Genomic DNA, 57,671 nt, shown 5'->3' with positions numbered 1-57,671 from the left:
GAGCCCGACAATCCGTCGCGTCGCATCATATTCCGGCGGCGTCAGGGCCGACAGGGTGAAGGCCTCAACCATGATTTCATGGATGGAGGTTCGGCTGTCGACGAGTGTTCCGTCCACGTCCCATATGGCAAGCTTCAAACCCGACATCAGATGAACGGTGCCAATGGGTCTTTGCCAGCTTCCTGTTCGAGGAAGCCGAGGGATTCAAAAGTCTGCTTCATGTGCGGCGGCAGCGGCGCGACGATCTTGATCGGCTTGCCAGTCTGGCGCGGTATGATCAGGCTGCGCGCGTGAAGGTGCATGCCGGGCGCAAGGCCCTGCGGCACTTCGCGGCGGGACTGGTATTTGAAGTCACCGAGAATGGACGTATTCATTTCCAGCATATGGAAGCGCAGCTGGTGCATGCGGCCGGTTTCCGGCTTCAGCGCCACCCACGCTGCTTTCTGCCCTGCCGTGGAGATCACCGCATAGTCCGTGATCGAATGACGTGCGCCCTCGACGCCCTGCGCCGAACGGAACATCGGCGGCCACGGGCCTTGGGATGGATGACGCGGTAGCCGTCTTCTTCGTTCTCGTCCTCAATGCCCTTCACCATCCAGCAGCGTATCTGGCCAAAGGGCGGGTTGGGAACACCAACGGTAATGGCCCAATAGACCTTGCTCATGTCGCGGCTACGGAACTTCTCCGACAGCTGCGCGGCGGCCTTCGGATATTTGGCCAGCAGCAGCACACCGCTCGTATCCTTGTCGAGCCGGTGGACAAGGACCGGGCGATGCTCGCCATCGCCCAGCGCGGCCAGCATGCCATCAATATGGCGGCCCTGCCCCGATCCGCCCTGCACGGCGATGCCGGCAGGCTTGTTGATGGCGATCATCTCGTCATCTTCGTAGAGGATCAGGTCGCGGATGAATTGGCGGTCTTCCTCGGAAACGCGCTCGGCCTTTTTCTGCGCCGGACGGGTCGCATCCGCGTCCATGATCGGCAGGCGCACCTGCTGGCCGGTCTCAAGGCGCGTATTGGCCTTGGCGCGCGAGCCATCGACGCGAATCTGCCCCGTGCGGAGCATCTTCTCGATCTGGCCCTGCGTGACGGGCACGCGGCGCTTGACCCAGCGATCAAGCCGGGTGCCGGATTCCTTGTCGGAAACCGTTTCAGTAACAATCTGGCCGCTCATGCGAATACCTTTCGGGCAATCCAAAGTCCTATGAACAGCGCGATCACGCCCAGTACCAGTGAGAGCCCCGCATAGGTGCCTGCTTTCAGGGTTTCGCCCTTGCGCAGGAATTCCGCCACTTCCAGCGAGAATGCCGAGAAGGTGGTAAAGCCGCCGAGCAATCCTGTCGCCAGGAACAGCCGGGTCGTCTGGTGCAGCCCTTCAACCTTCAGCGCCAGCCAACCGACCAGGAGGCCCATCAGCAGGCTGCCCAGCAGATTCACGGCGAATGTGCCATGCGGCCAGCCAGACGGCAGGTGGCGCACGGCCATAAGGCCGACCCCATGCCGGAGCGACGCGCCAATGGCGCCGCCTGCTGCAACTGCGAGAAATCCGTTCATGGCGGCCTTCTACGCCGAAGCGGGTCGTTCTTAAAGGGCGAAAGGCCGTAGACGCTTGCTCAACAAGAAATTTCGGATCAAATGGCTTTGCGCGCGCGGGTGTAGCTCAATGGTAGAGCAGCAGCTTCCCAAGCTGACGACGAGGGTTCGATTCCCTTCACCCGCTCCAAAGGAAAAGCCGGCCCTCCGAGGGGACCGGCTTTCTTCATTTTTGGAGACAGTGCGCGGCTCAGAACAGTGAGACCGCAGGGCCTTTGAGCGTGTAGCGGTCCTTGCCGAGTGCCATGTCGATGGTCAGATAGCCAGACTGGCCCTTCAGCTCGCTGGCCGGGACGCTATCGCCGATGCCCTTGGCGAGCACATTGCCGGACGTGGAGACAACCGACCAGCCAAGTGGCTCAGCGCGGGATTCCGCGAAGACGGCCTTGAGGTCAGTCTTGCCGTTCATCTGGGTCGGCATCGGAGCCTGCAGCGTCCCTTCAACACGGGAGAACAGCTGGACCAAATAGATCCGGCCATTGGCGCGCACAGCCGCCACACCGGTATGATCGAACTCGCCGCGCTTGAGATTGGCCTTGTTGGCAGGGTCTGCCATCAGGGCACGATAGGCTTCTTCAGGCGTGGCCGAGTCATCCACAATGGCCATGTTGGCACCGAAGGCCCCCATGAGGTGGGTGCGGTCCAGCAGGCGGACCCGGTCGAGATGACTGCGTCCTTCCATGTCCTCGTGGGACACATAGCCCCGCACAGCCATGTCATAGGCATGGATACGCGCGGCTTCGTTCAGCGTTGCGAGGGTTTCAAGGCTCGCCTTGCCAGCGTCGCTGCGGTCAGCGGCCGTGAACTGGCCAAGCTGGCCTTGCATGAACGTATCCGGCGTGACGCCATTGAGGCCTTCAAAACAGGCTTCGGTTTCGGTCTGGAATGCAGCAGGCTGCAGGCCGAGACCATCCGACAGGTCACATGCCTGTTGGGCATTCGCAGTCAGTCCCAGCGCCGCAAGCGCCAGAGCGGAGATTGACATATATCTGTATTGCTTCTGTAACATAAGTGTCACAATACGATGTATGACAGATTTACGTCAAGTAATGACACGTTTGCGTATCTTATATGTAGCCCGCTTGGAGCCGCCCGACCCGAAGGCCTTGCAATCACTCAGCATCCGGCTGGCACGCCCGCAAACCCGCCACAGGAATCACGGTCTCCCAACCTCCATCATTCAGTAGCTTGATACGGCCAGTTGAGATTTTTTGCCCGCCCTCCACCATCTCGCCGGGCGTGATTCGCAGGGACATCGTCTCGCCCTCGATGGTCGTGTAATCCATTTCGGTCATGAATTGTCCGAACAAGGTCCCGCCCTGGCGGACCAGAGCCATGGTCTGCTGGGTTTCCGACAGCATGGTTTCGGCTGTCTGACTACCTGCCTTGGAGAAGTAGATGAAGCGTCGCGGCGCGCCCTGGGTCCACAGGAATAGCGCGCACTCGCCATCCGCAAGATCCTGCACTGGTAAATTGCCTGCCTCGGGAACCTCTGGCGCCGGCGGAACGGGCCGCTTCTTGTCGCCGCTCGCACATGCCGCCAGCAGCAGCGCCCCCGCGACAATCGCAATTACCTGCCTCATGGCCTTGTCTCCATTCTGTTCACGGACCGCGTGTAGACCAGCGCACCATTCCGGTCTGTAAATCCCGCAGCCAGCAAGGCAGCGCGCAATTCATCATCAAAATTGGTCAGTTCCAATTCAAACCCATCCTGTGCAACGGCCTTGAGGACAATGCGTGTGCCGTCTCCCGCATCCCCAGACAATTGCGCAGTCAACCGGGTGTCCTTGCAAGTCAGCGGACCGCTGAGGACGGGCCAGTCCCGGCCAAACGATGCCGCGGCAAGGCGGGCCACATCGCTCGTCACATTCCCCGCCGCCGCCTCGCACCGGTCGCCAGACAATTTCACAGAGCCGTTCGAGAGTCGGAGGCTGCTGCCGAGCTGCGCAATAACAGGATCGGCGCCAACCTGTTCCGTTAGCGGAATATTCAAGGACACTTCTTCCGCCACAACAGACGATCCGGATGCCTTGATCCTGCCCCGCCCCTGGCCAAACGGCCCGCTCCACGACACGTCATGCGACGGGCTGCCTGTCACGAAACGCAAAACATCGGAATCGAGATTGACCGCACCGAGCGGCGTGCCGCGCCATGACAGGCCGGTGACCTGACCATGCCAAACCGACCCACGCGCCTGCTGCCAGCTGACGCCGCGATCCGCGATACCTGACTGGCGCAAGGCAAAGGACAGGGGCGCGAAAGCGATCAGACCGCCAATCAGCGTGATGACGAAGAGCGCGACAAAGAGAAATCCTGTCCGCATCATGACCCGCCTCCCGCAAACTCAAAACTTGCCCGCACATAGCCAGCCTCCTCGGCGAACATGGTCACGCGTTCAGGCACGGCGCCATAGCGCATGTCCGCATCGGCCAGCCAGGCATAGACCAGCGTCGGCACCGTCCGCTCAAACTGCAGGATCAGTCGGCCGTCATCTGCGGTCTGCAACCGCGACACGGACAGGCCTCTCGCATTGGCAAGCTGCAACAGGTCCGACCGTAAGTTCTGACTGGAGGCGCGGGCGGCAGTGGCACCGGCCACGCGCGTCGTTTGTGAGGTGAGCTCCGCAGAGACCACGTCGAGCTGCCGACTGGCGGCTTCCAGAGCCAATTTCGAGTCCGCCTTTGCAGCCATCAGGGGCCGCACGATCGCGAATTGCAGGAGCGCGACAATCACGAGCAGGAGTGCCACGCTGATGAATGCCCGCTCTCGTCCGGTGCGGCTGTTCCAGTATCCCATCATGACCGGCCTCCAATCGACAGATCGCCCACAACCCGTCCATCCTCAAGGCGCGTATCCCCCAAACTGACCTGCAGGCCGGTGGCCTCAACCGCCGTCTTCAGATCCAGGTCAGCTCCAAAGGCTGGATATGTCAGCGTGGCACGGAGTTCACCGATGGCGCGGTCATAGCGCAAGCTGACCAAATTCGCTCCGCTGACACTCTCCACCGCTCCGTATAGCGCCGCACTGGTCTGCTGGAAGCTGGGCGCGGCGACGCTGGTCGCTGACCCGGTGCGCGAGCGCAAGGCGGCGGCAGGATTGGACGGCACCTGCTGGCCCGGGAAAGCGGCGGCATACTGCGCGCGGGATTCCGCATCCAGCGCCGTCGTCAGATTCTTCATCGTATGCACCGACAGCGCCGTCTGCGCGCCCCATGCCACAAACAGGGTGGCCGCAAGCGCCGCGGGCAAGCGAAACTGTTTCAGAGAGATGCCGATTTCAGAGGCGCGGGCATATGTGCCCTGCCGGAGATCGGTCAGGCGCGGCGCCGCCTCGGCCCAAAGCGCCAGTTCGGTCAGGGACTCTTCGCGGCGGGGAGCGGCGTTTGCCTCCGTGCCCTTGAGGAGCGCCGACATGACATCACTCGGCCAGTCGTTGTCGAACGCAACGGGACGTCCCTCGATGGTCAGCAATTGATAGCGACCGAAATCGACCTGTTCGGTTGGCGGCAACAGGGACAGATCCGGCACAATCCGGGCCGATCCGAGGCCGGCCGCCTCAAGCTGGTCCAGCCAATGCTGCATGACCGCGTGGGACACGGCATAGACCATCCGGAACCCCGCATCGTCCTGATCCGCAGACACGGCGACGTGAACGGACTCGACCGGCACGGCGAGATCATCCTCGATGGCAAACGTCGCAAGGCGCGTCAGTTCTACCGGCCGCCGGGCCGCCGCACGCACCCGGTGCGCTGTCACTTCGGTTCCGGGAACGAAGACGACAACATCCGCACCAGATGGAATGCCAGCGCTCTCCGGTACGGGCTCAAGCCCGGACGGACCGCTCCGCACGAACCGCCAGTTGTCGCCGTCCCTCGGGATTTGCGTGTAAAGTCTCGGCCGCATCAGCCTGATCTCCTGTTTGAGCCCTGTAGGACATAAATGCCATCGGTGCCACGCCCATAGGTCGCATCGATGCGAATGGTGCCCGTGTCGGAGGCAATCGAAATGGCAGCCCCAATCTGATCGGAGCGTATCGACAGCGCGCTATCCCGGCGCAATTCCGGCGCGATACTGGCCACATCCCGCGACAGGAGGAATTCACCAACATTCAGCCACCCCCCTTCCGGGCGCGACAGGATCAGCTGTTCGGCTTCGCTTGTGGACAACTCGTCGGAGAAGCGCGCTGCCAGCAGTGGCGCCTGATCCGCTGTCAGCGTGTTGATGTTCAGCGGTGCATCATCCGACCTTGAACGGACGCAGATCAGGTTCGAAATCTCGTTCATTACATCTGGAGTGAAGCCGTCGATCGCGCGTAGATCGCTGATAGAGACGAGCCGCTGTCCCGGCGTCCGATGAGGGATTGCCCGGCCTCCATACGCGCCATCTTCGGCGCCGGAGGCGCGGGGACTGGTATCCGCGTCCATCCAGTCGGACAGCGAATCCACCAGATGCTGCGCCTCGCTGTTGAACAGGCCTGCGCCCTCAAGCATGCGGTGGAATTGGTCGGGGGACACGCTCCCGGCGGAGGCTTCATCGTCCCCCAGCGAAAGCGCATTCAGATTCAGGCAATTCGTGGCCTCGTAAAACCGGACGGAAATTGTCCCACGCGAATACGCAAATACAATCGGCTCACGGAACAACAGAGAGTCTGGCGTCAAGGCTCCGTCTGTCTTTGCCAGGACCTCGTTCACAAATGTCTCACCCACAGACAAGGCCCCGCGTGTTGCCCAGAAGCTGTCGGCCCGGCTGGCTGAGACTCGCGAAACGCTGACAGACCGCGCCAACGCATCGGTCGCCGCGAGCGCCGCCGTCGACATCAGGACGATGATGAGCAAGACGCTGAGCAGGGTCGCGCCGCGCTCATGATCGGAACGGTGCGAGCGTTTCATCCTGCGCCCCCAACAAGGAAAAGCTGGCGCAACTCATCTCCTTCTCCGAACACGAAAGTCAGCTCGACCAGATCCGGTAGCGTGTCTGATTGGCCCGGCCAGTCCAGTTGCCAACTGGTGCCGGTCAGAAAGCGCAGACCGACGCTGTCGAGATCGTCGGCAATCACGCGATCTGCATAGGGCGTGTTGTAGACCGGATCAGGGCGCAGCCAGGCGCGGCGAACAAGGCTTCCGTCGGTCAGGAAGTATTCCACGCGTTGCAGGTCGCCCCGCGGCTCGACATGACCGGGATTGATCCAGCCGCCCCGCGTGAAGGCCAGTAAGGGTTCCAACGTGGAGAATCCGCCGCTGAAGGCCTTGGGAGCATCGAGCCCATTGGGCGGTTGGGTCAGGCGCAGGGTCGCATTGGCGAGGTCATCCCGCAGCAGGCTATGGGCTGTGTCCTGATCGCGAACCATCTCTGTGCGGGACTCCACCATCTGGCCGGACCGTAATGTCTGGATCAACAGGGTCGAACCTGCCACCATGAGCAGCGAGGTCACGGCGAGCGCGACCAACATTTCGATCAAGGTGAACCCGGCCGACTTGCTCATGATGTCGGCACCCGCATCAGGGTTTGGCGGCTCACGAGTTGCTGCCCCGTTTCAGCATCGCCTATCGTGACCGACACCGAAAACAGGCCTTCCCGTCCGGTGGCGCTGATCGTGCGCATCCAGGTCAGCCTGCGTCCGCGCTGCGTGCTTTGCCCGGTGTTCACACCCGGCAGAATGTCGCCGGGACGAACAAGCGCTTCGGCCATCAGATTGTCAGCTTCGACAGTGGCAAGGAAACGCTGATCCACATGGCGCGCGCCGGCAAGGGTTTCGTTCCCGAGATGCGCAAGCGACATGGCAGCAATACTGAACACGCCGAGCGCAACCAGCACTTCGACCAGCGTGAAGCCTTGCTGTGAACGCGGAGAACTCATGTCAGCGCTCCACCTCGACCATGCCGGACGAGGACACGGTCAGCACCCGCCGGTCCGCACCCTCGGCAAGGGTCAGCGGCCGCGCTGACACGATGCCGGTCGCATCTGCCACGATGTCTGGCCAATCCTTCAGATCACTTTCCTGAAGTCCCCGCCGCGTCGTTGAGACAGAGATCGTCAGAGGGGATGGCAATTTGTGCGCCGATCGCGGCAGCGCGACCCAGCGACTGTCGCGCCAAGCCTGCGCCACATATTCATCGTCCTCCAACCGGATAGCGCGCACCTCTCCGGAGGCAATCGCCTCATCCGTCAGACGATCTATCGCCAATTCGAGCCGAGCAACTTCCCGGTCGATCCGGGAAGGCTGGCGCGGCAAGGTCATGACGATCGCGGCGCTGGCCAGCGCCAGAATGAAGAGCGCAACCAGAACCTCAACCAGAGACATGCCGGATTGAGAGGACAGGATTGGCGTCATCAGCTAGCGGGATCCCAGTTCCCGATATCGTCGTCCGTTCCGGCCTGTCCGTCCGGACCGGTGGAGAAGACGTCATAGGCGCTGCCCGACCGGGTGCCGGGATAAGCGTATTCATATTCATTGCCCCAGGGATCAGTCCGCATGCGTTTGATATAGCCACCGGGGCGGTACTGCGCGGCCTGTGCGCCGCTGGGCGCCGTACTCAGCGCGGCCAACCCCTGATCTGCGGAAGGGTAGCCATACATGTCGAGATTATACATATCGAGCGCGCTTTCGAGCGCGGCAATGTCGGAATGTGTCTTGCCAATGCGGGACTGGTCGGTCGCCGGCGCAACATTGATGACGATCAGCGTGGCAAGCAGGCCCATGATGAAAACCACCACCATGAGTTCCACGAGCGAGAAGCCCGCCGTCTTGCGGCGCTTTTCCTGAGGGGTGCGGGGCGTGACTAAGTGCATGACTGCCTCCTATCCGATAGCGAGAGTATTGAGTTGCAGGATCGGCAACATAACCGACAGAACGATCAGGCCAACCAGCCCGCCGAGCACAACAATGATAAGCGGCTCCAGCAGGGACAGGAGCGTGGACGATCCCGTTTCGAATTCATTGTCCAGATAGTCTGCCGCGCGGGTCATCATGCCGGGAATGTCGCGCCCGGCCTCTCCGCTGGAGACCATGTGCACCATCATGGGCGGGAAGACACCGGTGGCCTTCAGCGCGCCGGCAAAGGAGCCGCCTTCGCGCACGCGTTCGGCGATCTGGTCCGCCGCTTCGCTGAAGACGAGATTGCCGGAAGCACCCTTCGCTCCGCTCAAAGCCTCGAGAATGGTCGCGCCAGAGCCGGAGAGCGTCGCGAAAACCCGCGCAAAGCGACCCGCACAAACCGTTCGGTTCAAGGAGCCTACAATCGGTAGGTTCAGGCTGTAGCGATCAATTGCGCGGCGCACCGCGGGAACCCTGAAGGCGCGGATCGCGGCGAAAACCAGGGTCGCGAGCGCCAGAGCGATCAGGATACCATGCGATTGCAGGGTTTCTGACAGATTGACCACGATACGTGTGATCAGTGGCAGATCGGTGTCGAACAAGTCGAACTGTTCGACCAGGCGCGGCACCACGAACAACATCATGGCGATGATCATGCCGATGGCCATCACCCCCAAAACGGCGGGATAGATCAGCGCCGCCTGGACTTTCTGGCGAAGCTGGTGACTACGCTCAAGATATGTGGCGAGGCGCTCCATGACGTCACCAAGCCGTCCCGACAGTTCGCCCGCAGAGACGACCGACCGCACGAGCGGTGGAAACGCCTTTGGCGCGACTGACATCGCGTCTGCGAGACGCGCGCCTTCGGTGACCTCGGTCTTGATGGCGTGCAGGACACGCTGGGCCTGCGGGGTTGCCGCATCCTCTGCGGCGGCGCCAAGCGCCTGTTCGACCGGAAGGCCCGATTGCAGGAGTACGGACAATTGCCGTACCAGAAGGACACGCTGCTTTTCGCCGATCCGGCCGCCGATGCGGCTTGCCTTGGCCGATTGCTCGCTGACGGGAATGACATCGAGCGCCATGAGATCACGCAGGCGCAATTCGCGGCGCGCAGAACGCGGGCTTTCAGCGGAAATAATCCCTTTCTGGCGCCTGCCATGATCATCGACGGCGACATACTCAAATGCCGGCATCACCCACCTCCCTTGCGGCTGACGCGGAGCACTTCAGCGGGGCTGGTTTCCTGCGAGACGACATAGCGCCGCGCATTGTCGATCAGGCGGTCATGTCCCGAAAACGCGGCTTCGTCGATCCGGTGCTCGCTGGCCTCGGACCCGAGCAGGTCGCGGATATTGCTGTCCACGACCAGAAGCTCATAGATACCGATCCGGCCATCAAAGCCGGTATTGCCACACGAGAAGCAGCCATTCGGCTCGCCCACCATGACGGTGTCACCTGCGCCAAAGCCGAGAGCGTCGAGTTCCACCGCGGTGGCCGGACGCTCTGTCTTGCAATTCGGGCAAAGGCGGCGGACGAGGCGCTGTGCCATCACTGCGCGCAGCGTGGACGCGAGCAGGTAGGCTTCGACCCCCATGTCGCGCAAGCGGGTGATTGCCCCTGCAGCGCTGTTCGTGTGGAGTGTGGACAGAGCGAGACGGCCCGTGGAGGCGAATTCAAACGCGACTTCCGCCGTTTCGGAATCCCGGATCTCGCCGACCATGACGACATTCGGATCTTGGCGAAGAATGGAGCGGAGCGTCGCCGCGAAGGTCAGGCCGACCTTGTGATCCATCTGGGTCTGGCTGATGCCCGGCAGACCATACTCAACAGGGTCTTCCAGGGTCATGATGTTGTCGCGACCGTTGTTCAGGCGCGAGAGCGACGCATAGAGCGTCGTTGTCTTGCCGGAGCCGACCGGCCCGGTGACAAGGATCACGCCATTTGGCTGGGCCAGCGCATCGGAGAAACGCTCCAGCGTGTCTGCATCCATGCCGAGTTCCGGAAGGCCGACCAGCGCGTTCTTTGTGTCGAGCAGACGCAGCACAACCCGCTCCCCATACCGGGTGGGGAGTGTGGCCACACGCACATCAATAGACCGTCCGCCCACTGACAGCGAAATCCGGCCATCCTGCGGGAGACGCTTTTCGGCAATGTCGAGCCGCGCCATGACCTTTATCCGAGACAAGATGGGCGCGGCCAGTTTGCGCGGCGGAGTCAGAACTTCGACGAGGTCGCCATCGATCCTGTAGCGGATCGAGAGATGGTTTTCGAACGGGTCGATATGAATGTCGGACGCGCGGCGCTTGATGGCTTCGTGGATCAGGCCGTTGATCAGGCGGATCACCGGCGCGTCATCCTGCCCGTCGAGCAAGTCTGCAGCTTTCGGGATATCGTCGATCAGGCTCTCCAGACCGCCCCGGCTCTCCACGGCGGCATCGACGTCATCATCCGCCATCGGGCCAGACGCAAAGGCCTCGGCCAGCAACCGATCATAGGAGTCCTTGTCCAGCGACTCCAGAGCAAACACGCTGCCGAGCGCGCGTCGTGCCTCCACCAGCGCCAGCGGATCTGCGCCCTGACGGACGGCTACGGTCAGCTGGTCCCGTCCGGGCAGGACGACCAGTCCCTTCTCCTTGGCAAAGGCATATGTGAATTGGGTCGGGGCGAAATCAGTCGGCGTCATTGCGGCGGCGGGCTTCCCAACACTTCTGTCATGAAATTGTCGATAGAGGACGTGTCATTCCCCTCCCCGCCCCAGAGTTCTTCGGCGCGGATGTAATTGTAGGATCGTGATGTAACGGCTTTTGCTCCGGCACGGTCGCGAACGATCGTTGGACGGATGAAAACCATTAGATTCGTCCGACCAAGCGACTTGCCTTCCGTGCGGAACAGACGACCCGCAACAGGGATATCCCCCAGCAATGGCACCTTCTCATTGGAAAAGGCTTCGGTCTGCTCAATAAGGCCGCCAAGCACAATGATCTCACCATCGTCGGCGATCACGCTGGTATTGATCTCTCGCGTATTGAGCACGATATCTGTCACGCCCGCTGTAATCGCACCGGCCACATTGGACACGGTTTGTGTTATTTGCATACGGATCGTTCCATCATTCGACACTCGAGGCGTAACGGTCAGCCCAACCCCCACATCCTTGCGATCCACGGTCGTGAAAGCATTTGTGTTATCGTCCCCCAGCACCTGACCTGTCGTGATTGGCACATTCTGCCCGACCAGCAGAGACGATGTCCCATTGTCCAGAGTCATGTTGAAGGGCTTTGAGAGAATGCGGGAATTCGTGTCCGCCTCCACAGCCGTCAGTACAGCGCCGAACAGTGTATCGCCATCCTGTCCGCCGACACCAACCGTGATTCCGGTCAAGCCAAGCAGCGAGTTGAGCGCCGCCGTTGTCAGAGAGTCGCTGACTGCGCTGTCCTCGTCCCCTGAAAATGGCGTGTCACTGCTGATTGCCCCCGCAAGCGTGAGCAGGTTTGGCGCCGAGGCCGAAAAGTTTGTCGTGGCGAACGGGACTGAACTACTGCCAGTTCCTGACAACAGGAATTGAAGGCCGAGTTGCCGCGCCGTGTCGTCCGCCATTTCGACAATGATGGCCTCCACCAGAACCTGGGCGCGCCGCCGATCAAGATCGCCAATGACGCGCTCGAGGCTTAGCAGGGTTTCCGGCGCCGCGCTGATGACCAACGAGTTGGTGGAATCATGGTGGGCAATCGTGGTGGCCTCACTTGCATCCGCGAGTCCGCGGCGCTTGTCGATGGCAAAGGCCACCTGCTGCAGGATCGGCACGACATCGGCCGCATCCGCATTATTCAGCGGGACGACCCGGATCGTGTCCTGAAGCCGGTCGCGGCCATCCAGATCCGCCGTCACGAGCTTGGCGCGCTCAACGGCGGCCGGATCACCGCGCAGGATCAGCGCATTGCCCGCCTCGGACGCTATGGCCCTGAAATTGGATTTGTAGGCGTCCTCGCCGGCACTGGTGTTCAGAGAGGTCAGGATGTTTGCGACTTCCGTGGCGGAGGTGTTGGCCAGCTGGATGGTTTCGGTCACCGAAGGGTCGGCATCAATCTTGTCGACCATGCTGCGCAAGCGGGGAATGTTGGAGGCATAATCTACCACGACCAGCGTGTTCGACTGGGCATTGGCAATCACCTGTCCCTGCTCGTCAATCACTGGCTTGAGCATCTTCGCTGCTTCGAGGGCGTTCAGATGCTGGAGGCTGAAGATTTCGGTGGTGAAGGCGTTTGATCCGTATGCCCCCATGCCCGCCTCACCCACAGCACTTTGTTCCGGGACAATGCGATATGTGTCCTTGCCGGCCGGGATCGCCGTAAATCCGTGCACGCGCAAGGAGGACAGGAACACATCGAACACTTGCTCGTGCGTCAGCGGCGTGGTGGAGGAGACCGTGATCCGCTTGGTGCGCGCTTCCGGATGCACGACAAACGTGTAGCCCGTCACCGTCGATACGTCCGCGATAAGGGCGGACAGCTCGACATCCTCGAAATTCAGGATGTGCCGCGCCGTATCCGCCGGCGTCTCATTGGCCAGAGCAAAGGCCGACGGAGATGCTGCGAGAACTGCCGTTGCGGACAAGAGGGTTTTCAAATTCATGTCTATCGGGCCTCCTCGGGCGCGAGGGTATGGTCAATTGTCTTTCCGTCCCGGTCGATCTTCAGACGAACGGGATTAGGATCGGAGAATTTCCGGGCAAGCTCTGCCGGAGGAACGTCATTGATGTCTGCGCCATCCAGGCCCACGACCACATCGCCGGGCTGAAGACCCGCGCGGGTCATCACGTCAGCGTCACCCCGGGAGCCGATACGGTAGCCGACAAATTCCTGACCGTGATGGACCGGATCTATCGTGATGCTGGACATCAGGTCGGCGCGGGCGATCCGGGCGCTGGTGGAGCCCGTGGCAGAATTGTTGCTCTCGGGGTCAGGCTGGCCCGGCGTGGTCAGGACCGATAGCAGGCCGGCGCCGCCTTCCATCATCAGGGCCTCCGTCTGGCCGCCCTTCCGGAGCGTGACGCGGTCCCCATAAATCCGGTGAAGGGTGACCCCCTCAAGGATGGCTTCGCCGGGCGAATAGGCTGCAGTCCGGTTGTCTGGTGTGCTGATGAGGGCGATGCCGCCCTGCTCTTCGGAAGACGCCCGAACGCCCCGCAGCTTGAGGTTCAGACTGGTTTCCGGCGCGTCCGGGATATCTGCCACGAGGGCGGAAGCCGCGCCGAACGGATTTTCGTGGAGGAGCCGGGACGTATCCACGGATATGTTGGTGGCGATACCTTGCGGGGGCTGCACGACGGAGCGAACCGGGATGTCCGGAGAGACTGCCCCGCCCGGTTCTACCGCCAGCCAAATGAGCTTTGCCGTCGCCAAGCCAATGCCCACGACCAAGGCGACCTCAATCACGCGCAAGGCAGGCCCGACGCTACGCCGAGCGAAAACTGCAATAGATTCAAGCCGTTCCGTCAATATCAAGCCCCTCGAAAGAGGGTTTCCCCTAAGCTAACAGGTCCGCGACGACAATGGCCGCGGACCTGTAATTGATGATATGCAATATCAGAGCCGAAGCTAGAACATACGTTTCAGGCCAATACTGAAAATGGTTCCCTGCTCGTACGTATCGACATCCACGCGGTCAGCCCCGCGCTCCTGAAAAGCTTCATAATCTTCCTGAAGGATGTTTTCGATATTGAGGGAGAATTCATACTGGCCGCTGCCAGACTGGAAGCGCTTGTTCCAGACAAAGTCCACCGTCATTGGCGGCTGCTCCAGAATTGCGGGCAGGTTGCCGTTCTCACCCGACCGGATACGCTCGCTGACATAATTGAACAGCAGGTTGTATTCGGACTGCGCCTCTTCATTGAGAAGGCCCAGCTGGACGTTGAAGAGGTGTTCGGACTGGCCCTGCATCCGGCGCCCGTCTTCGAGACGCCCGGCAGCCGTCGTGGTGCCGCGCACCGGGTTCAGATTCGTACCGATATTGAAGGCCACTTCACCATCTGCGCCGATCTCGGAATCTGACCAGGTGTAGTTGGTTTTCACCTGAACTTCGCGACCATCAAAGAAGCCCAAGCCGGTCCACTGGTCGAATGGCAGGAGCTGTTCGTATTCGACTTCAAATCCGTACAGCTTGGCAGAGGGTACGTTGATAAACGTCGTCTGAATTGTCTCTGTACCGGCCAGAATCTCCTCGATCGGGTTTTCCAGATCCTTGTAGAACAGGCCGAGCGTCACGAACTGATCACGGGCGAAATAGTATTCGCCGCGCAGGTCATAGTTCTTGATCGACGCGTTCACGAGATACGGGTTACCGAAGAAGGTGGCATCGGTTTCCGTATTGACGAACACAGCCGGGGCCAGTTCGCGGAACTGAGGACGCGTCAGTGTTTCGGAATATCCCCCACGAACCTGCAAATCCTCGATCGGGTTCCAGGTGATGGTCAAAGCCGGCAACCAGTCAGACTGGTCGATGACCCCTTCCACCGTGTTGCCGGTTAGATCGCCACTGATGTTCTGCGTATCAATGGCCTCGATCGCGTCTTCAAAACGCACGCCCAGCGCAGCGCGGATATAAGGCGTGATCTGAGCATCGATCCCGGCATAGGCGGCATCAATTTCCAGCGTTGCCACATAGAATTGCGGGAATTGCTCACCAGCTACTTCCGTAATCGAGCCAACACCCGACCGGAAGATATAGTCATAGATGTAATCGAGACGCTGGGTGCGGTCCGTGCCGCCGACACCGTTGATATCGTAAAGCAGCGAGGTGGCTGCGCGATCATTCTCAACATAGCTGTAGCCAAATTTCAGGTCAGCCTCACAAAGGAACGTACAATCCCCGTCCCGCGTCATCGGCAATGTGCCGTCGATCCCGAAATCCGTGGTATCATCCTCAACCTTGCTGAACTGCATCCGGTTCGCAGCAGGGCTGGTAGAGAGGATCGGCACGCCAGCATCATTGATGTTGTAGATGTTCGACAATTGGTAGGGCGCATCCCGAAGCGCTTCGGAATATGACGCGCGCCATTCCACCTTCATATCCATGACTTGAGGCAGGAAATGCTCGCCCTGGACCTGCGTGGACCAGAGCTGTTGCTCGACCCATTCCAAAGCATCGAGGCGCTGGTCGACGTCTTCATTGTTCTCGCCGGTAATGATCCGCGCTTCCTTTTCAGAGGAGCGGGTCACAAGCCCGGTGAACTTGATCTCATGGTCGGAGAATGCCTCGAAACCAATTGTCGCCAAGGCGTTCGTATCAATCGTATTCTGTGTGCTCAAACGATCCTGCTGGAAAGCTGACCGGAGACCGTCACCCTCAAGGTCGCCATACCCCCGCGTTCCCCGCTTCGTCTGCCAGGAATTGCCATATCCGACAGCGGCGATCACGCCCATCGAGATATCAGACGTGAGGTCGAAATTGTTGCCTCCCGACATATCGATGCTGAAGTTCGGAGCAACCTCCCCTTCCTGCATGACCAGGAGGGATGAATTGTCAGTCAACTGACGGCCGAACTCAGTTGTGAGACCATCTGCCAGGGAAGGCAGGTCGCGAGCACCGTCATCGAAGCCCAGAATGTCGGTATCTGTCCCGTCATACATCAGGCCATTGCGCAGCGTCGTCGACGTATCGCGGGCAACTTTTGCGCCGACAGTGAAGAAGGCTTCATCCGGCACGGTCTTGGTGCGCAAATCGACAAGACCGCCCCCAAATTCGCCCGGAAGGTTTGGTGAATAGGTCTTCTGGACCAGAACGCTCTTCAGAGCGGATGTCGGAAACAGGTTCAGCGGCACGACCCGGCGCAATGGCGCAGGGCTAGGCAACGGTGATCCGTTGAGAAGCGCGGTCGAGTAGCGCTCATTGAGACCACGGACGTAAATGAACTCGTCTTCAGCCGTGGCGATACCGGCAACACGCGCGAGGGCAGCGGCAGCATCGCCGTCTCCCTGCAGCGAGAAATCGCCTTCATCAATGAGAGCGGCGACTTCGGAAGTGGAGCGTTTTTCGTCCGGAATGAACAAGCCACGCACGACGACAGTTTCCTGACGGGCTTCCTCCTCCTGCTCGACAGCAGGAGTGGAGTCGGATGGCGAGGAGTCTTCTTGAGCGAATGCCGGTGACAGCCAGGCAAGGCAGGCTCCGGTCAACAGCAAGGAACGGGCAGACAGGAGGCGTTTCATTTGAGGTTTCCTGTAATGGGCTGACGGGACTCAGCCCCGCCGAAATGTCTCTGGTCTGAACGACGGAATGGGGCAGCAGAGTCTGCCGCCCCATCCAATCTGTTCAAGGCCGGCTTAGTTGGTCGATGTCAGGTTACCTTCCTGATCGATCGTCCAGCCGAGGAACCACTTGTCATCAGCATCTTCGACAGCGCCGATATATGTTGTGGCTTCGAGGTTGCCGATGCCGGTCACGTCATAGACGGGAACAGCGTTCTCATTGGCGCCCGGGACAAGGCCAGGACGGCCCGACCGGAAGGCAAAGCCGGACATGGTCACCGTCTGACCGGTCACAACATTGTCAGCTGTGACGAAGGTCACGTCGTCCGTGTCACCGCTCTCGATGTCTTCACCATTGTCGGAGAGGAAGAGCGAACGGATCAGCAGGTCGTCATTCGTAACGTTGGTCTGCGTCTGTGGATCATCGACATCCAGACCGGCATCTGGCCAGCCAAGGATGATGGCGTTCACAAGCGTACCCTGCGTACCGCGACGGAGCACGGCGCCCGTGTCTGCAGCAGCGTCGCCACTGGCAATGATCGTGATGTTGGACAGATCCGGGCTGGAGACCGGCGTCTTGTCGTTCTCACCATTACGGTTGTCACCCTCGATGCCGCGTGGGTCACCCGAAAGGCCGCCCGTTGCACTTGTCGCACCGGCGTAGACGATGCCGTACTGCAGCGAACCGGTCCAACCATCTGTCCAATCGATGCTGTCGTCACCGCAACCCGTTGCGACCAGGTGTTTGGCGTTTACCGCACCACCGAACCATTCGAAGCAGTCGTCGAGGTTGTTGTAGACTTGGACATAATCAACTTCGGTGCCCGAACCGACACCCTGGAAGGCAATGCCGTTCAGTTCGTCCGTATTGGTCAGGCGTGTACCAGCATACTGAACGCGCGTGTAGAAGATCTGACCGGAGTCATCGTCGGCAGTTGCACCACCGAACAGGCCGGAGGAACCTTCGCCTGACTTTTCACAATCAACCGTGCCGCCCGTCGCAGTGGTCTCGTTACAGGCATTGATCGGAGCGCGACCGTTGATGATAACTCCACCCCAGACACCCTTGGTGTCTTGGTCGAGGGCCGCGATTGTACCATCCACAACTGTCTTGGCGGTGAAGACGACTGGCTGAGCTTCGGTGCCGTTTGACAGGAGGCGAGACCCCCGAGCGATGACGAGGTAGTCGTCATTGCCTTCACCGACGACCGTCACACCCGCATCAATCGTAAGCGATGCGGCAACAGAGCCTGCGAGCGGTGCAGCCGGATCGGGACCACGGTCAACCCCTATAAAGACCGGACCGACCAGTTCATAGATCAGTTCGTCCCCATTGGAGAGACGCAGATCTGACGTGACGGAGCTGGAGCCATCAATCTGGCACAGCTTCTTGCCGTCCAGTTCGCCATTTTCAGTCGTGCCGGTTGGGCACTCGGCTTCTTCTTCGTCGAACAGCGTGCCAGCGAGGGCAAAGTTAGCCCAGCTGTTTGCACTGGTTTCGGTTGGTCCGAATGCACCGATATAGGTGGTGGTATCGAAGAAGGCGTCAGCTGCCAGAACCGTGGACACAGGAACGTTCAGCTCCTGCTGGCCAGGGAAGAAATTCTCCACCAGCGAGTTGTTGCCCGTCCGGATGTTCGCAGACGCCGCGAAAGTCGGAACACCGTCGGAGTCCGTAGCGAAATTCTCAGCCGTGTCGAGGAGCAGGGATTCGATCACCAGATCGCCATCCGAGAAGCCGGTAAAGGTCTGAGGGTTATCGACGTCGATGCCGGTTGCGTAGCCGGTCACAATGCCGTTCACGATGTTGCCCTGTGTACCACGGCGCAGCAGGATGCCCTGCTGATTGCCATCTGTGCCGACGAGCGTGAAGTTGGAAACACTCGGGCTGGAAAATGGCGTCTTGTCATTCTCGCCGTCACGGTTGTCAGCTTCGATGCCGCGCGGATCGTCAGAGCTAGGAACTGTCGAGCGGACAGCTGCGAACTGCAGCTTGCCCTGCCAACCATCGGTCCAGTCCAGCGAGTCATCGCCAGCGCCGGTGATGACAACGTGCTTCGCGTTCACGGTTCCGCCAAACCATTCGATGCCGTCATCGAGATTGTTGTGGACCTGAACATAGTCAACGTCCGTGCCGGACCCAACACCCTGGAAGGCGATGCCGTTCAACTCGTCCGTATTGGTCAGGCGGGCGCCCGCATACTCGACGATTACATAGTTCAGGTTACCGGAATCATCGTCAGCGGTTGCACCGCCAAACAGACCAGACGACCCCTCGCCGCTTTTCTCACAGTCAGCGGTGCCGCCAGTTGCGGTGGTTTCGCTACATGCATTGATCGGTGCGAAACCGTTGATGATCAGGCCGCCCCATTGAGCGTTCGTACCGGCTTCGATCAGGTTGGAGCCGGTCTCTTCATCATTAATCGCTGCGCGCGCCGTGAAGCGGATCGGAGCAGCTTCGGTTCCCGTTGCAGCGATTGCCGAACCGCGCGTCACAACGAGATAATCGTCGGTGGCCGTCACTGTGCCGCCTGAGGACGCGCCGAAGAAGCGAACGCCTTCATTGATCGTCAGCGTGACGGGCGTCCCAGCGTTATCCTTGTTGTCTTCACCGATGAAGACGGGGCCCTGAATGGCGATCGTGGTGTTGGCTGGAATTTCGAGGTCGGCCGTGATCGTCGTGCCGCCTGTTGCGTCGGATCCGAGCACACACACCAGCCACAGCAGCAAATGTGGCTTCAGCCGTACCCGTAGGACAGCCGGCTGTCGGGACCAGATCGATAGTCGCTGCGGCCGGCGGCGGTGGCGGAGGCGACGGTGGGCTCACCGGCGTTTCGGATGCTCCTGGTGAGGAAATCGTCGTGTCCGAACACGCAGCGAGTGTCAGCACGGCAACACTCGCCATGGTCGCGAGCTTCAAGGTCTTCCCGAGTTTCATTCTTTACCCCTTTGTGGCCCCAATTAAGGATGCCGGTCTCAGCAATAATTCGTTGGATCGGGCCAATAGTGATTCCATGGCCACCTGCATCCGAAGCGGCTTATCGCAGTGACCCGCGACGGTTTCCGCACAGTTCCGCAAAGATTTTATGACGGCTGCATTACTTTCATGAACCCGCAGTCCATGGCCTGTGAGCGCGCCGCCAGAAACGTCAGGCACGCGAAAAAGCTCGATAATCAACTGTGATCGCGGCACTCCTGAGAAGGAGACCGACGCGGCCGTGTTAACGCTGCATCGCCCGGAACATTAAGGGATCAGGCGTCAGGATCACCGGCAAGGACGACCGATACGGGAATCTGGAACAGATCGCCTTCCCGCGAGAAAAACAGCGTTTTCCCATCCGCAGAAAGGCCGGGCCCATAGTCTATACCTGCAGAATTCAGAGGCTCTCCGGGATTTCTCGGCGCGTCCCAAGTGCCATCTTCCTGTCGGCTGGAAATCCAGATGTCGACAATGCCGATCTTGGGGGCACGATGCGAGTAGAAGAACAGCGTCCGTCCATCTGCCGTAAGCGCCAGATGATCATTCGTGCGGAAATCATTGACCTCTTCCAGGTCACGCTGCTTGATCCAGTTGCCCTCATCATCCCGGCGGGCGTCGGCCAGATTATAGCTGCCGCTCTTGTTCGAAGTGTACACCATCAGACCGTCTGCCGAGACAACCGCCATGGTTTCATTCGCGCCCGTATTCACGTCGCCCGACAGGGGTTCAGGCTGCCCCCATTCGCCATCCACCAGTTCCACTTGCCAGATGTTCAAATCTTTCCGGCCAGGCCATTGAGGCATTTCGGCATCTGACGCGAACAGGAGCGTGCCGTCCACGGGGTTGAAGCTGGGACCGACCAGAATACTTTTTGACGGAAATTCAAGGCGTACAGGTTCGCCCCAGGCCTTGCCGTCGCGGCGCACCTCGTACAGCCAGGTCTCGTCGCCATTCTCCTTGGCAAAGACGCGAACCTGTCCATCCGGACTTTCGGTCATGGAGTAGGCGCGGGTGAATTGTGTGGCTGGCTCAGCGTCCGGAAAAACGGGCCGTGGCGCGCCGTCGGCACCATAGGAGCATCCAGCCAGAACGAAAGCAGCAGCCGAAGCTGCGAGGGAGGTCATCAGTTTCATGGGATCTCAAGTCAGTAAATCTACAGGAACGTCAAGCGCATCAGCCAATCGCTTGGCTGTTTTGAGGCCATAGGACATGCCGCGCTCTATGGCCGAAATATGGTTCGGGCGAATGCCGCACACATCACTCAGATCCTTTTGGGTCATCAGGCGGTACTGGCGGACAACCCGTACCGGGTTCTCGCCTTCCCGAATTTTCTCGGTGATTTCGTCAGGAACATTGAGGGTGGCTTCGTTTTCAACCGAATGCAGCTGCTGCGTGAGGCCTGCGATTGATTCTTCGAGCTCCAAAACCTTCTTCTCGAGATCCAATACCTTGATTTCCAAGGAGTAAACCAATTCAAAATCACTGGTCACAGCATTGCCCCTTTGCAGCTGTCGCAGCGATATGCGGATTTCTGTACGGTTTAATGTCGGCAGTGATAAAGTTCTGTGACAGCGACAGCGGGGACGGCTGTCTGCCCACTTTCGCTTAACCGAATCACGCGCCTTCTGGGATCGGCCGAAGCAGGGAGCTTGAGATGTCGATCAAATGGATTCGCCGCCGGGCACATATGCGCCGTCTGCCCTCCGGACAGATGGTGGAGGTCGCGTCCTCCTGGATGCCGATCGAGCGAAGCGACAGCGGCGGGCCAGAAAAATCCTGCCATTCCGCCTGCCCCGTCTGCGATGCGCCGATCCTCAGCCAGCGCATGCCCAATGGCGGCTGGGTCCATTATGAGCGGCACAGGAATTTCAGCCGCATCAAACACCCCTGTTTCTATCGCGGTGACGATATGGCTCCAGCGCGCGACGTGGAAACAGGTGATCTCTTCGCCTGATCACGATCGAAGCAGTTTTCTTTCAACATTCCGCGGCCAGACGCACTGACATGCCCTGTCATTATCATCGAGAGGGATGATCTGCCGCTCGGCTGATGCTACGAACCTGTATTCAAATTGCAGTCTGCCCCGCGCAGACTGCCAGAACAGGGCTTTTCGCAATGACCGACTTCGAGGCGCTGAAATCCATGGAGCAACGCCTGCTGTGGCTGTCCTCCTGGATCGTGCACAATGCCAACCATCTCCGCGAAAAAGAGGAAGGCGACGTGAAAGTCGGCGGCCACCAGGCCTCTTGCGCCTCGATGGTGTCGATCATGGCGGCCCTCTATTTCCATACACTGCGTCCGGAAGACCGGGTTGCGGTGAAGCCGCATGCCTCGCCGGTCTTCCATGCCATGCAATACATGATGGGGAACCAGACGCGCGAAAAGCTCGAGAATTTTCGCGGCTATGGCGGTGCACAGTCCTATCCAAGCCGGACCAAGGATGTCGATGATGTGGACTTCTCCACAGGCTCGGTGGGCCTTGGCGTCGCGATCACGGCCTTCGCTTCACTGATGCAGGATTACCTCGAAGCAAAGTCATGGGCGAATGATCGCCCCAATGGCCGGATGATCGCGCTCGTGGGTGATGCCGAGTTGGATGAGGGCAACGTCTATGAGTGTCTACAGGAAGGCTGGAAGCATGATTTGCGCAATACCTGGTGGGTCATCGACTATAACCGCCAGAGCCTAGATGGTGTCGTTCACGAGGGACTTTGGGAAAAAATCGACGCCATCTTCAAGGCGTTTGGATGGCGCACCATCGTGCTCCGCCATGGCGTACTGCAACGCGCGGCATTCAAGGAACCCGGCGGCGAGGCGCTGAAGGAATGGATTCAGAGCTGTCCGAATGCTGATTATTCGGCGCTCACCTATCAAGGCGGTGCAGCATGGCGCAAACGCCTGATGGACGACATCGGCGATCAGGGCGATGTCACGACATTGCTCGAAAAGCGCACCGACGCAGAACTATCTGCTCTAATGAACAATCTCGGCGGTCAATGCGTGCAGACGCTGACCGAGGCGTTCGACAGCGTTGCAGATGAGCAGCCAACCGTCTTTCTTGCCTACACAATCAAAGGCTGGGGCACTCCGCTGGCCGGACATAAGGACAATCATGCCGGACTCATGAACCCGTCCCAGATGGCGGATTTCCAGAAGCGCATGGGCGTGCCGCAGGGCGAGGAATGGAGCGTGCTCGCCGGGATCGACAATCCTGATGACCTGACGGCGCTGATGAATGACGCCGCCTTCTTCGCGAAAGGCCGCAGGCGGTTCGACGCCCCTATCGTGAAAAGCTCCGGCCCGGTCTTCCTTGACGATCGCAATCAATCGACACAGGCCGGCTTCGGGAAGATCCTGGACACGATCGCCAAGACCGACAGCGAACTGGCAGACCGTATCCTGACCACGTCCCCGGATGTGACCGCGTCAACCAATCTCGGGCCATGGGTCAATCGGCGCAGCCTGTTCGCACGCGAAGCCAAGGGCGACACGTTCCGGGAACAGCGCATTCCCTCAACGCAAAAATGGCAATTCTCTCCCGAGGGCCAGCATATCGAGCTTGGCATCGCCGAGATGAACCTCTTCCTGATGCTCGGCGCGGCTGGCTTGTCACACAGCCTGTTTGGCGAACGCATCATTCCCATTGGCACGGTCTATGATCCGTTTGTGGCGCGCGGCCTCGATGCGCTGAATTATGCCTGCTATCAGGACTCCCGGTTCATCATAGTTGGCACGCCCTCCGGAGTGACGTTGGCCCCGGAAGGCGGCGCCCACCAATCTATCGGTGCGCAACTGATCGGCATGAGCCAGGACGGGCTTGTTTCTTTTGAACCAGCCTTCCTCGATGAGCTCTCTATCATCATGGATTGGTCCTTCGACTATCTCCAACGCAGCGGTGAGGGTGATCCGGATGAACGCACTTGGCTACGTGATGAAACTGGTGGCTCCGTCTATCTGCGTCTGACCACACGCTCCATTGACCAACTCGGCCTGAAAGCGCGCGATGATGCGGATTTCAGGCGCGGCGTGGTCGATGGCGGTTACTGGCTTCGCAAGCCTGGGCCGAATTGCGAAGTCGTGATCGCCTATCAGGGCTGTGTGGCCCCCGAAGTGATCGAAGCAGCCGGCCGCATCGGAAATGATCGCCGGGATATTGGCGTGCTGGCCATCACATCCGCAGACCGCCTGAACTCCGGTTGGACAGCTGCGCGCCGCGCAAGAGCGCGCGGGCAGGACAACGCCGTCAGCCAGATCGAACGCTTGATGGGCGCAGTTTCGCGGGATGCGACGCTGATTACCGTTACTGACGGCCACCCGGCAACACTTGCCTGGATCGGCTCGGTCATGGGCCATAGAACCGCTCCGCTCGGTGTCGAACATTTCGGGCAAACCGGTACAATCAATGACCTCTACCGTCACTTCATGATTGATGCCGATGCCATCGTGGCAGCCGCCAATCACCTGTCGGCTGGCCGCAAGATTCGTCTCGCCAAACGTGTCTAGCTTTGTCCCTGCGTGAGGACTTGTGGGCAACGCCTTTCCCATGCTGTGGTCGACTTCGCGCCAACATATGGAGACGACATGTCGATCTGGAAAAATGGTATACCCGATCTTGAAACCCTGAGTTCAAACCAGTCAGGGACGATGGTTGACCATCTGGGCATAACCGTCACGGCCATAACCGACAATTCGCTGACGGCCCGCATGCCCGTCGACGCACGCACGCTCCAGCCACATGGTCGCCTGCATGGGGGTGCATCTGTGGCCTTGGCCGAAACCATTGGATCCATCGCCGCCAACCTGACTCTGGATTCCAAAGAGCAAATCGGTGTCGGCCTCGAGATCAATGCCAATCATGTGAGGCCCGTAAAGGAAGGGTATGTGTTCGGCACCGCCACGCCGGAAGCACTCGGCCGGACTACTCAGATATGGTCCATCCGCATCACTGATGAGACTGACCGCCTAGTTTGTATCTCCCGTTTCACGGTCGCCGTGATCCCTACGAGCAAAGCCTAGCTCTCCCCGCGCGGGTCTCATTCAGGCGACGCAATTTTCAATCGCCCAACAGAAAAAGCCCCCGATATCCGTGAGGACATCGAGGGCCAGTTTGGGTGCGGGAGTAGGATTTGAACCTACGACCTTCAGGTTATGAGCCTGACGAGCTACCGGACTGCTCCATCCCGCGTCAGCTTGTAGTTACATTTAGGAGGGTAACCCCTTAAATGCAAATCCGGCCGCGAGGGCCGGACCAATCCGCCTGGAAGATCCGGGCGGCAGGCCGCAAAAGCGACCAAAATAGTCGTAATGGAAAGATATGTCTGCAAGTTTGTCTGACTGGGCTCTGCGGACCCGGCAGCGACCTACTCTCCCACGCCTTAAGACGTAGTACCATTGGCGCAAGGGGGCTTAACGACCGAGTTCGAGATGGGATCGGGTGGGGACCCCCTGCCATAACCACCGGGTCGGCGGAAACCAGTCAGGGATATTATACCAACATGTTCTTTATCGAGACTGTGTAGAAGCAAATACGCTTTCAACTACACATGAATTTCAACAATCAAGCCTATCGAGCAATTAGTACCGGTTAGCTCCACGCATCGCTGCGCTTCCACACCCGGCCTATCGACGTGCTGGTCTTGCACGGCTCTCAGGGATACCTGGTTTTGAGGTTAGTTTCCCGCTTAGATGCTTTCAGCGGTTATCTAGTCCACACATAGCTACCCTGCAATGCGGCTGGCGCCACAACAGGTCCACCAGAGGTGTGTTCATCCCGGTCCTCTCGTACTAGGGACAAATCCTCTCAAGTATCCAACACCCACGGCAGATAGGGACCAAACTGTCTCGCGACGTTCTGAACCCAGCTCACGTACCACTTTAATCGGCGAACAGCCGAACCCTTGGGACCTGCTCCAGCCCCAGGATGTGATGAGCCGACATCGAGGTGCCAAACGATGCCGTCGATATGGACTCTTGGGCATCATCAGCCTGTTATCCCCGGAGTACCTTTTATCCGTTGAGCGATGGCCCTTCCACTCGGGACCACCGGATCACTATGACCGACTTTCGTCTCTGTTCGATCTGTCGATCTCACAGTCAGGCAGGCTTATGCCATTGCACTCAACGACCGATGTCCGACCGGTCTGAGCCTACCATCGCGCGCCTCCGTTACTCTTTAGGAGGCGACCGCCCCAGTCAAACTACCCGCCACACAGGGTCCCGGCCCCATCCAGGGGCGCGGTTAGACATCAAAGAAATTAAGGGTGGTATTTCAAGGTTGGCTCCACAGCATCTGGCGACACTGCTTCAAAGCCTCCCACCTATCCTACACATAAGTTCTTTAATGCCACTGTGAAGCTGTAGTAAAGGTTCACGGGGTCTTTCCGTCTGACCGCGGGTACCCCGCATCTTCACGGGGAATTCAATTTCGCTGAGTCTATGTTGGAGACAGTGGGGAAGTCGTTACGCCATTCGTGCAGGTCGGAACTTACCCGACAAGGAATTTCGCTACCTTAGGACCGTTATAGTTACGGCCGCCGTTCACCGGGGCTTCAATTCAAGGCTTGCACCTCTCCTTTTAACCTTCCGGCACCGGGCAGGCGTCAGACCCTATACGTCGCCTTACGGCTTCGCAGAGCCCTGTGTTTTTGATAAACAGTCGCAACCCCCAGTTTTGTGCCCCTCAGACCTGGTTGCCCAGATTGAGGCCTCCTTCTCCCGAAGTTACGGAGGTAATTTGCCGAGTTCCTTCAACATAGTTCTCTCAAGCGCCTTGGTATGCTCTACCTGACCACCTGTGTCGGTTTCGGGTACGGTCTAATAGGGAGGCTATTTCCAGGAACTTCCAGGCTGCATTCCCAATCCAATAAGGGAATACAACTTTCGAAATCCGTCACTCATCCCTTGGCCCACGAATATTAACGTGGTTCCCATCGACTACGCCTTTCGGCCTTGCCTTAGGGGCCGGCTAACCCTGCGCAGATTAGCTTTACGCAGGAACCCTTGGTCTTTCGGCGACAGGGTCTCTCACCCTGTTTGTCGCTACTCATGTCAGCATTCTCACTTCCGATACCTCCAGCAAACCTCACGGTTCACCTTCACAGGCTTACGGAACGCTCCGCTACCACTCTTTCGAGTCCGCAATTTCGGCGAATAACTTTAGTCCCGATACATTTTCCGCGCAGAGGCGCTTGATCAGTGAGCTGTTACGCTTTCTTTAAAGGATGGCTGCTTCTAAGCCAACCTCCTGATTGTCTCAGCACCTCCACATCGTTTCGCACTTAGCTATTACTTAGGGGCCTTAATTGGCGGTCTGGGTTGTTTCCCTTTTCACGACGGACGTTAGCACCCGCCGTGTGTCTGCCACGCATAACTTCTGGGTATTCGGAGTTTGAGAAGGTTTGGTAATCCGGTGAGGACCCCTAGCCCATTCAGTGCTCTACCCCCCAGAGTCTAATCGTGACGCTCTACCTAAATAGATTTCGCGGAGAACCAGCTATCAGCAAGTTTGATTGGCCTTTCACCCCTAGACACAGGTCATCCGAGAGCTTTTCAACGCTCAACGGTTCGGCCCTCCAGTGCATGTTACTGCACCTTCAGCCTGCCCATATCTAGATCACTTGCCTTCGGGTCTAATGCTACGTACTCATTCGCCCTATTAAGACTCGCTTTCGCTGTGCCTACACCTATCGGCTTAAGCTTGCACGCAACACTAAGTCGCTGACCCATTATACAAAAGGTACGATGTCACTCCGAAGAGCTCCATCAGCTTGTAGGCATCCGGTTTCAGGATCTGTTTCACTCCCCTCATCGGGGTTCTTTTCATCATTCCCTCACGGTACTTGTTCACTATCGGTCGGTAAGGAGTACTTAGGCTTGGAGGGTGGTCCCCCCATGTTCAGACAGGATTTCACGTGTCCCGCCCTACTCTAAAAGGTCTTCATTTTACGGATACGGGGCTATCACCCACTACGGCGTACCTTCCCAGATACTTCTCCTTATTTCAGACCAGGCCTGGTCCGCGTTCGCTCGCCACTACTAACGGAGTCTCAATTGATGTCCTTTCCTCCGGGTACTTAGATGTTTCAATTCCCCGGGTTCGCTTTTTAACCCTATGTATTCAGATTAAAATATCTCACTATTGAAATGTTAGACAGGTCGAGCGCCGAAGCGCTCGAATTATCCAACATCTCGGAGATGGGTTTCCCCATTCAGAAATCACCGGATCAAAGGGTGCTCTCGCCTCCCCGGTGCTTATCGCAGAGTGCCACGTCTTTCATCGCCTCTTACCGCCAAGACATCCCCCGGATGCCCTTTTGACGCTTGATCGTTATTTGAAATCCATGTGCAGTGGAAAACGCATTTGCGCTCCACACACTGGATCTCGATCAGACATGTTGGTTTCTTGCAGACTGACCCTTTACCAATACCGCACATTGCTGCGCGGCCGGTTATTCGGCTGAGGCTGGTGACGCAGACCCACGAGGGGTGGCGGCCAGCCGGATCAATCTTTCCCTTACGATAACAAACATCCTGGAACCCTGAGGTCCCAGAAACGGACTAAACTTCTTTCGTTCGTACACCTACCAAGTAAATGGTGGAGCCAGACGGAATCGAACCGACGACCTCCTGAATGCAAATCAGGCGCTCTCCCAACTGAGCTATGGCCCCGTAGTCTGGCATCCCGCCAGGTCGCGTGCCCTGCCCTGCGTTGCCGCAGGCTTCGATGGTGGGCCGAGGAAGAGTTGAACTTCCGACCTCACGCTTATCAGGCGTGCGCTCTAACCACCTGAGCTACCGGCCCGTGACCAAGTCAGGGCCAGGCCCATCGCGGTCAAAGTCGAAGACAGGCGATAAAGCGCCCGCGGGGCTCGCTTAGTATCCAGACTCACTGAAAGCAAGCCTGAACAACGAACGAAGGAAGAGAAACGGAGACGGCGCGATAGCCGCATAGTTTTTTGTCCATCAAAGTGGACTGTCTATAGAGCTCTAGAGCCTCGCGTGAGCAAAGCAATCCAGAAGCATCCTTAGAAAGGAGGTGATCCAGCCGCAGGTTCCCCTACGGCTACCTTGTTACGACTTCATCCCAGTCACTGATCCTACCGTGGCCGCCTGCCTCCGAAGTTAGCACAGCGTCTTCGGGTAGAACCAATTCCCATGATGTGACGGGCGGTGTGTACAAGGCCCGGGAACGTATTCACCGTGGCATGCTGATCCACGATTACTAGCGATTCCACCTTCATGCCGTCGAGTTGCAGACGACAATCCGAACTGAGACAGTTTTTGGGGATTAACCCATTGTCACTGCCATTGTAGCACGTGTGTAGCCCTACCCGTAAGGGCCATGAGGACTTGACGTCATCCCCACCTTCCTCCGGCTTACCACCGGCAGTTTCCTTAGAGTGCCCACCCAAACGTGATGGCAACTAAGGATGAGGGTTGCGCTCGTTGCGGGACTTAACCCAACATCTCACGACACGAGCTGACGACAGCCATGCAGCACCTGTATCCGATCCAGCCTAACTGAAGGAATCCATCTCTGGAAACCGCGATCGGTATGTCAAGGGTAGGTAAGGTTCTGCGCGTTGCTTCGAATTAAACCACATGCTCCACCGCTTGTGCGGGCCCCCGTCAATTTCTTTGAGTTTTAATCTTGCGACCGTACTCCCCAGGCGGAGAGCTTAATGCGTTAGCTGCGTCACCGACAGGCATGCCTGCCAACAACTAGCTCTCATCGTTTACGGTGTGGACTACCAGGGTATCTAATCCTGTTTGCTCCCCACACTTTCGCACCTCAGCGTCAGTACCAGTCCAGTTAGCCGCCTTCGCCACTGGTGTTCCACCGAATATCTACGAATTTCACCTCTACACTCGGTATTCCGCTAACCTCTCCTGGTCTCTAGACTTCCAGTTTCAAATGCAGTTCCGAGGTTGAGCCCCGGGATTTCACATCTGACTTAAAAGTCCGCCTACGTGCGCTTTACGCCCAGTAATTCCGAACAACGCTAGCCCCCTTCGTATTACCGCGGCTGCTGGCACGAAGTTAGCCGGGGCTTCTTTACTAGGTACTGTCATTATCATCCCTAGCGAAAGAATTTTACAACCCTAAGGCCTTCATCATTCACGCGGCATGGCTGCATCAGGCTTTCGCCCATTGTGCAAGATTCCCCACTGCTGCCTCCCGTAGGAGTCTGGGCCGTGTCTCAGTCCCAGTGTGGCTGATCATCCTCTCAGACCAGCTATAGATCGTCGCCTTGGTAGGCCATTACCCTACCAACTAGCTAATCTAACGCGGGCCGATCTTTCACCGATAAATCTTTCCCCCGAAGGGCGTATACGGTATTACCACTCGTTTCCAAGAGCTATTCCGTAGTGAAAGGTACGTTCCCACGCGTTACTCACCCGTCTGCCACTATATCGTTCGACTTGCATGTGTTAAGCCTGCCGCCAGCGTTCGTTCTGAGCCAGAATCAAACTCTCAAGTTGAGTTGATCTGACGATACCATCCATTGGAATATGGACGGCTACTTTAGCTGTTAAGCATCAAGTATTGCGTTCTTTGACGAGAAACCCTTAGTCACAAAGGTCGGGCCGAAACCCAACCGATGGAAAAAGAATTTTCTCTTAAGAAACGCATCCGTCGTGATCGTTTGGACCGTGGCCGAAGCCCGTGTCCGCAAGCCATCACGCCGCCTGCGTTTCTCTTCCTAATCTCTTACGATGTCAAACAGCTGGAACCGAAGCTCCGAAGGTCTCCATCAGAAGCCCGTGGGCCCGTCCGGAAGAGGCGGCTTATATGGGCCGCCGCTTAGCCCGTCAACACTCTTTTTCGCGCCTTATGCAGTTGAGTGTTTGACCACCGTTTCCGCATCAATTTTAGCGCAAAAGAACCACTTGCCGAAAAGATCCGGCTCGCAAATTCGAGCGTTTCGAGGAACCGCATATATAGCCCCTGTTCGACGAAAAGTTCAAGAACTTTTTCACCAATCAGGTGAGCTTTTCAGCGGGCCCGCTTCAGACGCCCGAGGGCGTCGTCTGCGGAAGAGGCGGCTTATATGGACCACCCTTCTTCCCGTCAACACTCTTTTCCGCCTCTTCTGCAGTTAGGTGCCAGGCACCGTTTCCGCTTCAATTTTGGCGCAAATGAACCAGCCTGCCGAAATCATCCGGCCCGCAAATTCGAGCGTTTCGAGGAACCGACATCGACGCTCTGACTGGGGAAGAATAGAAACTTCCAAGCCATTCAGAGAGCCCGGTGCCGGGCCGCCTCAGAGATCCGAAGAACTCGTCAGCGAGTGGCGGCTTATATGGCCCGCCGTTCTTCCCGTCAACACCCTTTTCTGCGCTGTGTGCAGTAGAATGTTTAACCATCCAACCTGCTATGTTTACAGCGCAAAAGATCCCGTTGGCCGAACATGTCCGGCTCGCAGATCCGAGCGATTTTCAGGGAACCGATATCGAGCTCTGTCTGGGGAAGATTAGAAAACTTCCGAACCAATCAGGTGCGCCGTTACCGGGCCCCGCGTCTGAAACCCGAAGGCCTCGTCAGCGGAGGTGGCGATGTACCCCCGCCCCCCGGATGCGGCAACCCCCCCAATGCAGGAATTCATCACAAAACTGCAGGAAAAAGACGGAAGCTTGTCGCGGCTTCCTGCCGGCCAATCCCAAAAGCCCAATGAATACGGGGGCTGCCCCCTAATACTGAGCGGACAGGTACGATTTCATCGCTTCTGCTTCAGCTTCCGTTTCAGCGATCTTCCACTTCACCAGATCCCCGATCGAGATCACACCGACGAGGCGTCCGTCTGTCATGACGGGCAAATGACGAATCCTCCTGTCGGTCATAAGCTGCAACGCGTCATCTATCTTGGTGGTCGATTCGACCTTGATCACGTCGCGTGTCATCGCATCGCCGACGTTCAATTCCAGCGCCATGGTGCCCTGACGCGCCACATGGCGCACAATATCCCGCTCAGACAATACACCGATGATCGTGCCATCATCGTCCAACGCGACCACCGCGCCGATTCGCTTTCCGTCCAGCGTGCGGGCTGCGGCCGCCAATGTTTCGCCGGCCTTCACCGAAATGATAGCAAATCCCTTGTCTTTCAGAATTTGGTCGATGGTCATCCATTGCCTCCCTGTGCATACGGCCCCTTTTTTGGGTGCCTGGTTTTCAGGAAGCCTATCATAATTCCAAACATGACGCGATCAGGCGCGGAATTGTGCCCGTCCGAGATTGCGTGCGAGGTACCGGAACAACAGAGCCCCGGCGATGTATCCCCCAATATGAGCCTGCCAGGCGATGGCCGAGCCGAACAGCGAAGGCCCCAGGAAGGCGAGAATCAGGTTGCCGACAAAAAAGACCGCGCTCGTCGTCAGGAATTTTCGGTCCAGAAGCCTGACGGGAAGCCCATTCTGGATCATCAGAGCCCCGGCAATCAGGCCGGAGACGCCACCTGAGGCCCCAATGGCCGGTGGCCCATCCGGATAGTGAGCCAGGAGATGGGCAACGGAGCCACCCACGACGCTCGCCACAAACAGGCCGAGAAAGGCCAGATTGATGCTGAGGCGAGATCGCGCGATTCGCTCGATCACAGCATAGACCGGCTTGCCGACCGCAATCAGCATTACTGTATTCATGAGGACATGGGACCAGCTGCCGTGAACCAGCGCCGTTCCCGCAAGGGGAATCAGCGCATCCAGCACATTTCCATACGGAGCATAGCCTCCAGCAATGGGAGAACCGCCTATCCAGCCCCAGAAGCGATCCGGGAAGACTGCGCCTATATCCACGAAAAGCGGGTCCAGCGCGGAGCCTGTGATGAGTCTCAGTCCGTGCATTGCAACAATGGCGAGCGCCAATGCGGTTACAAAGGGAGGCGCATTGATAATGGGGGGCGCTCGCCGCGATTGGCGCATGGACGGTCTCCTGAAACACTCGCTCACTGATAGATGGGCCTTTGAAACAGGATGTCACCCCGATTCGCGGAATGATCACCTTCGCCCTGACGCTCTACTGTGCTCACACAAGCGGGACGGCGAGCCCCGCGGCAACCACCCCTTTACACGCGCGCCCGCCGATCTAGGTCCTCGGGCATGTTCATACGTATCTTTCTCGGCATTATTGCCCTCACGTTCCTTGTGTTCGGAATCTGGTCCTTGCTCGACCCGGTGGCCATGAGCTCATCAATGGGCGTGATCACAGGCGGCCCGAATGGGGTGTATGAAACGCGCGGGATCTATGGCGGCGTCAGCCTTGGCGCAGGTCTAGTGGCAATTGCAGGCGTTTTTCGCCCGCGCATGGTCCGCCCTGCCCTGTGGTTTATCACAACTTACATGGGTGGATATGTCTTCGCGCGCATTGTCGGCCTGATTGCGGGTGATGCCCCAACGACGGATTTCCTCATGTTTGCAGGCCTCGAGGTCGCATGCCTCGTCGTTGCCGTCGTCTCATTGGTCGCTTACCGGCCGGATTGAACCGGTCAGCACCGCATAGAAAAAGCCCCGCCGCAGGCGACGGGGCTTTCTGTTGATTCGAGGCCAAAGCCCTAGAAAGATTTGCGAACCGTCAGGCCATATGTCGCTGGCTGGATCGGATAGCCAGAGATAGACCCCGCCTGCGCGACGGCCGGGAAGGCTACGGTGATGTACTCGTCATCAAATATGTTCCGTCCCCAGAGCGTAAAGCTCAACCCGGACTCGGTCGTCAGACCTGCCGACGCGTTGAACGTACTGACTTCTTTCTCGTCGCCGATCAGGGCCTGGTTGGCCGGTTCGTCGAAATAGTCGGACGGGCTTTCATATTGCCAGTCTGCCCGCACGAAGGCGTCATAGGTCTTCACATCAAATGTGTAGGTCGCCGAGGTAGAGGTCGAAACATCCGGAATGCCGTATGGCTTCTGGCCGGAAATGTCGCCGCTCGCGGATTCCTCAAAGCTATCATAGACGGGGTCAAGGAATGTGCCGGCGAAGCTAAGTAGGAGATTGTCCGTCGCATTCCATTGTGCATCAAGCTCAAGACCTTGCGTGGACTGTTCGCCCGCATTCGCCAGCGCAAAGCCGGTGCCCGTGAAGATATTCGACTGGAAGCCTTCAATAGTCTGGTCGAAGATCGCCACATTGAACGCAAAGTCAGAATAAGCGCCTTTGACGCCCAACTCGTAGACTTTCGATTCTTCCGGCCCGGCAAAGCGCGTACCTGTGGTCAGGTTCGGCACAAGCAAACCACCTTGGGCGAGCAGCGCGTAATCCGCAGATGTTGGCCGACTGTCACGGGACAGGTTCCAGGAAGATGCCTTGAAGCCCGTTGCATAGGAACCGTAGACATTGATCGAGTCGGTCAGGTCATAAGCCAGACGGAAAGTGACGGACGTGTCCTCATCATCCGTCGAGCCGGTTTCTACAGCATTCGGGAAGTTCAGGAATGGCGGCAGGAACTGCAACTGCTGCAACGCGCCGGGTGCGCCGGCTGCTGTTGCCTGAATGGTCGCAAACTCCGTCGGATAAGCCGCAGCGAATGCGCCGACCGCCGCAGGATCGGTCGGATTCACGCCCGCCTGCAACAACAAGCCACCAGCTGTGACCTGACTGATGAACGGCGCAGCGGTGTTGAGGTCAACTGCCGCAAATGTGTCAGTCGAGACAGCATTCGCAAAGGCGTCCTTGTTCACCTGAGTATAGTTCAGGCCAAAGGTCCCCGTCAGTCGATCAGTGACTTCATAGTCAATTGTACCGAACAATGACGCGGACGTGTCATCCTGACCATAGAATTCAGTGAATCCTTGTCCGGGCTGGAAGAACGTGCCGGGCGCGACACCAAAGACAACTGGCTCCAGTGATGTCAGGAGGCCGGATGACAGGATGTCGATATAGCCCCGAATGTCCTGACCGTAGAGCAGTTGGTTCTCGATATCGACGGTTTCATCAAAGTAGAAGCCACCAACCATCCAGCTCAGCGGACCGCTGCCATTGGAGGTTAGACGCACTTCCTGAGTGAAGGTTTCGATTTCGACATCATCGGACTTTCGGCCGAGCAGGTCAGCACTCGTGAAGTCAGAGTCCTGATTCGTGCTGAGATCGGATGACCGGTAGGATGTGATGCTGGTCAGCGTGAAGGCGCCAAGGTCGAAATCTCCCTGCAGTGACAGGCCGCCATTCTTGATAAGGTTCTCGGACCCGAAATTATACGCGACTTCATAAGAGAACGGATCCTCGGCAACCAGATTGCCGCCCAGCGCCAGGATGGCCGCACCGGTCGGACCATTGATGACGTTTGCCGCCGCACAACAGATTTCGTCGATCTCGTCATAATCTGCGATCAGGCGGAACGACATGTCGTCATTCGGCTCCCAAAGCAGATCGCCTCGCAGGCCCCAGCGATTGCGCTCATTGGTATCAGGGCCGTCGCCAAGGTCCTCGACGTAGCCGTCGCGCGTATTGAAGTTTCCGCCCAGGCTGAAGGCCAACGTGTCAGAAATTGGGCCGGTGATGAATGCACCTGCACGGTAACCATTATAGTTGCTGACAGTGCCCTCGACATTGCCGCCCCATTCGAACTGCGGCTTCTGGGTCACGATCGAGATCACACCAGCCGATGCGTTCTTGCCAAACAGAGTTGATTGGGGTCCGCGCAGGACCTCGACACGCTGAAGGTTTGGCAGATCAGAAATCTGCGAGGTCGACCGAGAACGATAGACACCATCCACAAACACACCAACCGACGGCTCAATGCCGGCATTGTTGGCGCCGTTGCCGAAGCCCCGAATGATGAAGTTCGTGTTGGACGAAGACTGCTGCTGGCTCACGCGCAGCGATGGCACGACAGATTGCAGGTCTCCCAGATCCACAATCTCTGCCTTTTCGATGACGCTCTCATCCACGACCGACACTGCGACTGGCACGTCCTGGAGTGTCTGCTCGCGCTTGGTAGCCGTAATTGTCACCGTCTGGAGCGTGCGGCTTTCATCTTGGTCGGTGTCCTGCGCGTGGGCAGGCGTGGAGAGGGTTGCGAATGCAGCAATGCCAGCGCTGACATAGAGCGCCGACTTGAAATGAGCCATTTCAAGAACACTAAATTTTCTGGATTTCACGTGTGGGTCCCTTTGAGCAAGTTTCGATTTTTGTAGGTGGGAGGAATTCAACGGCAACGGATGCCATACTTAATTGTCTAGTCAGATGACCATTCATGACAAGTCATGACCATGAGTAATGGTTAAGAAACCGCATATGCTCTGCTTTCTGGATAGCAGATAGCGAGTTCACAGCCGATCGCGGCGCGAAAGTTCTCCGAGGGCGCCTGCGTGATTCGAGTTCGTCCAGTCTGTGTACCGAGATGAGACTCGCGCACCGTGACCCAAATGACGCTTTCTGAAAATTGCCGCCTTGGAGCCGGCAAAACCTCCTCAATGGGGAAAACCTGATCGCGGCGCACCCGAAATTTCCCCCGCGGGGGGAAAGCGGAACTGGAACAGATATTGCGGAACTGGTCTCCGAAGCAGGTCCACGGGCCTTGATATTTTTACGGAGCGAACGCCCCTCATGCACGACCGGTCTATTCACCCGAACACACGTATTATGCTTGAAGCCTGGAAGCGCATGAGCGTTGATCCAGCCTCAGAAGAAGACCGCACACCGCGTGCGAACGACCATCCAGACCTGATCACGAATATCTTCATGATCCAGTCCACACAGGATGGCGCATGGATCTTTCGCACTGCAGGTGACGGCGTATCACAGCTGCTCGGCCGGACGTTGCCGAATCATGACTTTCTCGCGCTTTGGACAGGTCCCGACCGGTCCATGGTCTCGGGCTTGCTGGATGCTGTAAGGCTGGACAGCGCTCCGGGCGTGATCCGCGGCAGCGGCGAAACCCTTACCGGCCAACGTGTTGAAGTAGAGATCACGCTGATGCCGCTGGCTCAGTCTTCCGTAGACGGAAATGTGACCCGTTTCCTCGGCCTTTACCAGACGCTCGGCGGCCTGCCGATGCTCAAGGGCCGGCCAATCTGGCGCCACCGGCTGGCCATGCTGGTGCCCCCGGATACGCGTCGCTCGGAACCAGCCCTGAAACTGGTCGCAAGCAACGCGCACTGAACTCTTCGAGGATCAGGCAGCCACAGTCTCCGGCTCTTCCGCCGCGAGAGGCTCCTTACCTAGAATCATGTCGGCGGCCTTCTCGGCGATCATGATTGTCGGTGCGTTGGTGTTGCCACCGATCAATGTTGGAATCACGGACGCATCGACCACGCGCAAGCCTTCGACACCCCGTACACGTAATTCTCCATCGACAGGCGCGTCGTCGCCCGCACCCATCGCGACTGTGCCAATCGGGTGATAGATCGTCTCGCCGGTCCGCCGGATGAAGGCATCAATATCCTCATCCGTCTTCACGCTCTCGCCGGGCATCATCTCTGCGCCTGTGAAGGGCCGCAAGGCATTCTGCGAGCATAGATCACGCAGCATCTTCACCGCTTCGCGCATTGCGCGGCGATCTTCCTCAGCTTCGAGATAGTTCGGATCGATGGCCGGATGCTGGAACGGATCAGATGAGGCCAGGCATACCGTACCGCGGCTTTCCGGGCGCAGCTGGCAAGCGTGGACCGTATAGCCGTCCTTGTTTGCCTGGTGCTTGGCGTGGTCCATCATGATGGCATTGACGAAGTGAAGCTGAAGATCCGGCATTTCCAGGCCCTCACGCGACTTCAGGAATGCTCCCGCCTGAAGATGGTTGTCGGCGCCTGCGCCTGTCTGGTTCATGAGATACTGCAAACCAACCCCGATCTTCTTGAGCCCCTTCTGCATGGAGTAGGCAGAAATTGGCTGGGTCATCTCATGGATGACGGTCAGGTCCAGATGATCTTGCAGGTTCTGGCCGACATTCGGAGATTTCACCTCCGTCTTGATGTCAAAGCGGCCCAGATGGTCCGGATTGCCAATGCCTGAGAGTTGCAGCAATTGCGGCGACTGAACTGCGCCAGCACAGACAATGACTTCGCTTGATGCATGAATTTCCTGAGCCAATCGGCCCTTGCCTTCAACCACTTCGACGCCGGTCGCCCGCCCCTTCTCCATGAGAATCTTGGTGACAAGCCCCGTCGAGATCACGGTGAGATTGTCCCGGACACCAACTATGGGGCGCAAATAGCCATATGACGCGCTCCAGCGCTCACCCTTGTGGATTGTGCGTTGATAGCGACCAAAGCCCTCTTGCTCTGCGCCATTGAAATCTTTCGTGCTGGCATACCCGGCCTGCTCGCCCGCTTGCAGGAAGGCCCGGTAGATCGGCGACGATAGCGGACTCTCGGAAACTTTGAGGGGCCCACTCGCCCCATGATAAGCGGAATCGCCGCCTTCATAGCCCTCTGATTTCCGGAAATAGGGCAGCACATCTGCGAAACTCCAGCCGCGCAGCCCCATTTGGGCCCACTGATCGTAGTCGCGAGCATGTCCACGAATATAGATCATGCCATTGATTGAGGACGATCCTCCCCAGCCCTTGCCACGTGGCCACCAGAGTTTGCGTCCATTCATGTGCTTTTGGGGTTCGGTCCAGAATCCCCAATTGTAAGCGCCCTCCGCTTTGATGAGATTTCCTACCCCAGCGGGCATTCTTACCATCAGAGCATTATCTTTCTTACCAGCCTCAACCAGACAGACCTTGATCGTCGGGTCTTCGCTCAACCTGTTGGCAAGAGCGCAGCCTGCACTACCTGCACCAACAATCACATAATCATACGTCTCCATGAATGGAGCACCTCCCATTAAACCCTATGGTGAAGGAATTCCGCAATTCCATCTGTTTCCCGCAACAGTTTGTGAACGAAACTGGCGTAAGTAAAGTCTAGATGGAGAAGTACAGGCAGGTTGCCCCAACGGCCTCAGGAGATTCCACATGCCAGCACTAGACTTGTCAGTGCCGCAGTTCAAACCGGTGATCAACACCGAAGAGGATCGTCGCCAATACAAGCGAGTCGATCTCGAGCTGGAAGGCTGCTTCCTGGATGAAACCAGCGAAGATCACCAACTTGTAACCGAAAACCTGTCCTGCTCCGGCGCCTACATGCGGGCTGCTACGGTTCCAGTGCCGGGCTCCAATGTGATTTGCTATTTCGATGATCTGGGCCGCGTCGCCGGGACTGTCGTGCGTACTTCCAAGGATGGCTTCGCCGTTGAATTCAACGTCGTGCCGCACAAGCGCAAGAAACTTGCTGACCGCCTGAGCTGGCTGATCAACAAGGACTTGATGGAAGCGCCCGAACAGCGCGCGGCCGCCCGCTTTCCAACCGGAGGCCCGGCCTTCATCGGCCGCAAGGATGGCATGCAGATCCCTTGTACGGTCGTCGACATCTCCCTCACGGGTGCCAGCTTCCAGACCAATGGCCAGTTCCAGCCTCCGCCAATTGGTGAAGTCGTCACAGCCGGCAACCTGCGGGGCCGCGTCGTGCGTTCCAGTCAGACCGAATTCGCCGTGAACTTCCTGCGCCCGGACGAGGACGACGCCTAGTCGATGCGTTTTACGCTGTTGCGATGGCGTTTCCAGTTCTCCACATAATGCACTGCTGACATTCGGATCACCTGTATCTGGTGGTCGGAGACCTCCTTCACCACCTTGCCCGGCGCGCCCATGACCAGCGAATTGTCAGGGATTACCTTGCCTTCGGGAATCAGTGTGTGCGCCCCAATGATGCAATTCTTGCCAATCTTCGCGTTGTTCAGAATGGTCGAACCAATCCCGATCAGCGTTTCTTCGCCGATCGTGCACCCATGAAGCATCACCATATGGCCGACGGTCACGTCTCGCCCAATCGTTAGCGGGCATCCGACATCGGTGTGGAGCACGCTGCCATCCTGGATATTGGAATTCTCGCCAATCGTGATCGGGTCGTTATCGCCGCGCAGCACGGCACCATACCAAACCGAGGCGTTCTCCTTCATCACGACATTGCCCATGACCTGCGCATTGTCGGCTACCCAGTAACTGCCACTCTCCGGTAGGGTCGGTCGGGTTCCGTCAATCTCGTAAATAGCCATGGGTCTTGCGTCTCCTCATTATTTCGCGGGCGGAATTATCATTTAATCTTCTGATAACCTTGGTACACTCTAATCATCAACAGATTCGGAGTTGGAGACGGTCATCACCAGACCTTGTCACACCCCGCCGCCCGGAGAACACTCCCGGGAATTGGCCACACCGCCCACAGGGCGGATGGCCCTTTCTTCCTCCCAGTTTCCGCCAAGCCATCGCGCGATTCCGCCGGTGGCTTTTTTCTTGCCCGCAACCAAGGAGAACTTCCATGGGTAAACGCAATGCAGCAAAACGGATGAAGCAAGGTTCAGAGATGAACCCGAATATCTGGTTCGAGGAGGGTGCCCGCGGCAAGGGCCCGAAGCTGCAATCCATAGAAGGCGGACGAGGCTGGCATCCAGACGATGCCGACCCGAAGCAAGAACATCAGCGTGCTGAAGGTGGTCGCACACAACGTTACCAGAAAACAGTCAAGCCCCGCACCGAGAACCAGGCCGAACTGATGAAGGCCATGGATGACAAGGCGCTTGTCGCGGCACTCGGCCCTGCCGGGACGGGCAAGACATATCTTGCCGTCTGCAAAGCGGTCGAGGCGCTGCAGAAGGGCAAGGTCGCCCGGATCATTCTGTCTCGCCCTGCGGTCGAAGCTGGCGAGCAGATCGGTTTCCTGCCCGGCGCAATGGAAGACAAGCTCGCGCCTTACCTGCGCCCGCTCTATGACGCGCTTTCAGATCGACTTTCGCCCGGACAGCTCAAGCACATGTTGGCCGAAGGTGTCATCGAGATCGCCCCGATTGGTTTCATGCGGGGCCGCACGCTGAACAATGCCTTCATCGTGATCGATGAGGCGCAAAACTGCACCTACACCCAGCTCAAGATGCTGCTTACCCGGCTTGGCTGGCACTCGACGATGGTCATCACAGGGGATCCGGCCCAATCCGACCTGCTACCGGAATTCTCCGGTCTCGCGACCGCCGCCGAACGGCTGGAGAAGCTGGGAGGCGCCTCGGTCATTCGTCTCGAAGGCAAGGATGTCGTTCGACATCCGCTCGTCGCTGAAATGCTCGACGTTCTGTAAGCAAGCTTCAAATAGACCTTCGCCCGCCTTGGAAATTGTTTCGGGGCGGGCGTTTTATTTTGGTCAGGCGTTTCGGGCGATCCAACCCGGATAGCCGAGATTTACCCAATCCCGAAAGCCGAACCGGTCCACTTGCCGGGAGAGTTCGGCGGAATTCTCATGTTCGAGGCACAGAGTTGAACATTGTCGTCCATCCAGAGACGCCGTCGCAATCTCCGCGCGCAGGCCACCTGGCTCCATGGCAACGTGGCGCCGCTTGTCAATCACGACCTCATCTCCTTCCGAAAGCAGCGCCTCGCGAAGTGCGGCGAGGCTGGTCAGAGCTGTGGGAATGGTAGGGAAGAGACGAGCCAGCGTAGCCCGGTCTTCATCATCCAGTGGAAAGCCAGAAGCTACAACGGGCCGCCAGTGTTCGAGGCCGTCGTCGCAGGCCAGCAACTCCTTGATATCGAACTGCGCCCCTCCTCTCAATTTGGCTTGAGCTGGGGCGCGGGATGGCAGGCGAAAATAGACATCCGTGCGCGGCGGCTGTGCATTGAAATTCAGCGCGGCCTGCAAGCGCTCAGCAATTGCCTCACCTGACTCCGGCCAGATGCGGTATTCCCATAGGGCTGGACTAGCTGTCCCCATCTTCATCCTTCTTCCCGATCGGAGCTTTTCCGAACAAATGAGTTTCCAACATCCGTATTGGCAACAGGATCAGGACCGAAAGCAGGACGGCAAGGAAGGCGAGCCGCAGATATCCGGCTCCACAGGCGAGGCCAATCGCGCCTGCGAGCCAGATACTGGCGCCGGTCGTCAGTCCTCGCACGGACCCACGGCCATGGATGATGGTGCCAGCCGCCAGGAAGGCAACCCCCGCCGTCACAGCTTGCACGACACGCGTCGGGTCAAGCTGGGTGATGTCGTCATCCCCGCCGAAGGAATGGATCATCTCGATGGCAATCAACATGAATACGGACGAAGCAAGCGCCGTCAGCATATGCGTTCGCAAGCCGGCGGGCCGGTCGCGAACCTCGCGTTCAAACCCGACGATCAGGCCCGCCACACACGCTGCCAGCAGCCGCGTAGCCATGACACCCAAGTGCACATCGCTGTCGAAGGAAAGCTTCAGCAGATCGTCCATTCAGGACGAACGTACAAGTTGCCGTTTGGTTGCGCTGGAAGGCCTAGGCTTCGTCGTCCTCGCCCTTGGCTACCGACGCGGCGAGCGCCGCCGATAGAAAGAGATCAATATCGCCATCCAGCACGCCGGACGTGTCGGAAGTTTCGACCTCTGTCCGGAGGTCCTTCACCATCTGATAGGGCTGGAGCACATAGGAGCGAATCTGGTGGCCGAAGCCAATAGCGCTTTTCTCTGCATACTGCGCATCGGCGACTGAACGGCGGGTCTGCAATTCCAGCTCATAGAGCTTGGAACGCAGCATCTGCCAGGCCTGGTCCCGGTTGCGGTGTTGCGACCGGTCGTTCTGGCATTGCACCACGATGCCCGTCGGCTCGTGCGTCAGGCGGACGGCGGAATCGGTCCGGTTAACGTGCTGGCCACCCGCGCCGGATGCACGATACGTATCGGTGCGTACATCCGACGGATTGATTTCGATCTCGATATTGTCGTCGATCACGGGCGTCACGGCGACCGACGCGAAGCTCGTATGGCGGCGCGCCGAGGAGTCGAATGGCGAAATCCGCACAAGGCGATGCACGCCCGTTTCTGATTTGAGCCAGCCATAGGCATTCTCGCCCTTGAACTGGAGCGTGGCAGACTTGATCCCGGCTTCCTCGCCTTCGCGCTCGTCCAGCTCCTCGACTTTCATGTCATGGGCCTCGGCCCAGCGGACATACATGCGGCGCAGGATATTGGCCCAGTCCTGGCTTTCTGTGCCGCCTTCGCCCGCATTGATCTGGATGAAACAATCATTGCCGTCGGCTTCACCGGACAGTAGCGCCGCGAGTTCGGCCTTCTCGGCGCGCGCCGCGGCCTTTTTCAGATTGGCCTCAATATCGGCAATCATGTCGTCATCGCCCTCGGCGAGTTCGAGCAATTCCTCGGCATCATTGGCTTCGCGCTGCAGCGCTTCGACGGTCTCAATGCCGTCAGCAAGGCGCTGGCGCTCGCGCATCATGGCCTGGGCGGCCTGCGGGTCGTCCCAGAAATCCGGGCGCTCGGAGAGTGCAGTCAGCTCATCGAGACGTTTTGTGGCTGTATCCCAGTCAAAGACGCCTCCGTAGCAAATCGGCGGACTGGCGGATCTGGTCTGTAAGCGTTTTGATTTCTGCGGACATGGGATCAGCCTCTATTTGCACACGTCATTGAAAATGCGAGAGGCGGGGCATAGCGCGCCCGCCTCTCTGCGTCAAAAGTCGATTTGTCAGTAAATGTCGCCGAGATTGTCATCCACTGGCGCTTCAGGCGCTGGGCGTGGCTGTCCGGGCTGGCCCGGGAACAGTCCCTGATCCTCCTGAACAATGCCCGCATCTCGCTCCGGATCGAATCCTCCCGACGCGGCGCCTGTGCCTGCTCCGCAATTACCCGAAATGGACAGGCAGTCGCTGGTATCGCGGAAGGCGCTCATGCCGGGCTCGGTGCCGGGGCGGAAAGCTTCATCAATGATGACCGCCGTGTCCGGTCCAGGCAGTTCACCCGTCCGCGCATCGATTTTCACGAGGCGTACGCCAGGCGGAATACGGAACGGAATGGCCGGATCATCTGCCAGCGCCTTTTCCATGAATTCGGTGAAGATCGGCGCAGCAACCGAACCGCCAGCCTCCCCCTCGCCAAGCGAACGGTTGTCATCGAAGCCGACGCGAACACCGACGACGAGGTCCGGGGAATAGCCCATGAACACCGCGTCGCGATACTCATCTGTCGTACCGGTCTTGCCGGCCAGCGGTTTGCCAACCCTTCTGGCCCGGCGGCCTGTCCCGCGTTCGACCACGCCTTCCAGCATATGCGTCACCTGATAGGCCACGATCGGGTCCAGAACCTGCTCGCCAACTTCTTCCAGTTGGGGCGGTTCGCCGCCGTTCCACGTTTCAGCATGGCAATCTTCGCACGGACGCTCGTCATGCTGGAACAGGGTGCGGCCATGACGGTCCTGCACCCGGTCCAGAAGGGTTGGATTGATCTTCCGGCCACCATTCACAAAGCCTGCATAGCCACGCGCCATGTCGATCAGATAGGCATCCCCGGCACCCAGCGACATGGCCGGATAAGGTGGCAGGTCCTCATAGACGCCCATGCGTTCGGCAAGGTCAGACACGGCATCCATGCCAATATCCTGCGCAACGCGCGCCGTGACAAGGTTCAGCGATTTCTCGAGCGCGATGCGCAACGTGACCATGCCGTAAGTGCGCCCTTCGGTATAGTTTGAGGGGCGCCAATAGTCATCCGTGGACACATCAAATGCCACGAAGGGAGCATCCAGCATCCGGCTGGCCGGCGTATAACCCTTTTCCAGGGCAGCCGCGTAGACAAACGCCTTGAAGCTCGAGCCCGGCTGACGCTTCGATTGCGTGACCCGATTATAGCTCGACTTGAAGAAAGAATACCCGCCCTGCATTGCCAGGATGCGTCCGGTATGCGGGTCCAGCGCGACCAGCGCACCATCCGCTTCCGGCACCTGCCGCAATATTGCATTGCCAACCGGGATCATCATCGGCTCGGGTTCTGGCTGGTCGATCTCGTCGCCATCCGGGTCGAGTTCCAATTCTGCCGGCGCAGCTGTCTCTTCGGCATTCAGAACTTTACGCTTCAATTCGGCGATCACGACGTCGCCCACATTCAGGCCGCCCTTGCCTTCGTCCGGCTTGTAAGTCGCAGCCCATTCGACTTCCTCGGTGGGCAACGGGATGGTCGCGCCATCTGTCAGCAACAATTCAGCGCCCCTGGAACCAAGCTTGGTAACAAGCGCAGCTTCCCAAGTGCCATAGCCACCGGGCAGTTTCACATCGTCCAGCTGTTCGAGAATGTCTTCAGCCTTCGGGTCCAATGTCGTGACAGGGCCGCGCCAACCATGACGACGGTCATAAGCAATCAAACCGTTCTGCAACGCATCTTGCGCGGCCAGCTGCAGCTTGGTGTCGATGGTTGAACGAATGGAAAGCCCGCCTTGCTGGAGCGTGTCTTCACCATATGACTTGATCAGGTCCCGGCGCATCTCCTGTACGAAATAGGTCGCTGCCGCATATTCCGGCCCTTTTAGGCGACGCGTCGTCGTCAGTGGCTTTGCAACAGCTTCGTCCGCCTCTTCGCGCGTGATGTAGCCATCCTCGACCATACGGCGCAAAACATAGTTCCGGCGCTGAAGCAGGCGCTTGGGACGGCTATAGGGGTTCACCGACGAAGGTGCCTTGGCCAGCGATGCGAGGATCGCAGCTTCCGAAAGGTCGAGTTCCGGCAGTGACTTGTCAAAATAGTTCAGCGCCGCCGAGCCGACACCGTATGAGCGATATCCGAGATAGATTTCATTGAGATAAAGTTCGAGAATCTCTTCCTTGGAGAATTCCTTCTCCATACGCTGTGCGATGATCGCTTCCTTGGCCTTGCGGGTCAGGTTCTGGTCGCGTGTCAGCAGCATGTTCTTGGCGACCTGCTGGGTGATCGTTGAACCACCTTCCAGTCCACCGGACCGGGTGATCTTGTTCTTTGCAGAGTTCAGCCCGCCCCGCACAATACCTTTATAATCGAGCCCGCCATGCGTGAAGAAGCTCTTATCCTCGGCTGCCACGAATGCGTACACGACATGGTTCGGGATGGATTCATACGGAACAAACACCCGGTGCTGGTCTGCAAATTCGGCGATCAGCGTTCCATCGCCCGCGTGGACCCGCGACGTAATCGGCGGCTCATACTGCTTCAGCTTGGCGATGGACGGCACTTGACGGCCAAGGGCTGCAAAATACAGCCACAGCGCCACGAAACCGAGCGCTGCAAGCACAAAGCCCAGAATGACCAAGCGGCGGGCCCAAACCCAAACCCAAGGGGGGCCGGGCAGAAACCGGCGCTTTGGTTCAGGTTCCTGCATGTGAGGATTCATATGATTCGGCATAGTTTTCCCGTCAGCGTTCGCATCGCGGAATCGCATTGATATCCGGCAATAGTAAGGCGCGTCGGAGGCGGGTAAAAGGTCTCAGCTGCCTGACAATTCAGTCAGATATCCTGCCGGTCAATCTCCCCGTCCCCGATGGAGACGCTGGGCAATGGCCGACGCTCGGGTCTCGGAGACGTGAGGCCATCCGCCAACTTGGCTTCCAGCTCCGCCCGCTCCTTGGCCGGCGGACGATTGTCGATCGCGTTTTGCCAGGCTTCGCGCGCCTCTTCCTTCTTACCCTGATGCCAGTAGATGTCGCCGAGGTGCGTTTCGATTTCCCAGTGCTTGTGGGGCTTCAGCTCCGCGCGAGACTGTTCGATCAGCCGTTGGGCATCTTTCAGGTGACCCATCTGGAAATAGGCCCAGCCAAGCGAGTCCGTAATGTAGGGATCACGCTCGGCCAGCGAACGTGCCCGGTAAAGCACCTTGAAGCCTTCTTCATGCTTTTCGGTATACTCGATCAGAAAATACCCGAGCGAATTCAACGTGTAGGGATCGTTTGGTCGGCCCAGTAGCTCGGTGCGCAGAATGGCCAGCGCCTGATTGACCTCGCCAATCTTGCCCAGAGAGTTGGCCAGCGCCATGCGTCGATCATGCGTATCATCCAGTTCACGGGCCTTCGCCGCGTGTACGGCAGCGGCTTCCAGATCGCCAAACTGACCCTTGATCTCAGCAGCGAGACCGTGAGCAGAGGCGCGCTCCGCCTGGTTCGAGGCCAACGAAATCACCTCGTCCACCAGTTCGGACGAACCATTCTGATCATTCAGCAAGGTGCGCAACTGCAGCGCACCATACAGCGTCCGCAGGCGGTCATCTTCATCCGTGATTTCCAGCGCGCGCGCCACCGCAGCCCGTGCTCCTGGCTCATCACCCGACATGATCAGCGCCTGCCCGGCCGCGATCTGCAGTGAGGCCGTCTCTTGCGGCGCGCTCAGCGCAACATGCGCCACGCCATCATACAGCGCGCTTTCATATAGCTGGTCGATGACGGCGGCACGCAGCCCCTCATCTTCCGGATTTATCAGCAACGCGACCTGATCGAAGGCCGAGCGTTGGTCGTCAAATCCCTCAATCCTGCCGCCCATCATGATCGTACGAATAATGCGCTGCTCCTGCAGGGCGCGCGAAACATCCGCCAGCGACTGAGCAAATGCAGCCGGCACATCGAGAGGTTCATTGTCGAGATTCTTTCCGGTCTCGAGGCTTTCAATGGCGGCTGCGTAGCTAATCGCCTCTTCAGGCTCTGCATCAGCCAGCTTCTGGTAGACCGCCTTGGACTCCTCGATCCGACCAAGCCGCTGCAGCAACAGGGCATGGCGCGAAATTACCGTGCGGACGTGGCTATAGAGCAGGCCCTTTGGATCAAACTGATGTTCCGGCGCCTCGATCTCGGCAGGTGTCATGAACTCATAGACCGCGAGCGCCTGTTCTGGCCGTCCCGATGCTTCCAGCATGGCGGCAAGGGACAGGTCTCCCGTCAGACCGGGCATGGCCCCCGCAGCGCCGCGATGGCGCTCGATCGCCTCATCCGGACGCCCGTCCATGGCCAGCAACCATGCATCAAGGAAGGCGTAGAAACCGGTCTCGCCCTCTTCATCGCTCTGGCTGTTGGAGGTCTTCAATATGTTGCGCGCCGCAACCGTGTCTCCGTCAGCCGCCCGGTCCAGCGCCAAGAAGGCATCAAATAGCGGACTGACATCGCGGTCTTCCTGTGACAGCCCGGAGGTCATCTGGAGGAAGGCGGCCATGTCACCGGCCTTCACCGCATCCAGCGGCGCCGGATAAGCGGAAATACCGACAGGCTTGCCGTTTGCCCCTATCACAGCAGTGGCGCGGGCCGCCGGGGAGAGTGGCACCGCGCTTTGCACGATCGGCGCCTCGGCCTCGACTTCCTGCAAGGCAGGCGCGGGCTCTGTGGCGCAGGCCCCAAGGGCGAGCGAAAGGGTCAGGATAGAGGCAGTAAGAGTTAGTCTGGGGCGCATATGAATGGCTCACTTCGGGTTCGCTTTGACGCCGAGTGAAGCAGTCCGATGCGGCAAGAGCAAGGCGCGAAATGGAGAAAGCGCGACAGGGTTAACCCCATCGCGCTTTCCGGAAACCATAAGGCTTGAAGCCTTGATTACATGTTCGGATAGGCCGGGCCGCCACCACCTTCGGGCACGGTCCAATTGATGTTCAGATTCGGATCCTTGATGTCGCAAGTCTTGCAGTGAATACAGTTTTGGGAGTTGATCTGGAACTTCAGTTCGCCGCCCTCCTCAATCCACTCGTAGACGCCTGCCGGGCAGTAGCGCGCCGACGGACCGGCATAGACATCATGCTCGGAGGCCTTCTGAAGCGCCATGTCCTTCACGACAAGGTGAACGGGCTGGTCTTCGCCGTGATAGGTATTGGTGAAGGAGACATTGGTCAGCTTGTCGAAGCTGATCTTGCCATCCGGCTTCGGATAGTCGATCGGCTTGAACTTCTTGGCTGGTTTGAGCGCAGCTGCATCCGTCTTGCCATGCTTCAGCGTACCGAAGAATGAGAAGCCGCCGAACAGGCTGGAAATCCACATTTCGAGGCCGCCCATCGGAATACCGATCGCCGTTCCCAGCTTGGACCAGAGCGGCTTCACGTTCCGCACCTGCTTCAGCTCCTTGTAGACCGAAGAAGCCTTGTAGGCATCCTCGTACGAGGTCAGCACGTCGCCCTGACGGCCAGCCTTGATGGCTTCATAGGCAGCTTCCGCACCCATCATGCCCGTCAGGATCGCATTGTGGCTGCCCTTGATGCGCGGCACGTTGACGAAGCCTGCACCACACCCGATCAGCGCGCCACCAGGGAATGAGAGTTTCGGCACCGACTGAAAGCCGCCTTCGGTGATGGCCCGCGCGCCATAGGCAACACGCTTGCCGCCTTCCAGGTGCGGCAGCACGGAGGGGTGGTGCTTGAAGCGCTGGAATTCCTGATAGGGCGAAATGTACGGGTTCTCATAGTTCAGGTGAACCACGAAGCCGACCGATACGAAAGGCTCGCCATTGTCTCGGAAGTGATAGAGGAAGCTGCCGCCGCCGGTCGAGTTATCGAGCGGCCAGCCCATCGTGTGCTGGACGTAACCCTCATTGAATTGCTCTTCGGGTATGGACCACAGCTCTTTCAGGCCGAGGCCAAATTTCTGCGGGTCGCGGCCCTCATCCAGATTGTACTTGGCGATCAGCTGCTTCGTCAGCGAGCCCCGGGCGCCCTCGGCGAACAGGACATATTTGCCGAGCAGCTCCATGCCCGGCTCATAGTCCGGCTTGTGCGTACCATCGGCAGCGATCCCCATGACACCGGCCACGATGCCTTTGACTTCGCCATTTTCACCCAACACGAGATCTGAGGCAGCAAAGCCCGGGAAGATTTCCACGCCCATATTCTCGGCTTCCTGGCCCAGCCAGCGCGCCACATTGGCGAGTGAGCCAGTATAGTTGCCATGGTTCTTCATGAAGCCCGGCATAGGCAGCCAGGAAATATCTGCCTCACCCTTCGGGCCGAGGAATTTGAACTTGTCGCCGGTGACTTCGGTCTTCAGCGGACGGTCGTCGCGCTCACGCCAGCCGGGGATCAGCTTGTCGAGGCCGACCGGGTCCATGACCACGCCGGACAGAATGTGAGCGCCGATCTCGCCGCCCTTCTCGATCACGACGACTTCAATGTCTTCGCCAGCTTCCTGTGCGAGTTGTTTTGCCCGGATCGCCGCGGACAGACCCGCAGGGCCACCGCCAACGATGACCAGGTCATATTCCATCGACTCGCGCTGTACAGCGTCATCAGCCATTGGTTTCTCCTCCTTGCGGGTGATAGGGTGCCCGCTCATAAGCCCATTTGATTAAGCAATTACAGCGTCTATCAGGAAGGTCCAGAGCGTCCAGATGCCCACCCCTGCGTCAATTGATGCAATTAAGGCCCTCACCGAGTGGTGGGGCGACATGGGCGTGGAAGTCGATGACGCAGCGGTAAAGGCCTATCTGAAGGTTGCCGACAGTGCCGCGCCGCCTGCTGCAGTTGCCCAGGATTCCCCTGTGCGCCGCCCACGCCGGAAGAAAACGGACTGGGTTGAAGAGGCCAAAATTGCCGCAGCGGCCTGTGATTCGGTCGAGGCGCTAAAAGCCGCTATCGTAGCCTTTGAAGGCAGCCCGCTGAAAAGCGCATCAGAAAATACAGTCGTCTATGATGGCACGCCGGGGGCCAGCCTGATGGTGATCGGCGAAGGTCCGGGCGCCGAAGAGGACCGCAAGGGCCTGCCCTTTGTGGGCAAGGCCGGACAGCTGCTCGACAAGATGCTGGCGGCCATTCACCGTGACCGCACGGAAAATGCCTTCATCACCAATGTGAATTACTGGCGCCCCCCGGCCAACCGGAATCCGGAAGCCGAGGAGCTCGCCGTATGTCGTCCGTTTGTGGAACGAATGATCGAGCTGACCCAGCCGAAAGTGATCATCGCGGCCGGCGGCGTTCCGGCGAAATCCCTGCTGGCAAGCTCGGACGGCATCATGCGCCTGCGCGGTACGGAACATGTCTTCAAAACAGCGGGCGGTTTCACCGCACCGCTGATCCCGATCCTGCATCCCGCCTATCTTTTGCGCCGCCCACAAGACAAGTCCCGCGCATGGCGGGACTTGTTGCTGGTCGAACAGCGTCTGGAAGAACTTGGAGGCTAGAGGTCAGCCACCCGGAGGGACTATTCCTCCAGAGCCTCCTCGGCCTTCTGATCAACCAGCTTCATTTCGCGTTGCTTGCGCTCAAGGAAGGCTTCGCCGATCGAGCCATCTTTATCAGGGCCGATCACGTCCTTCGCGACGGGGAAGATTTCGGTTTCTTCCTCATCGATATGATGCTCGTAATCATGGCGCAGCGTCTTGAAACGCGTCAGCCAGCCGGGCGAACTCATGTCCATTTCATCCAGTTCCTGAATAATGTCGTCCAGTTCCTTGTGCTCGGCAACCGAGTGACGGCCCTTCGGCTGGCCCTCCTCGCCCTTCATCAGGGGCGCATAAAATGTCTCTTCCTCGGCGGCGGCATGCCCGCCCACATCGTAATAGAACTCTTTCCAGAGCTTGCGGCGCTTGGACGAATCGCCTTCTGTCTCGGCCAGTTGGGCCAACAGGTCGCGATGGGAGTCATGGTCTTTCTTCAGGGTTTCGTAAATCGAGGGCATGTGAGGGATCCTTTGTCTTGTACCTCTCAAACGCGTTAACCGCTGGCCGGTTCCGCGCCATGCGATTGCCTGATAGGGAGAAAAAATGCCCGCACCGCTCTCGATCATTATTCCCACACTGAACGCCGCCAGCGGTCTGCCGGAGTGTCTGCAGGCCTTGATGCCGGGGCTTGAGCTGGGGCTGATCCGTGAGGTGATTGTCTCTGACGGCGGCTCTGAAGATGCAACGCCGCGCATCGCCGGGGACACAGGCGCGACGCTGGTGACCGGGGCGCGTGGACGCGGGGCGCAGCTGGCGGCCGGCGCCAAGGCTGCGCGGGGCGAGTGGCTGCTGTTCCTGCACGCCGACACGCATCTCTCGCCGGACTGGGCCGAGCGCGCCGCCCATCATATGGAGCGCCGCGCTGAATCGGCCGCGGCTTTCACACTCAAATACCGCTCCGATGATCGCGCGGCCCGCTGGCTGGAGTCGCGCGCCAATCGTCGTGCCCGCTGGCTCGGCCTGCCCTATGGCGATCAAGGCCTGCTGATCTCCCACAAGCTGTACGATGCGATCGGCGGTTATGCGGATGTGCCGCTGATGGAAGACGTGATGATCGCAAGGGCCCTCGGCAAGAAACGGCTTGTCCTTCTGAGCGCTGAAGCGCGCACCTCAGCAGAAAAGTATGAGCGCGATGGCTGGCGCAAGCGCGCCTGGAGCAATGCCGTTTTGCTAACGCGGTTCCTGCTCGGCGCGAAGCCAGAGGTACTGGCAAAGGCGTATCGCTGATGCGGCGCACACGTGTCCTCATCTTCGCCAAGCCGCCGCGCATGGGGCTGGCAAAGACGCGACTCGCTGCCGGTTTGGGCCGCACCGAAGCGCGCCGCATTGCGCACTTCACGCTCGCCCGCACTATGCGAGCCGTCCGCTCCAGCGGCCTGGACGTGGCCCTCTATCTGGCGCCGGACTTTGCGCTGGGCGAAACACTGGGCGGAACCTGGCCGCCACACCTGCCCCGCCACAGTCAGGGGTCGGGCACGCTGACCGAGCGACTTGGCAAAGGCCTCGCCGACTCGCCCAATGGGCCAGTCCTCTTTATTGGCACAGATGCTCCGGACATTTCGGCGGCCCTTCTACGCCAGGCCGTTCGCGCGTTACAACGCAACGATGCCGTGTTCGGCCCGGCAGATGATGGCGGCTTCTGGCTTTTCGGCGTCAACAAACGCCCCGGCCTTCCATCGCTTTTCGACAATGTGCGTTGGTCCGGCCCCCACGCACGGGCTGATGTGCAAGCAAACCTCCCGAATTCATTTCGACTGACACTGCTGCAAACATTACAGGACTTGGATGAGGAACCTGACTGGCGAAGTTGGAACGCAAACAAACTTCGTTAACCTGACATAGGTTATCGTGCTCAACCGGAAAGCAGTGTCAAACAGACATCTTGGCCTCAGAAAACAGGACGCCCATGTACCGACTGATCTATATCAGCACTGCGTCCGACGCCCTTACAGCTGCCGATGTCGAGTCGATTGTGGACGTATCGATCCGCAACAATGCGCCTCGGAACATAACGGGGGTCCTGATCTATAATGGCTTGAACTTTCTCCAGGTACTGGAGGGCACACGACTGAATGTCGAAGAAGTGTTTAACCGTATTGTGCAGGACTCTCGCCACCTTTCGGTCACCACCGTTCTGGCGGAATCCGCTGAGCTGCGCATATTTGCTGGCTGGAGTATGGCCGGGCGCAGGACCTTGGCGCTGGCTGGCCGGCATGAATACGAGACGATCGTTGATGCGCAGGATGTCTTGGCCCGCCAGATGCCGACCCGTGTCCGCCAAATCCTGGAAAACTTCTCCTCTCTGAAAGGTATCTGATTCCACAGGTTTCCGGCACTCATCGCGATTAATGTTCTTGATTTGTTCTGATTCCTGTGACCTCTTCTGGTCATGAGGACTGGACAGAAACTTCCCCCCACCGGCAGGATAAACCTGATCGACACACGTCAGGCAGAAGAACGCTTCCAGCAGCGTGGACGCGGAGCAATCTCAAACCAGACCGGCCGCTTCGAGCTCGAAACACGCCAGGCCTTTGATGATGGCTGGGGCACGATTGAGGATGATGACAGCCGGATGGAGACCCTTCTGATGAAGGATTCGGCCCGCACCATAATCACCTTCAACAAATCGCCTGACATCTCGTTCGACCGAACGGTAAACCCGTATCGCGGCTGCGAGCATGGCTGCATCTATTGCTTTGCCCGACCGACCCATGCCTGGGGCGGGCTTTCCGCAGGGCTCGATTTCGAGAGCAAGCTGTTCTTCAAGGACAATGCCGTCGAGCTGCTGAAACGGGAATTGTCGCGGCCGCGCTATATCCCCCGGGTCATCGCGATGGGTATGAATACCGACGCCTACCAGCCCGTAGAGCGGGAAAAGCGCCTGACCCGCAGCCTGCTGGAAGTTCTGTCAGCCCACCGCCACCCGCTCAGCCTTTTGACCAAGTCAGCTCTGATCCAACGCGACATTGACCTGATCGCGCCGATGGCCGAAGCGGGGCTCGCACGGGTTGGCATCTCTCTGACCACGCTGGATCGCACGCTCTCACGCAAGATGGAGCCACGCGCCGCCACGCCGCAGCGTCGACTGGACACGATCCGCGCCCTCAGCGACGCAGGTATTGAAGTGACCGTAATGACTGCGCCGATCATTCCCGGCCTCAATGATCATGAGATCGAAAACCTGCTGGAAGCCGCCGCCGATCATGGCGCGACCCGCGCGGGTTACGTGCTGTTGCGTCTGCCCTACGAGATCAAGGATCTGTTCCATGAATGGCTGGTCCAGCATGTACCGGATCGGGCCGCCCGGGTGATCAACCACATCAGGGACATGCGCGGCGGCAAGGATTATGACGCCAACTGGCATGAACGGATGCGCGGCGGCGGCCCGGTGGCCGACATCATCTCACGGCGCTTCGGCCGTTGCGCCGCCAAGCTCGGCATGAACCAGCCACGGGGCGCCCTGCGCACTGACCTGTTTCGCATCATTGAGGATTGCGGCGGCCAGATGCGGCTCGATGTCTAGGAGAAGTCGAGCACAATCCGTCCGTCGATGTCACCCGCGACCATCTTGTCGAATACACTGTTGATCTCTTCCAGACGTGCCGTTGCAGTATGGGCTTTCACGGCTCCGATCTTGGCGAAGTCCAGCGATTCCTGAAGATCCAGCCGCGTCCCCACAATTGACCCGCGCACCGTGATCCCATTCAGCACCATGTTGAAGATGGACAGAGGAAAGTCGCCGGGCGGTAATCCGTTCAGCGAAACCGTCCCACCCCGCCGGACCATGCCGAGCGCCTGCTCAAACGCCTTCACTGACACGGCCGTGACGAGGGCGCCATGCGCTCCGCCAATCTCCTTGCGCAGGAAGGCTGCCGGGTCTGTCTTGGCGGCATTCACCGTCACTTCCGCGCCCAGCTGTTTCGCGAGGGCGAGCTTGGAATCATCTATATCCACCGCCGCTACGCGACGCCCCATGGCTTTTGCATATTGAACCGCCATGTGGCCAAGACCGCCCACACCTGAAATCACTACCCAGTCGCCGGGCTTGGTGTCGGTCACCTTGAGCCCCTTGTAGACCGTCACGCCTGCGCACAGGATCGGTGCGATTTCCACGAATGGAATATTATCCGGCAAATGCCCCACATAGTTCGGGTCTGCTATCGCGTACTCGGCAAACCCGCCATTCACGGAGTAGCCCGTATTGCGCTGGCTCTCGCAGAGAGTCTCCCAGCCGCCCATGCAATGGTCACAATGCCCGCACGCGGAATAGAGCCACGGCACGCCGACCCGGTCGCCTTCCTTCACATGCGTAACACCTGCCCCCACACCCGAGACGAAACCCACGCCCTCATGACCTGGTATGAAGGGCGGGTTAGGCTTTACCGGCCAGTCACCATGCGCGGCGTGCAGATCAGTATGGCAGACACCGCACGCTTCGATCTTCACCTGAATTTCGCCCGGCCCCGGCTCTGGAGTTTTCACCTCCTCAATCACCAGCGGTTTGCCAAATTCACGCACCACGGCGGCTTTCATGCTTTTTGCGGTCATTGTCGTCTCACCTCCATTTTCCGGAAGTGTAGGCAGAGCCTCAGAAAGCGGGATAAGGACAAACCCTGAATTTGGCTGGGTAACGGGTCTGTCCCGAAATGCGGCCTTGCATGCCGTACCTTACACACTGCCAATTCACAGGCTTTCCCCGATTTTATCCACAGCACTATCCACAAGGAAAATCTACGGTTAGTTTCGATGTCGAAACATTTCGGGCTGATTCGGATGCGCAATAATTAGGGATTCAGAAACCGGCGTCCGGCACTGATTCGCGCTTCGATAAGACACATAGCGCAAGCGGGGCTGAACCAATGGAATTACAGAAGAACGTGATCATGCAGGGCGATTGCATCGACATCCTGTCACGCCTGCCGGACAGGTCGGTTGATCTCGTCTTTGCCGACCCTCCCTACAACCTCCAGCTTGGCGGCGGACTAACCCGTCCTGACCAATCCGTGGTCGATGGCGTCGATGATGATTGGGACAAGTTCGACAGTTTCGATGCCTACGACCTGTTCTGCCATCAATGGCTGGAAGAGTGCCGCCGCGTCCTGAAGGATGATGGCGCAATCTGGGTGATTGGCTCATACCACAACATCTTCCGCGTCGGCGCGATCCTGCAGGATCAGGGCTTCTGGATCCAGAATGACGTGATCTGGCTGAAATCGAACCCCATGCCGAACTTCAAGGGCACCCGCTTCCAGAATGCCCATGAAACCCTGATCTGGGCTGGCAAGTCCGAACAGTCCAAGTGCACATTCAACTACGATGCGCTGAAAGTCTTCAATGACGACAAACAGATGCGCTCCGACTGGATGATCCCGCTCTGCACGGGCGGCGAGCGCCTCAAGGATGACGACGGCAAGAAAGCCCACCCGACGCAGAAGCCGGAAAGCCTGTTGCAGCGCGTCCTGCTGGCAACGACCAATCCGGGCGACACGGTCCTCGACCCGTTCTCCGGCACGGGGACCACCGCCGCCGCCGCCAAACGTCTCGGTCGCAACTATGTAGGCATCGAGCGCGACGAGACCTATGCGCGCCTGTCGCGCGCCCGCCTGAAGGCCATTGAGCCCATCGAAGGCGCCGTGCTGGAAACCGAGCGCAGCAAGAAATCCCTGCCACGCGTGCCATTCGGCGCACTGCTGGAAAACGGTTGGCTGAAGCCTGGCGACCGCCTGTTCAGCCCCCAGCGTCGCTATCAGGCTCGTATTCGCGTCGACGGGTCGCTGACCACCGGCACGAGCACCGGCTCTATCCACCGCCTGGGTGCACATGTCCAACAGGCTCCGGCCTGCAATGGCTGGACTTATTGGCACTATGAGGATCCCAAGCGGAACCTCGCTCCAATCGACATGCTGCGCCGACGCTACCGCGAGGAAATGGGCCTCAACTAGCGCTTGTTTCTGGCGTCACAGCACATTCGGGTGTTGTGACGCTCAGATTCGCGAGAACAGGTTTCTTGCGAGCGTTTCTGCGACCGCAGCATGGTTCGGGATCGTCCCCGAAAGCGTGATATTGAACTGATGCTCGCCCACATCGACCCAGATTGCGCTGTCACCCAAATAGCCATCTGATGCCGCGCGCGTCAGAATGACGGCCCGGTCTCCCAAACCGGAAATCGTTTCTCCGCCCATTTCCAACATTCTATCGAGGCTGGTATCGCCCTGCCCATACCGCGCGAGCGTTACGGACTTTGCATTCGCCCCGTAGCCACTACTCCATTTGCAACCTGCTGCCCCATAAACGGCGCTGTGCAGGCCATCTTCAGGCGTTGCATCGATCAAAGAGCCAACACTTTCCTCAGACCAGATTTCACAGAACTCCAGAGCGGGCACAATCTCCCGATACTGCTTTTCAATAGTCGGCGCGGTTGGCAGTTTGGCAGCAACTTCCTCGGCGGTTGCCGCAAGGCGCACAGGGTCTGTCTCCAGGCCCGTCACGAAGATCGTTACAAGCTTCTCATCCTGTTCAAATCCCATCGCATACGGGCGCTCTTTCTCCCACGCCGTATCGTACAGAATAACCGCCGCATCGCCGGGTCCGGGCTGGTCTTTCACAACAGGCGGCGTATCCAGATTGTAGACCCTGTCCCTTAGCGGTGTCGCGGTTGCAGCAGGAGCTACCGACACGACGACCGAGAAGCCCGCATTCTTGGACCACCTGCACGCCTCATTCGAAACCTCCCGACGGACCAGCTCATAATTTGTCTCGGCCGTCGCGACCGCCGTGGTGTCCGACAGAAATGGGCATGGCGCTGTTTCCTTAACGGTTTCGGCAACCAGACCAAACAAGGCGTCTCGATTGAGCGGCGTTGTCGGCAAGGCGGCGCGAGCCCCCTGTTCGGACGCATGATCATCCGCAGAGCCATCCGCCGACTCTGCTTGCTGTGACACCGAAGCCGACTGATCGGCCGATCCGGTTGCGGAGGTTTCATTTCCGCATGCTGCGAGCGTCAACACTGTGCCCAAGGCGCATAGTGTGAATGTGTTTCTGAATGTCATGGTACGTCCCCGATCTACTGTTCGAGAACTGTATAGGATGGACAGTCGGGAATGCCTAGGAATACCCGCCCTGTC

The 57,671-nt window shown here is 58.8% G+C and carries 49 protein-coding genes, 4 tRNA genes, 3 rRNA genes and 1 pseudogene (1 of these 57 only partly in view); 15 read left to right on the top strand and 42 right to left on the bottom strand.

The window, feature by feature from the left end; all coding sequences use genetic code 11:
- The 4 genes in view from L53_RS03500 to crcB are tightly spaced (each overlapping or abutting the next) and all read right to left on the bottom strand, a layout consistent with a single transcriptional unit that may run on beyond the window.
- A protein-coding gene (locus tag L53_RS03500) for an HAD-IA family hydrolase (protein ID WP_034811514.1) crosses the window boundary here: on the bottom strand, nt 1–147 show its 5' portion. It extends 528 nt beyond the left edge of the window; the window shows 147 of its 675 coding nt (coding positions 1–147); it begins with the start codon at nt 145–147; its stop codon lies off the left edge, out of view.
- Nucleotides 147–521: a pseudouridine synthase gene (locus L53_RS17260; protein ID WP_233347520.1), complete on the bottom strand. Its 375-nt coding sequence runs from the start codon at nt 519–521 to the stop codon at nt 147–149. Before L53_RS17260 ends, L53_RS03500 begins: the two co-directional genes overlap by 1 nt.
- Nucleotides 461–1,174, bottom strand: a complete 714-nt coding sequence (locus tag L53_RS03495; RefSeq protein WP_233347518.1) for an RluA family pseudouridine synthase — start codon at nt 1,172–1,174, stop codon at nt 461–463. Before L53_RS03495 ends, L53_RS17260 begins: the two co-directional genes overlap by 61 nt.
- Nucleotides 1,171–1,554, bottom strand: a complete 384-nt coding sequence (gene crcB / locus L53_RS03490; RefSeq protein ID WP_034811512.1) for a fluoride efflux transporter CrcB — start codon at nt 1,552–1,554, stop codon at nt 1,171–1,173. Before crcB ends, L53_RS03495 begins: the two co-directional genes overlap by 4 nt.
- 95 nt (nt 1,555–1,649) lie before the next feature.
- Here crcB and L53_RS03485 point away from each other — a divergent pair.
- Nucleotides 1,650–1,723, top strand: a tRNA-Gly gene (locus tag L53_RS03485).
- 60 nt (nt 1,724–1,783) lie between these two features.
- Here L53_RS03485 and L53_RS03480 read toward each other — a convergent pair.
- The 16 genes from L53_RS03480 to L53_RS03405 form a co-directional block, all read right to left on the bottom strand.
- The gene (locus L53_RS03480; protein ID WP_034811509.1) at nt 1,784–2,578 is read right to left on the bottom strand and encodes a CAP domain-containing protein; all 795 of its coding nucleotides are present in this window, start codon (nt 2,576–2,578) and stop codon (nt 1,784–1,786) included.
- Between the two features lie 127 nt (nt 2,579–2,705).
- Entirely contained in the window at nt 2,706–3,176 is a 471-nt protein-coding gene (locus L53_RS03475) for a hypothetical protein (protein WP_034811507.1), read from the bottom strand.
- Nucleotides 3,173–3,919: a type II secretion system protein N gene (gspN, locus tag L53_RS03470; protein ID WP_034811504.1), complete on the bottom strand. Its 747-nt coding sequence runs from the start codon at nt 3,917–3,919 to the stop codon at nt 3,173–3,175. The genes L53_RS03475 and gspN overlap by 4 nt, the downstream gene beginning before the upstream one ends.
- Nucleotides 3,916–4,392: a type II secretion system protein GspM gene (gspM, locus tag L53_RS03465; protein ID WP_084333014.1), complete on the bottom strand. Its 477-nt coding sequence runs from the start codon at nt 4,390–4,392 to the stop codon at nt 3,916–3,918. Before gspM ends, gspN begins: the two co-directional genes overlap by 4 nt.
- Entirely contained in the window at nt 4,389–5,495 is a 1,107-nt protein-coding gene (gene gspL / locus L53_RS03460; protein WP_034811500.1) for a type II secretion system protein GspL, read from the bottom strand. Before gspL ends, gspM begins: the two co-directional genes overlap by 4 nt.
- Nucleotides 5,495–6,481, bottom strand: a complete 987-nt coding sequence (gene gspK / locus L53_RS03455; RefSeq protein WP_034811498.1) for a type II secretion system minor pseudopilin GspK — start codon at nt 6,479–6,481, stop codon at nt 5,495–5,497. Before gspK ends, gspL begins: the two co-directional genes overlap by 1 nt.
- On the bottom strand, nt 6,478–7,074 hold the full coding sequence (gene gspJ, locus L53_RS16190; protein ID WP_051607519.1) for a type II secretion system minor pseudopilin GspJ: 597 nt from the start codon (nt 7,072–7,074) through the stop codon (nt 6,478–6,480). The genes gspK and gspJ overlap by 4 nt, the downstream gene beginning before the upstream one ends.
- Nucleotides 7,071–7,448 carry a type II secretion system minor pseudopilin GspI gene (gene gspI / locus L53_RS03445; protein ID WP_051607518.1) on the bottom strand — a complete coding sequence of 126 codons (378 nt, stop codon included), beginning with the start codon at nt 7,446–7,448 and terminating at the stop codon, nt 7,071–7,073. The genes gspJ and gspI overlap by 4 nt, the downstream gene beginning before the upstream one ends.
- Before the next feature lies 1 nt (nt 7,449).
- Nucleotides 7,450–7,923: a type II secretion system protein J gene (locus L53_RS16185; RefSeq protein WP_051607517.1), complete on the bottom strand. Its 474-nt coding sequence runs from the start codon at nt 7,921–7,923 to the stop codon at nt 7,450–7,452.
- On the bottom strand, nt 7,923–8,381 hold the full coding sequence (gene gspG / locus L53_RS03435; protein ID WP_051607516.1) for a type II secretion system major pseudopilin GspG: 459 nt from the start codon (nt 8,379–8,381) through the stop codon (nt 7,923–7,925). The genes L53_RS16185 and gspG overlap by 1 nt, the downstream gene beginning before the upstream one ends.
- 9 nt (nt 8,382–8,390) lie before the next feature.
- Complete coding sequence (gene gspF, locus L53_RS03430) at nt 8,391–9,599, bottom strand: type II secretion system inner membrane protein GspF (protein ID WP_034811496.1); 1,209 nt, start codon at nt 9,597–9,599, stop codon at nt 8,391–8,393.
- On the bottom strand, nt 9,599–11,089 hold the full coding sequence (locus L53_RS03425) for a GspE/PulE family protein (protein ID WP_034811493.1): 1,491 nt from the start codon (nt 11,087–11,089) through the stop codon (nt 9,599–9,601). The genes gspF and L53_RS03425 overlap by 1 nt, the downstream gene beginning before the upstream one ends.
- Complete coding sequence (gene gspD, locus L53_RS03420) at nt 11,086–13,038, bottom strand: type II secretion system secretin GspD (protein WP_034811491.1); 1,953 nt, start codon at nt 13,036–13,038, stop codon at nt 11,086–11,088. Before gspD ends, L53_RS03425 begins: the two co-directional genes overlap by 4 nt.
- Nucleotides 13,039–13,040: 2 nt before the next feature.
- Nucleotides 13,041–13,904 (bottom strand): type II secretion system protein N, encoded by an 864-nt coding sequence (locus tag L53_RS16180; RefSeq protein WP_051607515.1) that lies wholly within the window; start codon nt 13,902–13,904, stop codon nt 13,041–13,043.
- A 99-nt stretch (nt 13,905–14,003) separates the two neighbouring features.
- Nucleotides 14,004–16,613, bottom strand: a complete 2,610-nt coding sequence (locus L53_RS03410) for a TonB-dependent receptor domain-containing protein (protein ID WP_051607514.1) — start codon at nt 16,611–16,613, stop codon at nt 14,004–14,006.
- A gap of 114 nt (nt 16,614–16,727) precedes the next feature.
- Entirely contained in the window at nt 16,728–19,382 is a 2,655-nt protein-coding gene (locus tag L53_RS03405) for a hypothetical protein (protein WP_034811490.1), read from the bottom strand.
- A 131-nt stretch (nt 19,383–19,513) separates the two neighbouring features.
- Here L53_RS03405 and L53_RS16945 point away from each other — a divergent pair, with 131 nt between their 5' ends.
- Nucleotides 19,514–19,702, top strand: coding sequence for a hypothetical protein (locus L53_RS16945; protein WP_156947801.1), 189 nt, complete (start codon nt 19,514–19,516; stop codon nt 19,700–19,702).
- A 202-nt stretch (nt 19,703–19,904) separates the two neighbouring features.
- Here the strand turns inward: L53_RS16945 and L53_RS03395 are convergent, their stop codons facing one another.
- Nucleotides 19,905–20,765, bottom strand: a complete 861-nt coding sequence (locus L53_RS03395; protein WP_034811488.1) for a PD40 domain-containing protein — start codon at nt 20,763–20,765, stop codon at nt 19,905–19,907.
- A gap of 6 nt (nt 20,766–20,771) precedes the next feature.
- Nucleotides 20,772–21,122, bottom strand: coding sequence for a helix-turn-helix transcriptional regulator (locus L53_RS16175; RefSeq protein ID WP_051607513.1), 351 nt, complete (start codon nt 21,120–21,122; stop codon nt 20,772–20,774).
- A 164-nt stretch (nt 21,123–21,286) separates the two neighbouring features.
- On the opposite strand from L53_RS16175, the gene L53_RS03385 reads away from it, so the two are divergent.
- The 3 genes from L53_RS03385 to L53_RS03375 all read left to right on the top strand — a co-directional run bounded on the left by L53_RS03385 (nt 21,287) and on the right by L53_RS03375 (nt 24,648).
- Nucleotides 21,287–21,586, top strand: coding sequence for a hypothetical protein (locus tag L53_RS03385; protein WP_034811487.1), 300 nt, complete (start codon nt 21,287–21,289; stop codon nt 21,584–21,586).
- A gap of 161 nt (nt 21,587–21,747) precedes the next feature.
- A complete protein-coding gene (locus tag L53_RS03380; RefSeq protein ID WP_034811486.1) occupies nt 21,748–24,135 on the top strand; it encodes a transketolase in 2,388 nt (795 codons plus the stop codon).
- A 78-nt stretch (nt 24,136–24,213) separates the two neighbouring features.
- Entirely contained in the window at nt 24,214–24,648 is a 435-nt protein-coding gene (locus L53_RS03375; RefSeq protein ID WP_034812099.1) for a hotdog fold thioesterase, read from the top strand.
- 92 nt (nt 24,649–24,740) lie between these two features.
- Here the strand turns inward: L53_RS03375 and L53_RS03370 are convergent.
- The 8 genes from L53_RS03370 to L53_RS03335 form a co-directional block, all read right to left on the bottom strand.
- Nucleotides 24,741–24,817 (bottom strand) — tRNA-Met (locus tag L53_RS03370).
- A gap of 162 nt (nt 24,818–24,979) precedes the next feature.
- Nucleotides 24,980–25,094, bottom strand: a 5S ribosomal RNA gene (gene rrf / locus L53_RS03365).
- Between the two features lie 91 nt (nt 25,095–25,185).
- A 23S ribosomal RNA gene (locus L53_RS03360) occupies nt 25,186–27,957 on the bottom strand.
- Between the two features lie 266 nt (nt 27,958–28,223).
- Nucleotides 28,224–28,299: transfer RNA gene (locus tag L53_RS03355), tRNA-Ala, on the bottom strand.
- Nucleotides 28,300–28,355: 56 nt separating this feature from the next.
- Nucleotides 28,356–28,432, bottom strand: a tRNA-Ile gene (locus L53_RS03350).
- Between the two features lie 227 nt (nt 28,433–28,659).
- A 16S ribosomal RNA gene (locus tag L53_RS03345) occupies nt 28,660–30,114 on the bottom strand.
- Together the 16S, 23S and 5S rRNA genes with 3 tRNA genes alongside form the textbook arrangement of a ribosomal RNA operon.
- A 1,209-nt stretch (nt 30,115–31,323) precedes the next feature.
- On the bottom strand, nt 31,324–31,758 hold the full coding sequence (locus L53_RS03340) for a CBS domain-containing protein (protein ID WP_034811485.1): 435 nt from the start codon (nt 31,756–31,758) through the stop codon (nt 31,324–31,326).
- A gap of 81 nt (nt 31,759–31,839) precedes the next feature.
- Entirely contained in the window at nt 31,840–32,550 is a 711-nt protein-coding gene (locus L53_RS03335; protein WP_034811484.1) for a rhomboid family intramembrane serine protease, read from the bottom strand.
- Between the two features lie 177 nt (nt 32,551–32,727).
- On the opposite strand from L53_RS03335, the gene L53_RS03330 reads away from it, so the two are divergent.
- A complete protein-coding gene (locus L53_RS03330; protein WP_034811483.1) occupies nt 32,728–33,108 on the top strand; it encodes a DUF4345 domain-containing protein in 381 nt (126 codons plus the stop codon).
- A 71-nt stretch (nt 33,109–33,179) separates the two neighbouring features.
- On the opposite strand, the gene L53_RS03325 is transcribed toward L53_RS03330, so the two are convergent.
- Nucleotides 33,180–35,720 (bottom strand): TonB-dependent receptor, encoded by a 2,541-nt coding sequence (locus L53_RS03325; protein WP_233347516.1) that lies wholly within the window; start codon nt 35,718–35,720, stop codon nt 33,180–33,182.
- 448 nt (nt 35,721–36,168) lie between these two features.
- Here L53_RS03325 and L53_RS03320 point away from each other — a divergent pair, with 448 nt between their 5' ends.
- The gene (locus L53_RS03320; RefSeq protein ID WP_084333010.1) at nt 36,169–36,723 is read left to right on the top strand and encodes a PAS domain-containing protein; all 555 of its coding nucleotides are present in this window, start codon (nt 36,169–36,171) and stop codon (nt 36,721–36,723) included.
- Nucleotides 36,724–36,735: 12 nt separating this feature from the next.
- On the opposite strand, the gene L53_RS03315 is transcribed toward L53_RS03320, so the two are convergent.
- A complete protein-coding gene (locus L53_RS03315; protein WP_034811480.1) occupies nt 36,736–38,373 on the bottom strand; it encodes a choline dehydrogenase in 1,638 nt (545 codons plus the stop codon).
- Nucleotides 38,374–38,521: 148 nt separating this feature from the next.
- Here L53_RS03315 and L53_RS03310 point away from each other — a divergent pair, with 148 nt between their 5' ends.
- Nucleotides 38,522–39,133 (top strand): PilZ domain-containing protein, encoded by a 612-nt coding sequence (locus tag L53_RS03310; protein WP_051607512.1) that lies wholly within the window; start codon nt 38,522–38,524, stop codon nt 39,131–39,133.
- A gap of 170 nt (nt 39,134–39,303) precedes the next feature.
- Here the strand turns inward: L53_RS03310 and L53_RS17695 are convergent.
- A pseudogene (locus L53_RS17695) lies at nt 39,304–39,402 on the bottom strand (gamma carbonic anhydrase family protein); the annotation flags it as partial.
- Between the two features lie 521 nt (nt 39,403–39,923).
- Here L53_RS17695 and L53_RS03300 point away from each other — a divergent pair.
- Complete coding sequence (locus tag L53_RS03300; protein WP_034811478.1) at nt 39,924–40,733, top strand: PhoH family protein; 810 nt, start codon at nt 39,924–39,926, stop codon at nt 40,731–40,733.
- Between the two features lie 63 nt (nt 40,734–40,796).
- On the opposite strand, the gene L53_RS03295 is transcribed toward L53_RS03300, so the two are convergent.
- The 6 genes from L53_RS03295 to L53_RS03270 all read right to left on the bottom strand — a co-directional run bounded on the left by L53_RS03295 (nt 40,797) and on the right by L53_RS03270 (nt 49,625).
- Nucleotides 40,797–41,363, bottom strand: a complete 567-nt coding sequence (locus L53_RS03295) for a hypothetical protein (RefSeq protein WP_034811476.1) — start codon at nt 41,361–41,363, stop codon at nt 40,797–40,799.
- Nucleotides 41,350–41,859 carry an MgtC/SapB family protein gene (locus tag L53_RS03290; RefSeq protein WP_034811473.1) on the bottom strand — a complete coding sequence of 170 codons (510 nt, stop codon included), beginning with the start codon at nt 41,857–41,859 and terminating at the stop codon, nt 41,350–41,352. Before L53_RS03290 ends, L53_RS03295 begins: the two co-directional genes overlap by 14 nt.
- A gap of 43 nt (nt 41,860–41,902) precedes the next feature.
- A protein-coding gene (gene prfB / locus L53_RS03285; RefSeq protein ID WP_156947800.1) for a peptide chain release factor 2 occupies nt 41,903–43,016 on the bottom strand; the annotation gives its coding sequence in 2 pieces (ribosomal slippage) (nt 41,903–42,946 and nt 42,948–43,016; 1,113 coding nt in all).
- An 86-nt stretch (nt 43,017–43,102) separates the two neighbouring features.
- Nucleotides 43,103–45,757, bottom strand: a complete 2,655-nt coding sequence (locus L53_RS03280; protein ID WP_084333008.1) for a penicillin-binding protein 1A — start codon at nt 45,755–45,757, stop codon at nt 43,103–43,105.
- A gap of 125 nt (nt 45,758–45,882) precedes the next feature.
- Nucleotides 45,883–47,805, bottom strand: a complete 1,923-nt coding sequence (locus tag L53_RS03275; protein WP_156947798.1) for a tetratricopeptide repeat protein — start codon at nt 47,803–47,805, stop codon at nt 45,883–45,885.
- Nucleotides 47,806–47,942: 137 nt separating this feature from the next.
- Nucleotides 47,943–49,625, bottom strand: a complete 1,683-nt coding sequence (locus L53_RS03270; RefSeq protein WP_034811469.1) for an electron transfer flavoprotein-ubiquinone oxidoreductase — start codon at nt 49,623–49,625, stop codon at nt 47,943–47,945.
- Nucleotides 49,626–49,719: 94 nt separating this feature from the next.
- Here L53_RS03270 and L53_RS03265 point away from each other — a divergent pair, with 94 nt between their 5' ends.
- Nucleotides 49,720–50,508 (top strand): uracil-DNA glycosylase family protein, encoded by a 789-nt coding sequence (locus tag L53_RS03265; RefSeq protein WP_034811467.1) that lies wholly within the window; start codon nt 49,720–49,722, stop codon nt 50,506–50,508.
- 20 nt (nt 50,509–50,528) lie between these two features.
- Here L53_RS03265 and L53_RS03260 read toward each other — a convergent pair whose 3' ends face one another.
- On the bottom strand, nt 50,529–51,005 hold the full coding sequence (locus L53_RS03260) for a hemerythrin domain-containing protein (RefSeq protein ID WP_034811465.1): 477 nt from the start codon (nt 51,003–51,005) through the stop codon (nt 50,529–50,531).
- An 85-nt stretch (nt 51,006–51,090) separates the two neighbouring features.
- Between L53_RS03260 and L53_RS03255 the strand changes: the two genes are divergently transcribed.
- From L53_RS03255 to L53_RS03240, 4 genes are all read left to right on the top strand, one after another.
- Nucleotides 51,091–51,774: a TIGR04283 family arsenosugar biosynthesis glycosyltransferase gene (locus L53_RS03255; RefSeq protein WP_034811463.1), complete on the top strand. Its 684-nt coding sequence runs from the start codon at nt 51,091–51,093 to the stop codon at nt 51,772–51,774.
- Nucleotides 51,774–52,379, top strand: coding sequence for a DUF2064 domain-containing protein (locus L53_RS03250; protein ID WP_034811461.1), 606 nt, complete (start codon nt 51,774–51,776; stop codon nt 52,377–52,379). The genes L53_RS03255 and L53_RS03250 overlap by 1 nt, the downstream gene beginning before the upstream one ends.
- 74 nt (nt 52,380–52,453) lie before the next feature.
- Nucleotides 52,454–52,864, top strand: coding sequence for a BLUF domain-containing protein (locus tag L53_RS03245; RefSeq protein WP_051607510.1), 411 nt, complete (start codon nt 52,454–52,456; stop codon nt 52,862–52,864).
- Between the two features lie 72 nt (nt 52,865–52,936).
- Nucleotides 52,937–54,070, top strand: coding sequence for a PA0069 family radical SAM protein (locus L53_RS03240; protein WP_034811459.1), 1,134 nt, complete (start codon nt 52,937–52,939; stop codon nt 54,068–54,070).
- Here L53_RS03240 and adhP read toward each other — a convergent pair.
- Entirely contained in the window at nt 54,067–55,095 is a 1,029-nt protein-coding gene (gene adhP / locus L53_RS03235) for an alcohol dehydrogenase AdhP (RefSeq protein ID WP_034811457.1), read from the bottom strand. The genes L53_RS03240 and adhP overlap by 4 nt on opposite strands.
- A gap of 311 nt (nt 55,096–55,406) precedes the next feature.
- On the opposite strand from adhP, the gene L53_RS03230 reads away from it, so the two are divergent.
- On the top strand, nt 55,407–56,489 hold the full coding sequence (locus L53_RS03230) for a site-specific DNA-methyltransferase (protein WP_034811455.1): 1,083 nt from the start codon (nt 55,407–55,409) through the stop codon (nt 56,487–56,489).
- 42 nt (nt 56,490–56,531) lie between these two features.
- Here L53_RS03230 and L53_RS03225 read toward each other — a convergent pair whose 3' ends face one another.
- Nucleotides 56,532–57,596 carry a hypothetical protein gene (locus tag L53_RS03225; protein ID WP_156947797.1) on the bottom strand — a complete coding sequence of 355 codons (1,065 nt, stop codon included), beginning with the start codon at nt 57,594–57,596 and terminating at the stop codon, nt 56,532–56,534.
- Nucleotides 57,597–57,671 lie beyond the last annotated feature (75 nt).

It is taken from the genome of Hyphomonas sp. L-53-1-40 (assembly GCF_000682775.1).
GTDB lineage: Bacteria > Pseudomonadota > Alphaproteobacteria > Caulobacterales > Hyphomonadaceae > Hyphomonas.
The sequence above is the reverse complement of the archived record's forward strand: the minus strand, read 5'-3'. Positions and strand labels throughout refer to the sequence as shown.

Bases quoted from the DNA above. Each gene is read 5' to 3' on its own strand.
- L53_RS17260 (WP_233347520.1), bottom strand. From the start codon at position 521: ATGTTCCGTTCGGCGCAGGGCGTCGAGGGCGCACGTCATTCGATCACG.
- L53_RS03495 (WP_233347518.1), bottom strand. From the start codon at position 1,174: ATGAGCGGCCAGATTGTTACTGAAACGGTTTCCGACAAGGAATCCGGC.
- crcB (WP_034811512.1), bottom strand. From the start codon at position 1,554: ATGAACGGATTTCTCGCAGTTGCAGCAGGCGGCGCCATTGGCGCGTCG.
- L53_RS03480 (WP_034811509.1), bottom strand. From the start codon at position 2,578: ATGTCAATCTCCGCTCTGGCGCTTGCGGCGCTGGGACTGACTGCGAAT.
- L53_RS03475 (WP_034811507.1), bottom strand. From the start codon at position 3,176: ATGAGGCAGGTAATTGCGATTGTCGCGGGGGCGCTGCTGCTGGCGGCA.
- gspN (WP_034811504.1), bottom strand. From the start codon at position 3,919: ATGATGCGGACAGGATTTCTCTTTGTCGCGCTCTTCGTCATCACGCTG.
- gspM (WP_084333014.1), bottom strand. From the start codon at position 4,392: ATGATGGGATACTGGAACAGCCGCACCGGACGAGAGCGGGCATTCATC.
- gspL (WP_034811500.1), bottom strand. From the start codon at position 5,495: ATGCGGCCGAGACTTTACACGCAAATCCCGAGGGACGGCGACAACTGG.
- gspK (WP_034811498.1), bottom strand. From the start codon at position 6,481: ATGAAACGCTCGCACCGTTCCGATCATGAGCGCGGCGCGACCCTGCTC.
- gspJ (WP_051607519.1), bottom strand. From the start codon at position 7,074: ATGAGCAAGTCGGCCGGGTTCACCTTGATCGAAATGTTGGTCGCGCTC.
- gspI (WP_051607518.1), bottom strand. From the start codon at position 7,448: ATGAGTTCTCCGCGTTCACAGCAAGGCTTCACGCTGGTCGAAGTGCTG.
- L53_RS16185 (WP_051607517.1), bottom strand. From the start codon at position 7,923: ATGACGCCAATCCTGTCCTCTCAATCCGGCATGTCTCTGGTTGAGGTT.
- gspG (WP_051607516.1), bottom strand. From the start codon at position 8,381: ATGCACTTAGTCACGCCCCGCACCCCTCAGGAAAAGCGCCGCAAGACG.
- gspF (WP_034811496.1), bottom strand. From the start codon at position 9,599: ATGCCGGCATTTGAGTATGTCGCCGTCGATGATCATGGCAGGCGCCAG.
- L53_RS03425 (WP_034811493.1), bottom strand. From the start codon at position 11,089: ATGACGCCGACTGATTTCGCCCCGACCCAATTCACATATGCCTTTGCC.
- gspD (WP_034811491.1), bottom strand. From the start codon at position 13,038: ATGAATTTGAAAACCCTCTTGTCCGCAACGGCAGTTCTCGCAGCATCT.
- L53_RS03410 (WP_051607514.1), bottom strand. From the start codon at position 16,613: ATGAAACGCCTCCTGTCTGCCCGTTCCTTGCTGTTGACCGGAGCCTGC.
- L53_RS03395 (WP_034811488.1), bottom strand. From the start codon at position 20,765: ATGAAACTGATGACCTCCCTCGCAGCTTCGGCTGCTGCTTTCGTTCTG.
- L53_RS03385 (WP_034811487.1), top strand. From the start codon at position 21,287: ATGTCGATCAAATGGATTCGCCGCCGGGCACATATGCGCCGTCTGCCC.
- L53_RS03380 (WP_034811486.1), top strand. From the start codon at position 21,748: ATGACCGACTTCGAGGCGCTGAAATCCATGGAGCAACGCCTGCTGTGG.
- L53_RS03375 (WP_034812099.1), top strand. From the start codon at position 24,214: ATGTCGATCTGGAAAAATGGTATACCCGATCTTGAAACCCTGAGTTCA.
- L53_RS03340 (WP_034811485.1), bottom strand. From the start codon at position 31,758: ATGACCATCGACCAAATTCTGAAAGACAAGGGATTTGCTATCATTTCG.
- L53_RS03335 (WP_034811484.1), bottom strand. From the start codon at position 32,550: ATGCGCCAATCGCGGCGAGCGCCCCCCATTATCAATGCGCCTCCCTTT.
- L53_RS03330 (WP_034811483.1), top strand. From the start codon at position 32,728: ATGTTCATACGTATCTTTCTCGGCATTATTGCCCTCACGTTCCTTGTG.
- L53_RS03320 (WP_084333010.1), top strand. From the start codon at position 36,169: ATGCACGACCGGTCTATTCACCCGAACACACGTATTATGCTTGAAGCC.
- L53_RS03315 (WP_034811480.1), bottom strand. From the start codon at position 38,373: ATGGAGACGTATGATTATGTGATTGTTGGTGCAGGTAGTGCAGGCTGC.
- L53_RS03310 (WP_051607512.1), top strand. From the start codon at position 38,522: ATGCCAGCACTAGACTTGTCAGTGCCGCAGTTCAAACCGGTGATCAAC.
- L53_RS03300 (WP_034811478.1), top strand. From the start codon at position 39,924: ATGGGTAAACGCAATGCAGCAAAACGGATGAAGCAAGGTTCAGAGATG.
- L53_RS03295 (WP_034811476.1), bottom strand. From the start codon at position 41,363: ATGGGGACAGCTAGTCCAGCCCTATGGGAATACCGCATCTGGCCGGAG.
- L53_RS03290 (WP_034811473.1), bottom strand. From the start codon at position 41,859: ATGGACGATCTGCTGAAGCTTTCCTTCGACAGCGATGTGCACTTGGGT.
- L53_RS03280 (WP_084333008.1), bottom strand. From the start codon at position 45,757: ATGCAGGAACCTGAACCAAAGCGCCGGTTTCTGCCCGGCCCCCCTTGG.
- L53_RS03275 (WP_156947798.1), bottom strand. From the start codon at position 47,805: ATGCGCCCCAGACTAACTCTTACTGCCTCTATCCTGACCCTTTCGCTC.
- L53_RS03270 (WP_034811469.1), bottom strand. From the start codon at position 49,625: ATGGCTGATGACGCTGTACAGCGCGAGTCGATGGAATATGACCTGGTC.
- L53_RS03265 (WP_034811467.1), top strand. From the start codon at position 49,720: ATGCCCACCCCTGCGTCAATTGATGCAATTAAGGCCCTCACCGAGTGG.
- L53_RS03260 (WP_034811465.1), bottom strand. From the start codon at position 51,005: ATGCCCTCGATTTACGAAACCCTGAAGAAAGACCATGACTCCCATCGC.
- L53_RS03255 (WP_034811463.1), top strand. From the start codon at position 51,091: ATGCCCGCACCGCTCTCGATCATTATTCCCACACTGAACGCCGCCAGC.
- L53_RS03250 (WP_034811461.1), top strand. From the start codon at position 51,774: ATGCGGCGCACACGTGTCCTCATCTTCGCCAAGCCGCCGCGCATGGGG.
- L53_RS03245 (WP_051607510.1), top strand. From the start codon at position 52,454: ATGTACCGACTGATCTATATCAGCACTGCGTCCGACGCCCTTACAGCT.
- L53_RS03240 (WP_034811459.1), top strand. From the start codon at position 52,937: ATGAGGACTGGACAGAAACTTCCCCCCACCGGCAGGATAAACCTGATC.
- adhP (WP_034811457.1), bottom strand. From the start codon at position 55,095: ATGACCGCAAAAAGCATGAAAGCCGCCGTGGTGCGTGAATTTGGCAAA.
- L53_RS03230 (WP_034811455.1), top strand. From the start codon at position 55,407: ATGGAATTACAGAAGAACGTGATCATGCAGGGCGATTGCATCGACATC.
- L53_RS03225 (WP_156947797.1), bottom strand. From the start codon at position 57,596: ATGACATTCAGAAACACATTCACACTATGCGCCTTGGGCACAGTGTTG.